At 59.4% G+C, this 57,671-nt stretch carries 51 protein-coding genes and 4 pseudogenes (2 of these 55 running past the window's edge); 29 read left to right on the top strand and 26 right to left on the bottom strand.

Features of this window, described 5'->3' with window-relative positions; genetic code table 11:
- From msrA to A7D21_RS36545, 9 genes and pseudogenes are all read left to right on the top strand, one after another.
- Positions 1-454, top strand: partial view of a peptide-methionine (S)-S-oxide reductase MsrA gene (gene msrA, locus A7D21_RS02470; RefSeq protein ID WP_053257173.1) — the 3' portion only. It extends 53 nt beyond the left edge of the window; only the last 454 of its 507 coding nucleotides appear in the window; the start codon falls outside the window, past its left edge; it ends in the stop codon at positions 452-454.
- A gap of 722 nt (positions 455-1,176) precedes the next feature.
- Positions 1,177-1,536 carry a response regulator gene (locus A7D21_RS02465; protein WP_053257172.1) on the top strand — a complete coding sequence of 120 codons (360 nt, stop codon included), beginning with the start codon at positions 1,177-1,179 and terminating at the stop codon, positions 1,534-1,536.
- Entirely contained in the window at positions 1,536-2,147 is a 612-nt protein-coding gene (locus A7D21_RS02460; protein WP_053257171.1) for a chemotaxis protein CheC, read from the top strand. The genes A7D21_RS02465 and A7D21_RS02460 overlap by 1 nt, the downstream gene beginning before the upstream one ends.
- A gap of 12 nt (positions 2,148-2,159) precedes the next feature.
- On the top strand, positions 2,160-3,488 hold the full coding sequence (locus A7D21_RS02455; protein WP_069551002.1) for an ATP-binding protein: 1,329 nt from the start codon (positions 2,160-2,162) through the stop codon (positions 3,486-3,488).
- Positions 3,489-3,490: 2 nt separating this feature from the next.
- A complete protein-coding gene (locus tag A7D21_RS02450; RefSeq protein WP_053257169.1) occupies positions 3,491-3,928 on the top strand; it encodes a response regulator in 438 nt (145 codons plus the stop codon).
- Positions 3,929-4,095: 167 nt separating this feature from the next.
- A complete protein-coding gene (locus A7D21_RS02445) occupies positions 4,096-4,572 on the top strand; it encodes an N-acetyltransferase (RefSeq protein WP_069551107.1) in 477 nt (158 codons plus the stop codon).
- 62 nt (positions 4,573-4,634) lie between these two features.
- Positions 4,635-5,051: an ASCH domain-containing protein gene (locus tag A7D21_RS02440; protein ID WP_069551001.1), complete on the top strand. Its 417-nt coding sequence runs from the start codon at positions 4,635-4,637 to the stop codon at positions 5,049-5,051.
- A gap of 265 nt (positions 5,052-5,316) precedes the next feature.
- A pseudogene (locus A7D21_RS36550) lies at positions 5,317-6,072 on the top strand (HAMP domain-containing protein); the annotation flags it as partial.
- Positions 6,067-6,930 (top strand): methyl-accepting chemotaxis protein, encoded by an 864-nt coding sequence (locus A7D21_RS36545; protein WP_371859156.1) that lies wholly within the window; start codon positions 6,067-6,069, stop codon positions 6,928-6,930. The pseudogene A7D21_RS36550 and the gene A7D21_RS36545, both read left to right, overlap by 6 nt.
- 258 nt (positions 6,931-7,188) lie before the next feature.
- On the opposite strand, the gene A7D21_RS02430 is transcribed toward A7D21_RS36545, so the two are convergent.
- From A7D21_RS02430 to A7D21_RS02390, 10 genes and pseudogenes are all read right to left on the bottom strand, one after another.
- Entirely contained in the window at positions 7,189-8,277 is a 1,089-nt protein-coding gene (locus A7D21_RS02430; RefSeq protein WP_069551000.1) for a chemotaxis response regulator protein-glutamate methylesterase, read from the bottom strand.
- A complete protein-coding gene (gene cheD / locus A7D21_RS02425) occupies positions 8,240-8,773 on the bottom strand; it encodes a chemoreceptor glutamine deamidase CheD (RefSeq protein WP_053257166.1) in 534 nt (177 codons plus the stop codon). Before cheD ends, A7D21_RS02430 begins: the two co-directional genes overlap by 38 nt.
- The gene (locus tag A7D21_RS02420; RefSeq protein WP_069550999.1) at positions 8,770-9,579 is read right to left on the bottom strand and encodes a protein-glutamate O-methyltransferase CheR; all 810 of its coding nucleotides are present in this window, start codon (positions 9,577-9,579) and stop codon (positions 8,770-8,772) included. Before A7D21_RS02420 ends, cheD begins: the two co-directional genes overlap by 4 nt.
- A gap of 10 nt (positions 9,580-9,589) precedes the next feature.
- Positions 9,590-10,129: a chemotaxis protein CheW gene (locus A7D21_RS02415; protein WP_069550998.1), complete on the bottom strand. Its 540-nt coding sequence runs from the start codon at positions 10,127-10,129 to the stop codon at positions 9,590-9,592.
- 36 nt (positions 10,130-10,165) lie between these two features.
- On the bottom strand, positions 10,166-11,824 hold the full coding sequence (locus A7D21_RS02410) for a methyl-accepting chemotaxis protein (RefSeq protein WP_069550997.1): 1,659 nt from the start codon (positions 11,822-11,824) through the stop codon (positions 10,166-10,168).
- A 29-nt stretch (positions 11,825-11,853) separates the two neighbouring features.
- Positions 11,854-13,071: pseudogene (locus A7D21_RS36540) on the bottom strand (chemotaxis protein CheA); the annotation flags it as partial.
- Between the two features lie 101 nt (positions 13,072-13,172).
- A pseudogene (locus A7D21_RS36535) lies at positions 13,173-13,890 on the bottom strand (Hpt domain-containing protein); the annotation flags it as partial.
- Positions 13,891-13,931: 41 nt separating this feature from the next.
- Positions 13,932-14,219: a lipid asymmetry maintenance protein MlaB gene (locus A7D21_RS02400; RefSeq protein ID WP_053257161.1), complete on the bottom strand. Its 288-nt coding sequence runs from the start codon at positions 14,217-14,219 to the stop codon at positions 13,932-13,934.
- A 23-nt stretch (positions 14,220-14,242) separates the two neighbouring features.
- The gene (locus A7D21_RS02395) at positions 14,243-14,611 is read right to left on the bottom strand and encodes a response regulator (RefSeq protein ID WP_053257160.1); all 369 of its coding nucleotides are present in this window, start codon (positions 14,609-14,611) and stop codon (positions 14,243-14,245) included.
- A 9-nt stretch (positions 14,612-14,620) separates the two neighbouring features.
- Complete coding sequence (locus tag A7D21_RS02390) at positions 14,621-15,532, bottom strand: methyl-accepting chemotaxis protein (RefSeq protein ID WP_371859154.1); 912 nt, start codon at positions 15,530-15,532, stop codon at positions 14,621-14,623.
- A 786-nt stretch (positions 15,533-16,318) separates the two neighbouring features.
- On the opposite strand from A7D21_RS02390, the gene A7D21_RS02385 reads away from it, so the two are divergent.
- Complete coding sequence (locus tag A7D21_RS02385; protein ID WP_053257158.1) at positions 16,319-16,732, top strand: VOC family protein; 414 nt, start codon at positions 16,319-16,321, stop codon at positions 16,730-16,732.
- Between the two features lie 299 nt (positions 16,733-17,031).
- On the opposite strand, the gene A7D21_RS02380 is transcribed toward A7D21_RS02385, so the two are convergent.
- The gene (locus A7D21_RS02380; RefSeq protein WP_069551106.1) at positions 17,032-17,361 is read right to left on the bottom strand and encodes a hypothetical protein; all 330 of its coding nucleotides are present in this window, start codon (positions 17,359-17,361) and stop codon (positions 17,032-17,034) included.
- Between the two features lie 38 nt (positions 17,362-17,399).
- A complete protein-coding gene (locus tag A7D21_RS02375) occupies positions 17,400-17,837 on the bottom strand; it encodes a hypothetical protein (protein WP_256555929.1) in 438 nt (145 codons plus the stop codon).
- A gap of 463 nt (positions 17,838-18,300) precedes the next feature.
- Between A7D21_RS02375 and A7D21_RS02370 the strand changes: the two genes are divergently transcribed.
- The gene (locus A7D21_RS02370; RefSeq protein WP_254847115.1) at positions 18,301-19,809 is read left to right on the top strand and encodes a GGDEF domain-containing protein; all 1,509 of its coding nucleotides are present in this window, start codon (positions 18,301-18,303) and stop codon (positions 19,807-19,809) included.
- A gap of 451 nt (positions 19,810-20,260) precedes the next feature.
- Here the strand turns inward: A7D21_RS02370 and A7D21_RS02365 are convergent, their stop codons facing one another.
- The 8 genes from A7D21_RS02365 to A7D21_RS02330 all read right to left on the bottom strand — a co-directional run bounded on the left by A7D21_RS02365 (position 20,261) and on the right by A7D21_RS02330 (position 28,088).
- The gene (locus A7D21_RS02365; RefSeq protein WP_053258013.1) at positions 20,261-21,202 is read right to left on the bottom strand and encodes an AraC family transcriptional regulator; all 942 of its coding nucleotides are present in this window, start codon (positions 21,200-21,202) and stop codon (positions 20,261-20,263) included.
- Positions 21,203-21,228: 26 nt separating this feature from the next.
- Entirely contained in the window at positions 21,229-22,062 is an 834-nt protein-coding gene (locus A7D21_RS02360) for an oxidoreductase (protein WP_053257151.1), read from the bottom strand.
- A 215-nt stretch (positions 22,063-22,277) separates the two neighbouring features.
- A complete protein-coding gene (locus A7D21_RS02355; RefSeq protein WP_069550994.1) occupies positions 22,278-23,639 on the bottom strand; it encodes a DUF6602 domain-containing protein in 1,362 nt (453 codons plus the stop codon).
- Between the two features lie 93 nt (positions 23,640-23,732).
- Entirely contained in the window at positions 23,733-24,680 is a 948-nt protein-coding gene (locus A7D21_RS02350) for a hypothetical protein (protein WP_069550993.1), read from the bottom strand.
- Positions 24,681-25,115: 435 nt separating this feature from the next.
- Complete coding sequence (locus A7D21_RS02345; protein WP_069550992.1) at positions 25,116-25,448, bottom strand: DUF6124 family protein; 333 nt, start codon at positions 25,446-25,448, stop codon at positions 25,116-25,118.
- A 326-nt stretch (positions 25,449-25,774) separates the two neighbouring features.
- The gene (locus tag A7D21_RS02340; RefSeq protein ID WP_069550991.1) at positions 25,775-27,025 is read right to left on the bottom strand and encodes an NAD(P)/FAD-dependent oxidoreductase; all 1,251 of its coding nucleotides are present in this window, start codon (positions 27,023-27,025) and stop codon (positions 25,775-25,777) included.
- Positions 27,026-27,104: 79 nt separating this feature from the next.
- Positions 27,105-27,545, bottom strand: coding sequence for a type II 3-dehydroquinate dehydratase (locus A7D21_RS02335; protein WP_069550990.1), 441 nt, complete (start codon positions 27,543-27,545; stop codon positions 27,105-27,107).
- Positions 27,546-27,665: 120 nt separating this feature from the next.
- Entirely contained in the window at positions 27,666-28,088 is a 423-nt protein-coding gene (locus A7D21_RS02330; RefSeq protein ID WP_053257146.1) for a RidA family protein, read from the bottom strand.
- 194 nt (positions 28,089-28,282) lie between these two features.
- Here A7D21_RS02330 and A7D21_RS02325 point away from each other — a divergent pair, with 194 nt between their 5' ends.
- The 7 genes from A7D21_RS02325 to argE all read left to right on the top strand — a co-directional run bounded on the left by A7D21_RS02325 (position 28,283) and on the right by argE (position 35,476).
- The gene (locus A7D21_RS02325; RefSeq protein ID WP_069550989.1) at positions 28,283-29,257 is read left to right on the top strand and encodes a LysR family transcriptional regulator; all 975 of its coding nucleotides are present in this window, start codon (positions 28,283-28,285) and stop codon (positions 29,255-29,257) included.
- Positions 29,258-29,581: 324 nt separating this feature from the next.
- A complete protein-coding gene (locus A7D21_RS02320; RefSeq protein WP_053257144.1) occupies positions 29,582-31,099 on the top strand; it encodes an amino acid ABC transporter permease/ATP-binding protein in 1,518 nt (505 codons plus the stop codon).
- Between the two features lie 27 nt (positions 31,100-31,126).
- Complete coding sequence (locus A7D21_RS02315) at positions 31,127-31,999, top strand: phytanoyl-CoA dioxygenase family protein (protein ID WP_053257143.1); 873 nt, start codon at positions 31,127-31,129, stop codon at positions 31,997-31,999.
- A gap of 28 nt (positions 32,000-32,027) precedes the next feature.
- Positions 32,028-32,858: an ABC transporter substrate-binding protein gene (locus tag A7D21_RS02310; protein ID WP_053257142.1), complete on the top strand. Its 831-nt coding sequence runs from the start codon at positions 32,028-32,030 to the stop codon at positions 32,856-32,858.
- A 50-nt stretch (positions 32,859-32,908) separates the two neighbouring features.
- Positions 32,909-33,640: a class II aldolase and adducin N-terminal domain-containing protein gene (locus A7D21_RS02305; protein ID WP_053257141.1), complete on the top strand. Its 732-nt coding sequence runs from the start codon at positions 32,909-32,911 to the stop codon at positions 33,638-33,640.
- Between the two features lie 10 nt (positions 33,641-33,650).
- A complete protein-coding gene (locus A7D21_RS02300) occupies positions 33,651-34,328 on the top strand; it encodes a DUF1028 domain-containing protein (RefSeq protein ID WP_053257140.1) in 678 nt (225 codons plus the stop codon).
- Positions 34,325-35,476 carry an acetylornithine deacetylase gene (gene argE, locus A7D21_RS02295; protein WP_053257139.1) on the top strand — a complete coding sequence of 384 codons (1,152 nt, stop codon included), beginning with the start codon at positions 34,325-34,327 and terminating at the stop codon, positions 35,474-35,476. The genes A7D21_RS02300 and argE overlap by 4 nt, the downstream gene beginning before the upstream one ends.
- Before the next feature lie 71 nt (positions 35,477-35,547).
- On the opposite strand, the gene A7D21_RS02290 is transcribed toward argE, so the two are convergent.
- Complete coding sequence (locus tag A7D21_RS02290) at positions 35,548-36,786, bottom strand: acyl-CoA dehydrogenase family protein (RefSeq protein WP_053257138.1); 1,239 nt, start codon at positions 36,784-36,786, stop codon at positions 35,548-35,550.
- Between the two features lie 272 nt (positions 36,787-37,058).
- Here A7D21_RS02290 and A7D21_RS02285 point away from each other — a divergent pair, with 272 nt between their 5' ends.
- The 4 genes and pseudogenes from A7D21_RS02285 to A7D21_RS02275 all read left to right on the top strand — a co-directional run bounded on the left by A7D21_RS02285 (position 37,059) and on the right by A7D21_RS02275 (position 39,882).
- Complete coding sequence (locus A7D21_RS02285; protein WP_053257137.1) at positions 37,059-37,982, top strand: ABC transporter substrate-binding protein; 924 nt, start codon at positions 37,059-37,061, stop codon at positions 37,980-37,982.
- A gap of 137 nt (positions 37,983-38,119) precedes the next feature.
- Positions 38,120-38,422: pseudogene (locus tag A7D21_RS34125) on the top strand (type II toxin-antitoxin system RelE/ParE family toxin).
- Position 38,423: 1 nt separating this feature from the next.
- Positions 38,424-38,798 (top strand): addiction module antidote protein, encoded by a 375-nt coding sequence (locus A7D21_RS02280; protein ID WP_064453295.1) that lies wholly within the window; start codon positions 38,424-38,426, stop codon positions 38,796-38,798.
- Positions 38,799-38,931: 133 nt separating this feature from the next.
- A complete protein-coding gene (locus A7D21_RS02275) occupies positions 38,932-39,882 on the top strand; it encodes a DHH family phosphoesterase (protein ID WP_069550988.1) in 951 nt (316 codons plus the stop codon).
- Here A7D21_RS02275 and gudD read toward each other — a convergent pair.
- The gene (gudD, locus tag A7D21_RS02270; protein WP_069550987.1) at positions 39,851-41,185 is read right to left on the bottom strand and encodes a glucarate dehydratase; all 1,335 of its coding nucleotides are present in this window, start codon (positions 41,183-41,185) and stop codon (positions 39,851-39,853) included. The two genes, A7D21_RS02275 and gudD, sit on opposite strands and share 32 nt — an antisense overlap.
- Before the next feature lie 19 nt (positions 41,186-41,204).
- The gene (locus tag A7D21_RS02265; RefSeq protein WP_069550986.1) at positions 41,205-42,566 is read right to left on the bottom strand and encodes an MFS transporter; all 1,362 of its coding nucleotides are present in this window, start codon (positions 42,564-42,566) and stop codon (positions 41,205-41,207) included.
- A 338-nt stretch (positions 42,567-42,904) separates the two neighbouring features.
- Between A7D21_RS02265 and A7D21_RS02260 the strand changes: the two genes are divergently transcribed.
- From A7D21_RS02260 to A7D21_RS02235, 6 genes are all read left to right on the top strand, one after another.
- Entirely contained in the window at positions 42,905-43,615 is a 711-nt protein-coding gene (locus tag A7D21_RS02260) for a FadR/GntR family transcriptional regulator (protein ID WP_053257132.1), read from the top strand.
- Positions 43,616-43,639: 24 nt separating this feature from the next.
- On the top strand, positions 43,640-44,371 hold the full coding sequence (locus A7D21_RS02255; RefSeq protein WP_069550985.1) for a tRNA (adenine(22)-N(1))-methyltransferase TrmK: 732 nt from the start codon (positions 43,640-43,642) through the stop codon (positions 44,369-44,371).
- A 220-nt stretch (positions 44,372-44,591) separates the two neighbouring features.
- A complete protein-coding gene (locus tag A7D21_RS02250; protein WP_053257130.1) occupies positions 44,592-45,164 on the top strand; it encodes an ATP phosphoribosyltransferase regulatory subunit in 573 nt (190 codons plus the stop codon).
- 89 nt (positions 45,165-45,253) lie between these two features.
- Entirely contained in the window at positions 45,254-45,553 is a 300-nt protein-coding gene (locus A7D21_RS02245) for a DUF3144 domain-containing protein (RefSeq protein WP_069550984.1), read from the top strand.
- Positions 45,554-45,783: 230 nt separating this feature from the next.
- Positions 45,784-47,841, top strand: a complete 2,058-nt coding sequence (locus A7D21_RS02240) for a methyl-accepting chemotaxis protein (RefSeq protein ID WP_069550983.1) — start codon at positions 45,784-45,786, stop codon at positions 47,839-47,841.
- A gap of 162 nt (positions 47,842-48,003) precedes the next feature.
- Positions 48,004-48,630: a glutathione S-transferase family protein gene (locus A7D21_RS02235; protein ID WP_053257127.1), complete on the top strand. Its 627-nt coding sequence runs from the start codon at positions 48,004-48,006 to the stop codon at positions 48,628-48,630.
- Between the two features lie 123 nt (positions 48,631-48,753).
- Here A7D21_RS02235 and A7D21_RS02230 read toward each other — a convergent pair whose 3' ends face one another.
- The 3 genes from A7D21_RS02230 to A7D21_RS02220 form a co-directional block, all read right to left on the bottom strand.
- Positions 48,754-49,707, bottom strand: a complete 954-nt coding sequence (locus A7D21_RS02230; protein WP_069550982.1) for a DUF6166 domain-containing protein — start codon at positions 49,705-49,707, stop codon at positions 48,754-48,756.
- A 65-nt stretch (positions 49,708-49,772) separates the two neighbouring features.
- Positions 49,773-51,023 carry a hypothetical protein gene (locus tag A7D21_RS02225; protein ID WP_069550981.1) on the bottom strand — a complete coding sequence of 417 codons (1,251 nt, stop codon included), beginning with the start codon at positions 51,021-51,023 and terminating at the stop codon, positions 49,773-49,775.
- A gap of 118 nt (positions 51,024-51,141) precedes the next feature.
- Complete coding sequence (locus tag A7D21_RS02220) at positions 51,142-51,492, bottom strand: hypothetical protein (protein WP_053257124.1); 351 nt, start codon at positions 51,490-51,492, stop codon at positions 51,142-51,144.
- Between the two features lie 228 nt (positions 51,493-51,720).
- On the opposite strand from A7D21_RS02220, the gene A7D21_RS02215 reads away from it, so the two are divergent.
- Positions 51,721-57,671 carry the 5' portion of a membrane-targeted effector domain-containing toxin gene (locus A7D21_RS02215; RefSeq protein ID WP_069550980.1) on the top strand. 265 nt of this gene lie beyond the right edge of the window, so the window shows 5,951 of its 6,216 coding nt (coding positions 1-5,951); the start codon lies at positions 51,721-51,723; the stop codon falls past the right edge of the window.

Raw genomic sequence — 57,671 nt, 5'->3', positions numbered from 1 at the left:
GCAGGACCTGCTGCGCCGCTACCCCGGCGTGCTGAGCACGCGAGTCGGCTACACCGGCGGCGATGTGCCGAATGCCACTTATCGCAACCATGGCAATCATGCGGAAGCGATTGAAATCGTGTTTGACCCCGCAGTGATCACGTACCGGCAGATCCTGGAGTTCTTTTTCCAGATACACGACCCCAGCACGCCTAACCGGCAGGGCAATGACGTCGGGCCGGGCTATCGGTCGGCGATTTATTACCTGAGTGAACAACAACGCGACATCGCTGAAGACACCGCTGCGGATGTTGATGCTTCTACGTTGTGGCCGGGCCGTGTGGTGACTGAAATTGAGCCGGCGGGGCCGTTCTGGGAAGCGGAGCCGGAGCATCAGGATTATTTGGAGCGCATACCCAACGGCTATACCTGCCATTTCATTCGGCCGAATTGGAAGTTGCCGAAGCGTACGTGAAGGTGAGTGACGTCAGGGAAGAACAGGGCAGGCCAGGTTCGGGAAACCGCCTGAACGTGGCCTGCTGCAAGTGTTCGGCCGCTACTGTGTTCAGAAGGATTGAGTTATTTAGAGCCTTCGCTTAATGCGCGAATGGCGACGGGTTTTTAGAAACTTTGCGTAATAGCAACCAGGCCACGTTAATTTTTAAAGTGGCCTGATCCCTGTTGTTCAGTTTTTATTAGAGTGAGGGCCTATTCACCGGTTTGAGTGAAAAATCTGGGTGGGCGCTTTTAGGCTGTTTTCTCATGCTACATCGGTTTCTTATAAGCGAAACACAGCCTGCATGCTGTTTCAGCGGCGGCGATTAAATGGGCATCTGTTCGATGCGCATGGCCTCTGGCTTTAATGATTTTAAGCGCTTACTCTCAAGCCGGAATGTGTTTGCGGCCGGCCTCGCTTTTAACGCTTACGCGCCGTGTAGGCCGTGTAATTATTCTCGCGCAGGGTGTTGTGCATAATCACCGACGCTACTCGCGCTTTCCACTTTCACCCCGAGTTTGCATGACCCGGCCAACTTGTAGGGAAATCCCTACACACTTCGTAAATCACCACCGTCCTGTCACGCTTGAGTGATGGCACTTTGCCATTTGTCGAGCTAAGCTGGTTAAAAGATTTAAAGAAATCTTAGTTTCTGCGGCTTCAACTCAAGCCGAGGACACTTCATAAATGTGGAGTGCATCATGAAAGTTTTAATTGCCGATGACTCATCCATGTCCCGCAAAATGGTGTTGCGGGCGCTGCCAGAATCACTGACTGAAGATGTTCGCCAAGCCTGTAATGGTGCCGAGGTGATGGAGGCCTATCACGCCGGTTTGGTCGATCTGCTTTTTCTCGACCTCACCATGCCCGTCATGGACGGTTTCCAGACGTTGGAGGCGCTCAAACGCGAAGACGCCAACGTTATCGTCGTGGTGATCAGCGCAGACATCCAGCCGCTGGCCAGGCAGCGAGTCAAGGAACTGGGCGCTGCTGCATTCGTCGCCAAGCCGGTTACGGCAGAAGCCGTACTCAATGCTTTGCACGTCATAGGAGTGCTTTGATGGAAACCTTGGCCGAGCTCACCGAAGACCAACGCGATGCCCTGCAGGAACTGATGAATATCGCCATGGGACAGGCGGCCGAGCGACTGGCGCTGCTGACCAACACGATCGTGACGCTTTCGGTGCCTTTCATTCATCCGCTGATCCGGGAACAGAACAAGCTGGCGATTCCGGACCATCTGCGCCGAAGCTTCATGATTGTCACCCGCCAGTCTTTCCTGGGTGAGTTACGTGGGGAAGTGTTCGTGTGCTTTGGCGCCATGGGCGCCGATAAATTGGCCGAACTGCTCGGCTACAAGGGCAGCGGGCTGGCCCAGCAGGACGAACTGATGCTCGATGTGACCAACATCCTGACCGGCGCCTGCATCAGTGGCTTGGCAAAACAGGTGGCGACGCAAGTGAGCTATGACGCGCCCTCCATTCTCGTCCACAGCGAAGAGGCCGCGAACGCGCTGGATGAATTGAACCTGAATGAACACCTGGCGATGGTGCTGGAAATTCGCTTCGAGGTTCAGGCGCATCAATTTTCCTGTGACTTGTTGATCTGCATTACTGAACGTACAGCGAGCGTTGTCGTTCGCGCCATTGATCGTTTGCTCGACGAGCTTTGAAGGAGGCTCTTCATGACAGACAACAAGGCAATTTCCCGGGAAACCCTTGAGTCGATGCTCAAGGCCATCAATATGGGCGTGCTGCTCGTCGACGCTGATTGCAAAATATTGTTCTCTAACCACTTCATGTCCATCAACAGTGGCAGCAGTGCTGAACAACTGATCGGCCGTACGCTGTTTGACGCCTTTCCCGAGCTGCCCGAGGTCTGGACCCGACAGAAGATCAACAGCGTCATCACGCTGCAAAACTTTGCGTTCACTTCATGGCAGCAGCGGCCGCACCTGTTTAATTTCGAAAGTACCCGGCCCATCAGTGGCATGGTCCGGCTGATGTATCAGAACTGCACGTTCTTCCCCGTACAAGATGCCGATGGCAGCACGCTTGGCGTGGGCCTGGCCATCAGCGATACGACCGACACGGCTGCCCGTCAACTTGAGCTGACGCACCTGAACAAGTTGCTGGAAGAAGAAAAGAGCGCCCAGGCACTGCTTATCGCCCGGCTTGAAGATGCACAGGCGCAGTTGCTGCAGTCCGAGAAGATGGCGGCGATCGGGCAGCTTGCCGCGGGCGTGGCCCATGAGATCAATAACCCGATCGGTTTCGTTTGTTCCAACGTCAACAGCCTGCGTCGTTACCTCGTAGACATCTTCGCACTGCTCGAAGCGCATGAACGGGCGACCGACGACCACCACGCCAATGCGCATCCCGAACTCGTGGTCATGCGCGACAAGATGGATTACGCCTTCATGCGCCAGGACATCGACGAACTGCTTGCCGAGTCGGTTGAGGGCCTTGACCGAGTCACGCGCATCGTCAAAGACCTGCGCGAGTTCTCCCACGTTGACAGTTACGAGTGGCAGCTGGCCGATCTGCACAAGGGGCTCGACAGTACCCTCAACGTCATCTGGAACGAGATCAAGTTCAAGGCTCAGGTGAACAAGTGCTACGGCGATATCGAGCCCATCGAATGCATGGGCTCACAGATCAATCAGGTTTTCCTGAACTTGCTCATCAATGCCAGCCATGCGGTGGGGGCCGACGGCGAAATCACCATCAGCAGTGGCCGGGAAGACGGCGGCGTGTTCGTCGAGATCGCCGACAACGGGCATGGCATCCCCCTGGAAATCCAGAACCGCATATTCGAACCGTTTTTTACAACCAAGCCGGTGGGCATGGGGTCGGGCCTTGGCCTGTCGTTGTCGTACAGCATTATCGTCAAGCACCATGGAAGGCTCACCGTCGACAGTGAGCCGGGCAGGGGCAGCCGTTTCCGCGCGTGGCTACCCTTACAGCAGCCCAAGACACAGACCGTCCCAACGTGCGCCGCTGAAGGATGCTGATCATGGAAACCGTCTCTGCCTGTGTAAAACGCTACACCGTCATGCTGGTGGATGATGAAGAAAGTATCCTCAACAGCGTCCGCCGGTTACTGCGCACACAGCCCTACGACTTGCTCCTGGCCACGAGCGGGGCCCAGGCACTGAGCCTTTTCGAACAACACGCTGTAGACATGATCGTCTGCGACGCGCGCATGCCTCATATGGACGGCCCGTCCTTGCTGCGCGAGGTGCATAGGCGCGATCCGCACTGCATGAATATACTGCTGACGGGGTATGCCGATATGAGCATGATCAATCAGGCAATCGACGACGGGTATATTTTCCGCTACGTCAGCAAGCCCTGGAACGATGAAGAGCTCAAGCTCACCCTCGATCAGGCCCTGGAGGCGCAGAGAGTCCTTCGTGATCGTGAAAACCCTCAGGAACTGATGGGGGCGTAGGACCAAAGCCTGTGCAGGGGCTGACGTATTGCGCAAACGCCGTCAGGTTTGTTCTCAGCCAAAGCAGGTGGCAACGGGTGTTGGGCGGGGGTGGCAAGCGGGCATTGAGGAAACAGGCGATGCCCCATTACATTGGCCATCCGAGGAGCCTACACAGAGTGCAAAAGATGCCCCTTTCACGCAGTCAATACTCGCCTGTCACGTTGGTGCTCGCTCAACACAGCGACATCGACGACCTCGTCGCCATTCGAATCCAAGCCATGCGCGAAAGCCTGGAGCGTGTCGGGCGCTTTGATCCCGTGCGCGCCCGTGAGCGCTTTGTTAGCGGTTTTCAAGCGCACAGCACGCGTTACATCGAAGTATCTGGAGACCGCGTGGGTTTTGTAGTGGTCAAGCAGCACCGCGATGAACTCATGCTCGACCACCTATACGTGATCCCCCGCGTGCAAGGATCAGGAATAGGCGCTGCGGTGCTCACGCAGATTTTCAAGGAAGCGGATGCGGCCGCACTCCCTATTAAAGTGGGCGCCCTCAAGGAAAGTGCCTCGAATCGTTTTTACATGCGCCATGGGTTCCAATTCGTCGAAAGCAGCGAATTCGATAATTACTATGTGCGGCAGAGCGGTACAGCGGCTCAATCGTGACGATCTACTGGGTGCCAAGGCGATCGCCAACAACGTGATAAAGGGATTTAGTTGTGAACCTAATGGATGACCTAACGCTCAGGTACCCCGGCGCCACTGCAGGGGCCTTTGGCGATACTCCGGAAATGGCCGATGAGCTGGCTGATCTTGTGGCCAAAGGCATAAAAACAGCCAGCTGTTGCTCACTCTCATCTTTCAAGCATGACGATCAATCATCAGCCATTGGCGGTTACAGCATCGTGCTCAATAGTCAGGGCGAGCCGGTATGTGTCATTCGCGTTATTTCGATGCGTATCACGCGTTACTGCGACGTCGATCAAGACTTTGCCAGGAAGGAAGGCGAGGGGGATCTCAGCCTCAGGTACTGGCAGCAGGGGCATAAAGCTTTTTTCCAAAGAGAGGGCGCATTCGACGCGGCGATGGAGCTGGTGGCCGAAGAGTTTGAGTTGGTGGAAGTGGTGAAGGACAAGGCGCGCTAGTCGAACGGATACAGGGGGCTGACCCTGAGTGATCCCGTAGCTCATCTAGCGCAATGCTCTCTCGGCGAGCGCGCGCTTGTTGAGGATATGACCTTCGAAGGGCTTGCGTCGCGCATGCATAACCCGGCCTTTGCAGGATTTTGAGTAGAACCGCATATTTGCGCGCTTAGGCTTTAATAACGGTGGGACTCTGCCGATAAAGTGATGGGCAACGCTTGCACGGTTCGATTTTAAATCCGGCTCTCTGGGTTAAAGGGTGACAAGTATGACGATCAAGCTTCGCTTATTTCTGTTCATCGCGACCGCACTGGCCACCGCATTGGTAATGAGCCTATCCAGTTATCTGGGAAATACCCGGACGGGCAGCGCCATGCAGGAGAATGAGATCAGCACGATTGCGCTGCGCAATCACATGGAAGCCGACATGATGCACGATGCGCTGCGCGCCGATGTGTTGTCGGCGATGTTGGTGGGGCTGGGTAAAAACATCAGTACCAAGGCTGAGGTCAGCACTTCGCTGAAGGAGCATGCCGAGCACTTCCGCCAGGCGCTAGGGGACAATCTCAAGCTGCCTCTGGACGATACCCTCAGGATGAGCCTGGATAAGATCCGCCCCAGCCTTGAAAACTACATAGGTGCCGGTGAACGCATCGTCGCGTTGGCGCTGGACAACCCCGACGCCGCTCGCGGGGAACTGGAGCGCTTCAACGCGGCGTTCAGCCTTCTTGAAGATCAGATGCAGAGCCTGAGTGAGCTGATCGAAAACAAAACCCAACAAACCGGTGTGCAAACGCGGGAGGCTATCAGCAACGCCAACGTCATCTTAGGCGCGGTGCTGATCGTCAGTCTGTTGCTGCTCCTCGCCCAAGGCCGCTGGGTAATGTTGAGCATCATGGGGCCGCTACAGGTCGCCAGCCGCATTGCCGCCAGCATCGCCCGTGGCAACTTGAGCGAGCCAATCGTTGAAACCAGTCGCAAAGACGAAGCCAGTTCATTGATTCGCAACCTTGCCATTATGCAGCGGGACTTACGCAGCATGATCGAAGTAGTGCGCAGCAATGCCCAAGGCGTCAATGGTATGAGCGAGCAACTGAGCCATGGTTGCCATGAGGTGGCCAGCAGCAGCCAGCAACAAAGCGCCGCCGCCAGCACCATGGCCGCCGCAGCGATTGAAATGACCGCCAGTATTGAGGAAATCACCCGGCATGCCAGTCGCGCACTGGATATGGCCAATCAGGCTGAAGCCTTGGCCAAGGACGGCGGCCGAGTGATCCACCAAGTGGTGAGTGACATGGATGGCATTGCTCGTTCGGCAAAGCAATCTGCCCAAGTCATCCGCACGCTAGACAAGGAGTCCGAGGCGATCTACAGCATTATTCAGGTGATCAAGGGGATCGCCGACCAAACAAACCTGTTGGCTTTGAATGCCGCGATTGAAGCCGCTCGTGCCGGCGAACAGGGGCGTGGTTTTGCGGTGGTCGCGGATGAAGTGCGCAGCCTGGCTGGACGCACCAGCGCGTCCACGCAAGAGATCGCCAGCATGGTCGGGCGCATCCAGCAAAGCACCCGGGAAGCGGTCATCAGTATGGAGGAGGGTGTTGTTCAAGTGGACAAAGGCATGGTTGTAACCGCCGATGTCGAGCGTGCTATTCGCGATATTCTCCAGGCCACTCTGAACACCACTGAGTTAGTCAACGATATCTCTCGCACCATCAGTGAGCAGAGCTTGGCAAGCAACGAAATCGCCCATCAAGTGGAGATGATTGCGGGTGCGTCGGAGGCTAATAGCAAAGTGATCGGAAAGACGGCATCGACGACGGACGAGTTGTCCGCGTTGGCGGGGATGTTGTCGCAGTCTGTGGATCGCTTTCGACTTTGACGTTCATTTGCGCAAAGCGTCATGCCCCGCCTGCGGTGTTGGCGAGCATGGCGCGGGACGGCTTCGACTTGCTCGGATGGAACTTGCGCAGGTACAACGGCCGGCTCCTGGACAATTCTGGCGCTGGGCGATGAGACGGCATGTGCGCAAACCAACACAGCGTAGATGACTTGGCCGGACGCTTACAACGGACCTCGCACCGTATCCACCTTCAGCCTCTGCCTGGGCCAATCAGGCTGTGTTAGGGGCGACTCACGTTCACTTATACAAAATCGCTTGATGAATATCCTCCAGTGCCAGGATGCGCTGAGCGGCGTTGAGTTTGATGGCTTCCTTGGGCATGCCGAACACCACGCAACTGGCTTCGTCCTGGGCGACTGTCGCGGCGCCGGCCTCGAGCATTTCTTTGAGTCCGCGCGCGCCGTCGTCGCCCATGCCGGTCATGATGATGCCCGTGGCGTTCCTGCCCGCGAACCTGGCCACTGAGCGAAACAGCACATCCACGGAAGGGCGATGCCGGTTAACCAGCGGTCCGTCGATAACCTGGGCGTGATAATAGGCGCCGCTGCGGGTGACCATCAGGTGCTTGCCGCCAGGCGCGATCAGGGCCAGGCCCGGCAGGATGCGGTCGTTGTTGCGCGCCTCGCGCACCTCGATCTCGCAGACGCTGTTGAGACGCTCGGCAAACGAAGCGGTGAACTTCTCAGGCATGTGCTGCACGATCACCATCCCAGGGCATACCCGCGGCAGTGCGGTCAGCACCGCTTCCAGCGCTTGGGTGCCGCCGGTGGAGGTGCCGATGGCGACGATACGCTCGGTGGTCTGGGCCATCGCATGGCCATTGGCGGCGGGCAGGATCGCATCCGCAGTGAGCTTGCTGGCCGGGGCCGGGGCCGGTGACGGCGCCGGCCTGGCGCTGCGCTTGCCCAGGTTCCTGACGTTGGAGTTCGCGGCGGCACGGATGGCGGCCACCAACTCGGCCGCCGATTCGATCAGGAAACTCTTCAACCCTGTGCTCGGCTTGGTGATGATTTCCACCGCGCCCGCCGACAGCGCCTGCAGCGAGGTTTCTGCGCCTTTTTGCGTCAGCGAGGAACAGATCACCACCGGTGTGGGGCGTTCGCTCATGATTTTCTTGAGAAAAGTGATGCCGTCCATGCGCGGCATTTCGACGTCCAGCACGATCACGTCCGGCCATTCCCGGGCAAGTTTATCCATGGCAAAAATCGGGTCGGAGGCAGCGCCCATCACGTGAATATCTGGCGTATCGCTGAGAATCGCCAGCAGTACCTGGCGCACCACGGCCGAGTCATCGACCAGCAGCACACTGATTTTTTTGGTAGGCATCTTCTTGAAGTGTTCCCATTGGTTGGTGCCGAACCCAGACGTTGCCGTTCCATAGGTCGAACATGATCGTGCGGTAACCGGTACTGCCCATGTCCTGGGCCGTCAGGTGCAGGTGATGACGCTCGGCCAGGGCCAGCGCTGCGCGGATATTCTGGCTGGCCACGTTCTGCGTGGGCAGGTGGTGCCGCTGGTTGGGAAACATCTCGCCGCCGCCGAACAACTTGACCTGGTAATCGAGTGCCTGGGTGCCATTCGCCTGGGCGTGGCGCAGCAGCAGTTCCAGGGCTTCGTCGGCATACCTGCCGTCCAGGCACTGATGATTGCGCAAGCGCCCTGGCAGCATGAAGTGGCACATGCCGCCAATCAGCCGTTGCGGGTGCCAAAAGGTGATCGCCACGCAGGAACCGAGCAAGGTCCGCAGACGCGTCGGCCGCGTCGCAAAACACACCTGGCCAGGGGCCAATACCACTTCGGCCGCACCGATAGGCTTTTTCATGGCTTGCGGTAAATCGACGGCGCCACCAGCTTCAAGGTGTCATTGACACCGTGGAGGCTTTCCGAGTGACTGATGATCAAGTAGCCGCCGCGTTTGAGCAGCGGCAGCAGGCGTGCGACCACCTGGCGCTTGGTCTGCTGATCGAAATAAATCATCACGTTGCGCAGGAAGATCACCTCGAACTCCCCCAGGGCAGGCAACGCCTCGTTAAGGTTGACCTGGACAAAATTGACGCGGCTACGCAAAGCCTTGTCGATCAGGAAGGTGCCCGCCTGGCGGCCAATGCCCTTGAGGCAGTACTTGGCGAGCAGCGGCTGGGGCAATGTCTCGGTGCGTTCCATGGCGTAATGGCCCGTGCGCGCTTTGGCCAGCACTTGGGTGCTGATGTCCGAGCCGGTCACTTCCCAAGGCGTGGTGCCGAGGCTTTCGGCCAGGGTCATCGCCAGGCTGTAGGGCTCTTCACCCGAGGAACTGGCTGCGCTCCACACGCGAAACACTTTGCCCGGCGCGGCGTGGGGCAGGACCTGCTGACGCAGGAACTCGAAGTGCTTGGGCTCGCGAAAAAAATAGGTTTCGTTGGTGGTCAGCAAATCCAGCGCAACCTGCAGTTCGCTCTTGCGCTGGTCATTCATGATCAGCTTGAAATACTCACCATAGCTCTGCAGCTCATAGTGCTTGAGGCGCTTGAACAGGCGCCCGGCCACCAACGCTTTTTTGGCCGGCGACAGGTTGATCCCGGCCGCGCGGTACAGCCAGGTCTGGAACTGACCGAATTCACGATCATCGATGGTGGCGGTGTCTGGCATGGTCGGGGCCTCAACGCGGGTCGAGGTCGAGGGCCGGCGCCTGGCCGGCCTCGGCGAGGCTGGACATCTCATCGATGGACAACACCTTGTCCACCTCCAGCACGATCACGAACTTGCCGTCGACCTTGGCCATGCCACTGATGAAATCGGCACGAATTCGCGCGCCGAAGTTGGGTGGCGGTTCGATCTGCGTGGCCGGGATCTCCCGCACCGCAGACACCGTATCGACCAGCAGACCGATGTCTTGCGGCTGACCATCGGCGGTACTTGCTTCGATGATGATCACGCAGGAGCGCCGGGTGATCGCCGAATTGGCCCGCCCAAAGCGGGCCGATAAATCCACCACCGGCACCACCGCGCCGCGCAGGTTGATCACCCCGCGCACGAAAGCCGGCATCATCGGCACCACGGTCAGGCTGCCGTATTCGATAATTTCCTTGATCCCCAGAATGCCGATGGCGAACATTTCGCCGCCCAGCATGAAGGTCAGGTACTGCGCATCCTCATCGACCGCCACCGCGGTCTGCCGAGTCGTCATTACTGCGCCCATATCACTCTCCCTAGTAGGCCCACCTTGATCGTGCGATCAGAAGCGGGTGAAATCCGCTTCGTCCGGGGCACTGGCCATGGTGTAGGCGAACGCCTTGCGCGGTGCCTGTGGTTTGGGGCGTGGCTGCTGGCGGTTGGGCTTGCTGCCAGGGCTGTCCACGCTGCTGCTTTGCACTGCGGCCTTGGGCGCTGAATCCAACACGAAGAAGCTCATGGCCTGTTGCAGTTGCTCGGCCTGGCTGCTCATTTCTTCGGCCGTGGCCGCCAGCTCTTCGCTGCTCGACGCATTTTGCTGGGTCACCTGGTTGAGCTGGGTCATCGCAGTGTTGATCTGCGCGACACCGGCGGCCTGCTCCTCGGACGCAGCGCTGATTTCCTGCACAAGGTCGGAGGTCTTGTTGATGGACGGCACCATTTCGTCGAGCAACTTGCCGGCTTTCTCGGCCATGTCCACGCTGCTGGAGGACAGTTCACCGATTTCCTGGGCGGCGACCTGGCTGCGTTCAGCCAGCTTGCGCACTTCGGCGGCGACCACTGCGAAACCCTTGCCATGCTCGCCGGCCCGGGCGGCCTCGATGGCGGCATTGAGTGCGAGCAGATTGGTCTGGTAGGCGATGTCATCGATGATGCTGATGCGCTGGGCGATTTTCTTCATCGCCACCACCGTCTGCTGTACCGATTCGCCGCCCTCGGTGGCTTCCTTGGCGGCCTTGCTGGCCATGCCATCGGTGACCTTGGCGTTTTCGGTGTTCTGGTTGATGCTGGCGCTCATCTGCTCAACCGACGCACTGGTTTCCTCGACGCTCGCGGCCTGTTCACTGGTGGCCTGGCTCATCGATTGCGCGGTGGCGCTGACCTCCTCGGAGGCGCTGGCCAGGTTGTCGGCGGCATTGCGCACTTCGCCGATGATATGTGCCAGCTTGCCGACCATGTTGCGCATGGCGTTGAGCACCATGCCGGTTTCATCTTTGCCACCGGGCTCGATATGCGCGTTGAGGTTGCCTTCGGCCAATTGCTCGGCGGCGCTTGCGGCCTGGCGCAACGGGCGGGAAATGATCCGAGCGATGAAGACCGCCAGGCCCAGGCCGATCAGCAGGGCCGCGACCAGTACCGCGATGATCGACACGCGTGCGCTTTCATACAGCGCCGAGCCTTTGTCGCCGGCGGCACTCGCGCCGGCGTCGTTGAACTCGACCATTTTCTGCAGGCGGGCGGTCACCTCATCGAAATGCCCCTTGGATTCTCCCCTGAGCAAACCGCGCGCCTGGGCGTCCTGGTTCTGGCGAGAAAACTCAAGCAACTGCTTGCTGCTTGCAAGGTAGGCGTCCCAAGCGCTTTTGACGCTGGCCAGGAGTTGACGGTCTTCATCGTTGGACAGCAATTGCTCGTAGGTGCCCATGCGGGTTTCGAACTGCTGGCGCGCGTCGGTGGCTTCGCGTTCGGCCTGGGCCTTTTCCTCGGGGATCTCGGTAGCGATGTGGCGGTTTTCTTTCAAACGGTAGTTGGCGGCAAAAAAACGCATGCCGGCGGCTGCGCGCAGGGAGGGCATCCAGTTGCCCTTGATGTCCTGCGCTGCCTGGTTGACCGCACCGAGCTGGTGGATGGCGAAGCCGCCCATCGCCCCGGTGAGTGCCAGGACCAGCAGGAACGAGCTGATCAACTTGGTGGAAATCTTAAGATCGTAGAACCATTTCATCGGAGAACCTCCATGGAATTGCAAATGCGTCAGCGGGCAACGACCGGTGGCGACTGAGGCGCCTGGGGTGTGCGGGCTTCCAGTTGTACGATTTGGTTGAGCAGTACCGGTACATCCAGAATCAAGGCCACCGCGCCGCTGCCCAATATGGTCGAGCCGCTGATGCCGCGCAGTGCGCCGAACAACTTGCCGAGGGGTTTGATCACGGTCTGGAACTCGCCGAGCAGGTCATCCACCACCAGCCCGGCCTTATGCTCGGCGTTGCGCACCACCACCACATTCTGGCGTCGGGCTGCCGGGCCCTCGTGGCTGAAGTGATCGCGCAGGTGCACCAGAGGCAATACTTCGCCACGCAGGTCCAGATAGCCCGTGTCACGGCTGGACTGGCGCTGGTGTTCATCCAGCTCGATACACTCCTGGACCATGTCCAGCGGAATCACATAGGTGGATTGGTCGATGCCGACCAGGAACCCATTGATGATCGCCAGGGTCAGCGGCAAGCGAATGCGCACCACGGTGCCCTGGCCGGGGCGGCTGTCGAGGTCGACGGTGCCGCGCAACAAGGTGATATTGCGCTTGACCACGTCCATGCCGACGCCGCGCCCGGACAGGTTGGTCACGGCCTCGGCGGTGGAGAAACCCGCTTCGAAGATCAGGTTGTAGATCTCCTGATCGGTGAGCAGCGCACCGCTGGCCACCAGCCCGCGTTCCTGGGCCTTTTGCAGGATGCGTTCGCGGTTGAGCCCGGCGCCGTCGTCGGCGATCTCGATGACGATGCTCCCCGAGTCATGGTAGGCATTGAGGCTCAGATAGCCCTTGGCCGACTTGCCGGCCGCACGCCGCGCATCGGCGCTTTCGATGCCGTGGTCCATGGCATTGCGCAATAGATGCATCAGCGGGTCGCCGATCTTCTCGACCACGGTTTTGTCCAGTTCAGTTTCCGCACCGCTGATGATCAGTTCGATGTCCTTGCCCAGTTCCTGGCTGATATCGCGCACCACGCGGCGGAAGCGGTTGAACGTGTCGCCGATGGGGATCATGCGCAAGTGCAGGGCGCCATCGAGGATCTCTTCCACCAGCCCCGAGACCGTCGACGCCGCCTCTTGCAACGGGTCGTTGTTAGAGGAGCGGGCCAGCAGGTTCGCGCCGGCGCTGGCGATCACCAACTCGCCGACCAGATTGATCAACTCGTCGAGCTTGTCGGCGTTGACGCGCACGTAATTGCCGTCACGGGTTTTCGCCTCGCTGGGCGCCACACGCTGCGGTGCGGCAGGCATAAAGGCTGGCTCGGCCTGGGTGACCAGGTCGCCAGCGATGGCCGCCGTGCGCTCCGGCGCTGCGTCGACGGCGCTGATCTGCACTTCACAGTCATCGCGCACAAAGTCGAATACCTCGTTGAGGGTGGCGTGGCTGGCCGTCGAGCGCAGGTCAATCTCGAAGCCCAGATAGCAGCTTTCCGGGTCCCAGCTGGCGGCGGCCGGAATGCGCTCAGTCAAGGTGGTGACCTGCAACAGCGTGCCCAGGGTGTCGAGGTACCGCAGGAACGACAACGGGTCCATGCCGTTGCGGAAGACATCCACGCCGAAGCGCAGGGCAATATGCCAAAGCACTTCGACCGCCGCGTCGTCGTTCACCTCCGCGGTCTCGACGCTCACAGGCGTGGTTTGCAACGGCTGATAGGCACTCAGTGCCTCGCGCAATGCCTCACCGCGCTCCAGCGCGGCGGGCGTCGGCGTCTCACCGCGGTCGGCGACCACTTCGATCAATTCGAGCATGTGGTCGCCGCACTTGAGCAGCAGCGCAATTAATGCGGCATCCACCGCCACACTGCCTTCGCGCAGGCGGTCGAGCACGTCTTCGACGATATGCGTGAACCCCACGATCGACGCCAGACCGAAAAGCCCCGCCGAACCCTTGATGGTGTGGGCGGCGCGGAAAATCGCGCCAATCGCATCCTGGTCGCCGGGCTCGCTTTCCAGTTGCAGCAGGGATTGCTCCATGGCCTGCAACAGCTCGCGTGCCTCAACGATGAATGTCTGCTGTGCCTGATCGAGATTGATGCTCACCGGGACTTTCCTTGTCGATCAAAAAACGTGGGAAGCGCTGACTACGAGGCCTCAGTGCGACACAGTTGGAGCGCCTGCATGACCACCTGGCTCTGGCCGGTCACGCTCAAGCCGGTACCGCTGATACCGGCCTCACGCCGGATAACCGCGAGCAACTGCAAGCCGGCGCCATCCATTTCCGTGACCTGGGACAGGTCCAGCTCAAGGCGGGGCGCCGCGCCGATCTGCGGCAGCAGCGCACCTGCCAGTTCCGCAACGGTGTAAATCGTCAGCTCACCGTCAATGCGCACGCGGGCAGTGTCGTCGAAGGTTTCGATGGTGATCGGCATGGGAGCCTCCCTGGCGCCGGGGTTTAAGGCAGTATCAGTTTGGACACCGCTGCCAGCATCTGCGCCGGCTGGAACGGCTTGACCACCCAGGCCTTGGCGCCAGCGGCCTGGCCCTCGGCCTTCTTCGACTCCTGGGACTCAGTGGTCAGCATGATGATAGGCGTGAACTTGTAATTGGCCAGCTTCTTGACCTCCTTGACGAAGGTGATGCCGTCCATGTTGGGCATGTTCACATCGCTGATGATCAGGTGCACCTTCTGCCCGGTGAGCTTGCCCAGGGCATCCCGGCCGTCGCTGGCTTCGATCACGTCGTAACCGGCACTTTTCAAGGCAATACCGACCACCTGCCGCACACTGCTGGAGTCGTCGACCACTAATACATTCTTCGCCATGAGGTGCTCCTAAAAGAAAGTAATGTCTTGAGAGTTGTGCTGCACGGCCGCTTCACCATGGTGGATGCGCCGTTGCTCGTCGGTGGCATAGGTGGCTTCCATGCGCGCCAGCCACTGCCGGGCGTCGACGGCAACCGCCTGGTCGGGGGCCTGGCTGGCTTGCAGGAGGTGGTCATGCAACGCGTGCATGTTGTCGCGCACGTGACTGAGGATCTGGCTGACCCGATCCTGGAATTGCAGGTTGACCAGCACCTCGGTCATCTCATCGCGGATGCCGTAGCTTTCCTGCTTGAGCAGGTCGGCGGAGTCGGCCAGACGCCCGGTGATGTTCTGGAAGCGCTCAAGCACCACTTGAATACTGTTTTCGGACTCGGCCACCGAATGGCTGTCCTGGTCGGCATTGCTGGACGCAGCGTGCACCAATTGCGTAATGGCGTTATTGATGATGTCGACCTTGGCCGACATCTGCTGGCCGGTTTCACTGGATTTGCTCGACAGGCTGCGCACGGCATCGGCCACCACCGCGAAGCCACGCCCGGCCTCACCGGCCCGCGCCGCCTCAATGGCGGCGTTGAGGGCCAGCAGGTTGGTTTGTGCAGCAATCGCCGCCACATCAGCGGCCATGGTGCGCAGTTCACCGGTGTAGGCGGTCAGGCTGCGGACCTGGGCCAGGGTTTGGTCACGGCTGCTTTGCGTGGCCTTGAGTGAATTGATCACCTGGCTCAGTTCGCTGTCGCTGCGTGCCAGCGCCTCAAGCGGCCCATCGGCGGCGTGGCCATCCAGTTCACCGGCGGCATGCTGCGAGGCGTGTACCGTTTCCTGCAAGCGCGTGGCGATCCCGGTAAACCGGTTAGCCAGGCTCACAATCGCTTCTTCGGTCTGATGGCGCGAGCTTTCCACCTGCTTGGCCCAGATCGGCATGGCGCCCAGCAATACCTCATCCAGCTGTGCCCGCGAGGCCATACCGTTGCGCGCCGCGTCCGCCTCGGCCTGATCCGCCTGCGCCCGCGCAATGCCTAGCTGCACGGCGTTACGCTGCGAGCTCGCGCTCCAGGCGCAGGCACCAAGGCCGATCAGCACCAGTACCGCGCAGGCCGCCAGGTTGGCCGCAGAGCTTGATTGCAGCAGTGTCCACACCACGGCGGGTACCACCGGGATCAAAGCGAACCAGCGAAAACGCGGATGACCGAGAGGGGGAGTGTGGCTGGATTGACGCTGGGTCATGAGTTCGATCCTTGAACTGTGTTGCGGGTGGAAATGACATAGGAGTTATCTGCGCGGTGCGTCACAACTTTAGACAACCTAACTGCCATCTGTCTGATTTATGACCAGCAGACGACTGTTTCTCGGGTGTGCCCACCGCGTCCATGTCTTGCATGAGCCCAACCAACCGCACCGGCAGGGACAGCGTGCTCAGCAACGGTATTTTTGGCGGCCAAAGGCGCCAGTGTCTTAGCGTAGATCGCAATCACCAGGCGCGCTCAACGCCCGAGCGCTCGACCGCCTAGCGGTCAGCCACGCGACCGGGTGCCTTGGTCTGATGGCCAAGCCTGCGCGGGGCACCGCGTGGCAGGTTCGGCAGGCCTGGGCCGCGTCCGGCCTCAAGCGTCATCACCCGTTCGGTGCATCAAGCGAGGCCGAGTGTGATAAAAAATCAATGCATTAACCGCACAGGCCACTCGGCCTTTACTTGGCTCAGGAGGCACTATGATTCCTTTCAAAGTAAAACAGCTGGATCACGTCGTCTTGCGTGTACAGGATATTCAACGCAGCTTGGCCTTCTACAGTGAGACCCTCGGTTGCGACGTGGCAAAGCGTCGTGATGACCTGGGCATGATTCACCTGCGTGCGGGAACCTCGATGATTGACCTGGTGGATGTTGCCGGCCCCCTTGGGCAACAGGCCGGGGGCGCGGCAGATCCCGAGCATCGTAACCTTGACCACTTTTGCCTGCGGATAACGCCGTTCATTGAGGCTGACATTCTCACTCATCTACGTAACCACGGCGTGCGAGCCGACAAGGCGGCCAAGCGCTACGGTGCGGAAGGCGAGGGCCCTTCACTCTACTGCTTCGACCCAGACGGAAACCAGGTAGAACTCAAAGGCCCACCTGAGGCATGACGAAGGTCGGTGGGGTGAGTTTGAGTCGTCGTTGGGTGTGTCTGGGCTGAAAGTTTCGACGGAACATTCGTGACGCCACCCCAGGGACTAAACCTGCAAGGAAATCAGGGCGTCGTTTGTAACGTGTCGATGGGGCTGTTTGGGGAGGTTGCCACTCGTGGAAGCGAGGCGTCAGCCATTTTTACGAGGGGGTGCTATTGGCCGGTTGCTGCCTGTCACGAACGGCAGAAATCGGCCAGAAGCAGTCATTCAACACTCTACAAAATCAGGGGCGATTCAATAACAGCCAGACATAGAATTCAGCCCCATAATTTTTTCCGTCCGAGAAGCCTGCGTGCTCTATGACGGCGAGACTGAGACAACGTTTTGTCCTCGGCGCAATGAGCCAAGAGCGCGTTCAGCGGAATGTCTATAGGAAAGCCATCCTCCAGCCATTTAAGCGCCAGTCCCGACCAATATTCGGAATGCGACATCAAAGCTGTGATCACCAGCGGCTGCAACGCTATGTCGGCAGGTAGCATATATTTTTTGCTAAGGGCTCTTACCGCATCATGCAAATCGAGTGCAGCTGTTTCGAAAGGTTTCTCAAGCAGCGGCAATAGCCAGACATAGCTGAATTCTTCGTTCATCTTCTCCCCCGAGGCGGCTATCAACACCAATGCGTTCATCAAATTGAGGTAACGAAGCGGGTTTCGAGGCCAACGCTGACTGGCGGTAGCGCATTAATCAATACGACGGCGTCGTCTCCCTGGTTAAGGTAGATCAATGAGTCACCGGTCTCGAACGTAACTCTGAATCCGGCCAGCCAAGGCTCTTGCCCGTTGAAAGAGTCAAGAATTCCCTCAACCGCGCAAATTTTTGTGTTCTCGAGGTGGGTTGCCGATAGACCTGTAAGTAGGTTTTCCCTTTTCCAGAAGCAGGTCACGTTCGGCTCTATCTCGAAGGAAGTCGGCGTATCAGAAGGCAACAAGTCCGCGCCTACTCTCTCGCCATCACTCAATAGATACATGGATAGTACTTCTCGCCCGCCAAACCGCCATTCTAGAGAACCTATGTCTCCCAGATATTTCTCGGCGTTGAAATAGTATTGGTCGTGCAGCAGCACGCTCAGTTGCTTTCCCAAAAGCGAACGGGCGTTTTGCAGATCTAGGGCAGCTCTTATAGGGGATGGGGAGTGTCGGTTAGACATCGGGCACCTCATACAGGTGGGAAGAGAGGCGGATACTACACAAACGCCATTACGTCCACTTCTGGCCGGTAGCGGTCTGTTGTCGGGAAGCAAACGCCAACCACGCCGCAAGCGAGCATAACGGCCGCTTTGGTTAGCGTGGCGCGTGATTGCTGGCCCCGCATGAGTGATGTCACAATGACTCGCCACGCTTTGCACGCTCAACGATAAGCGCGTTTCACGGACTATCACCATGCCTAGCCACTGTTGCTGTTCTAACACGCCAGGCCCGCCGAAGAGAGTTCTCCTGGTTCGGCTGCGTCGACTGCTGTGTTTTGTGCTCGTCTGGGGTCAGGCTGTGTGGGCGGGTTCTGGCCCTCAACAGAATGGCGCCGAACAGGTGATTGATGTACAGCTACGTTGGAAACATCAATTCCAGTTCGCGGGCTACTATGCCGCCATCGCAAAGGGCTATTACCGCGAAGAAGGACTGGACGTGCGCTTGCACGAAGGTGGCCCCAATGTCACACCGGTCGAAGAAGTGCTCTCTGGGCGCGCCCAATACGGCGAAGCCAATAGTGAATTGCTCTACGCACGTCTGCATGGGAAGCCGTTGGTAGCGCTGGCGGTGATTTTTCAGCATTCACCTTCCGTGCTCGTGGCTCGCACAGACCAAGGTGTTCGCACTGTGCACGACCTGATCGGCAAGCCGTTGATGCTGATGGATGCACAGACCGATGCCGATTTTCTGGCGATGTTCCGTAGCGAGGGTATCCCCCTCGAAAAACTACAACTGCTACCCAGCAGTTATCAAATTGGGGATCTCGCCAGCGGTAAAGTGACGGCGTTCAACTCGTACCTGACCAACGAGCCCTTCTACCTGCAACAGCGGGGCGTGGAATACAACATCATCTCGCCCGTCACCTACGGGATCGACTTCTACAGCGACATCCTGTTCACCACCCAGGCCGAGATTGACGAACATCCACAGCGGGTCGAGGCTTTCCGCCGCGCTACCCTGCGCGGCTGGCGCTACGCGATGGATAACCCCGAGCAAATCATAGACCTGCTGCTCAATCAGTATTCGGTGAAGAAAAGTCGCGCGCACTTGCAATTCGAAGCTCAGGCCATGCGTCCGCTGGTGATGTCTGACCTGATCGAGATCGGGCATATGAACCCAGGGCGCTGGCAACGTATGGCTGAAACCTTCCTCGAACTGGGTATGGTCGACAATATCGCCGGTCTGGAAAACTTCATTTACGATCCCAACCCGCCACAGCTCATCGAGCGGCTGCGCAAGACCATTGTGCTGATCAGTATCGGCTGTGTGCTTGTCCTGATGTTCGCTCTGGTTCTGTTGAATGCCCAGCGCCATCTGCGCAAGGAGATCAAGTTGCGCAAACTCGCCGAAGAGGAAGTACACAAGCTGGCCTTCTATGACAGCCTGACTGGCTTACCCAATCGCAATAGTTTTATTCCCTTTGCTAATCAGAAGCTGCTGGCCGCAAAGAGCCGTGGAGAACATTTGGCCCTGTGCTATATCGACTTGAATCACTTCAAGCAGATCAATGATCGTTTTGGCCACCAGGCAGGCGATGCCATCCTGATCCACGTAGGCACGGCCATCAAATCCAATATTCGCGAGTTCGAAATAGCCGCGCGCATGGGCGGTGACGAATTCGTAGTGCTGCTCGACGGCGCGCATCACCGAAGCGATATCCAGCGCATCACCCAAGAAATCTGCAAGGCCATCGACCTGCCCATTCCATGGAAAAACAGCCAGATTAAGGTCAGCGCCAGCCTAGGGGTGGCGTGGTATCCGGAAGATGGCGAAGGTCTGGACGATCTGATTTTCAAGGCCGACACCGCCATGTTCAAAAGCAAAGCCAGCATCGCTGCGCAGGTTTGAAGCGGCTTGCGTGGTGCCCCTGCGAAAAGACTTGGTAGTTAGAAACCCGTGCGCCACTGCGGTTTGCGTGCGTGTCGTCCTTCGCATGACGCTTCTGGTCAGGGCCGTGACTGACCTGGATTGTAGAAGCTGAATGATCTATAGCCGCCCACGCTAATCCTCCGTCCGCTCCTGGCCCAGAGTATGTAAAAACGCTTGGTCAAAATTGAAGTGCGCGCGTCTACGTTCCATCTGAAGTTTATCGGCACGTCTGCAGAGGTGGGTTTCGCGTAGAAGCGCGATTTCCAGTCCGGTTTTGAACACCTGGCGCGCTCAAAAACGGTTTTACACAGCCTCGACCTTAAGCAGACGTTAGAGCAGGGTAAATAAAGTCGTCCCCTTTCTCCGCATACTGAAACAGCACGGCGTTCACATGCCTACTGGCGCCGGGCAAGACAGGATTGATTGAAGCTCAGTGTGATGACACGAATGGCGACGGGGTTGTCGGTGCAGGCAACGCGTACGTCTGTTTCATCCACGCCACCTCCGCTATCGGTGTGCGGCCGAAGAGGCGCTTGAAGTCGCGGCTAAATTGCGAAGCACTTTCATATCCCACCAGAAAGGCCGATTTGGCCGCTGTCAGGTCGTTACGCAGCATCAGTAATCGCGCTTGATGTAACCGCGTCGACTTGAGGTACTGCATAGGCGAGGAATCCGTCACCTTGCGAAAATGTAGATGAAAGTTAGGCACACTCATCTGCGCTTCCTGGGCCAGGTCTTCTACATCCAGATGCTCGTGGTAACAGCGGTGAATTTTGTAAATGGCACGTGTCACCTTGCCGAACTGACCCCGCTGGGCGATGGCCGCGCGTAGGGTGCCGCCTTGTTCGCCGGTGAGGATGCGGTAGTAGAGTTCGCGCAGCATCGCCGGGCCAAGGATTTGCGCGTCGGTGCGGTCGCCCATCACTTCCAGAAAATGCAGGGTCGACTGGCGTAGCGGTTCATCCATGGGCGAGGCGTACATGCCCATCGGCTGAGCCACTCTTATGTTCCATACCTTATCGACCTGCTGAATCAGCTCGCCGGCCAGGGCGAAATCCAGACGCAGGTAAATCGCCAGCATCGGCTCCGCCTCGCTGGCATCGGTCTCTATTGTAAACGGCACTGGCACCGACACCACCAGATAATGCTGGGCGTCATAGACGTAAATTTCATCACCCAGATAACCGCGTTTCTGCCCCTGACAGAGAATGACAATTCCCGGTTCATACAAAACCGGCGTGCGCGTCAGCGGCCGGTTGGAACGCAGAAAACGCACATCATCCAGCGGGCTCAGGTTGTAACCCTCCAACGGTGCAAGCTGGCTCATCAACTGCACGATACGCGCTGTGCTCGGGCTCTCGGGTTTCGGCATCGACATTACGTCCTCCCCTTTCATGCTCAGCCGTCCGTAGAACAGCTAAGCGTCTCCCATTGCTCAATACTCTCCGCCGTCCGGTGCAGCTTGTCACGCACCAGAGCCAGGGCATCGCTGCCCAACAGTAAGTGAGCCGGTGGGTTGGGGCTCGCGATAATCGTCAGCATCGCGCGTGCGGCTTTTTGTGGATCGCCCAGTTGATGGCCGCTTTTTTCCTCACGGGCTTTTCGTACCGGGTCGAAAGTCGCATCGTAGTCACTTATGCTGCGCGGCGTACGCTGCATCGAACGACCTGCCCAGTCCGTTCGGAACGACCCCGGCGCCACAGCCGTGACAAAAATATTGAAGGGTGCAAGCTCCTTGCTCAACGTGTCAGAGATGCCCTCCAGTGCAAATTTGCTGCCGCAGTAATAAGCAATGCCCGGCATGGTGATATAGCCGCCCATGGACGTGATATTCAGGATATGCCCCGCCCGCCGCTGGCGAAAATACGGCACGAATGCCTTGGTCATCGCCACCGCGCCGAATACATTGACGTCGAACTGGCGGCGCATTTCCGCCAACGACGACTCCTCGAAAATCCCCTCGTGGCCATACCCCGCGTTGTTAACCAGCACATCCACAGGGCCATACTGATCCTCAACAGCGGCGACCACTGCGTCAATGGCATTAAAGTCGGTAACGTCCAGCACCACACAATGGGCCCGACCAGGCGAGAGCGCCTGGAAGATTGCCAAAGAGGATTCGCTGCGGACAGTGCCGATCACTCGATGGCCTTGGGCGAGAGCTTCCTTAGCCAGGGCCTGGCCGAAGCCGCTACTCACGCCGGTGATAAAAATGGTTTTTTCTGCACTCATGGGACGCACTCCTGAAGATATAAGGTGAGGCCATGCTAGGGCGGAGAGCGGTTGGGGGACTATGCCGGATTGGATTTTAGTATTGCCTGATTCTATCGGAGTGCTCGGTGAGCAACCTGAAGTCTGATGACAGGAAACGAGACCAAAGAAGGAGATAGGGGGCAGACCACCATTATTGAAAACGTGGTCTGACTACTATTCTCTTATTCTCCGCCTCAAACTGGCAGAGAGGCTTCAAAGTTTTCTTCTCCGTCGAGCCATTGTTGGGCGTTAAGAATGAGACGCTCCATTTCCTCAATAGCATCGTATTCCGCCTGATCTTCGTCAAAACCGAAGTAGGCGCCCCAACTGTCATTCCCCTCTCTGAGATCTTTGATCCTTCTGCTAAATGTGTCCTCTCCTAACATTCTCCCCATATAATCTATTTTGAACGGCTTCATGCCGCCGAATTTCAGATGAGATAATAGGCTTTGTATAAAAAAACTCGACTGACTTTCTAGTTCGGACGCGCTGCTTTTGGAATACAAGACTGGTACGAGTCTCTTATTTTCATTTCTAGTGTATCGAGTGTATGCAAACGCCCTGTTTATAACGCATGCACAGGTTAAATGCTGAAATGGCCGCATTATCAGTTCACCTGGTGCGCCTTGAGCTTGTGCATTATAGTCCGTGTAGAAGTTTGCTATTTTCTCATAAATTGCGTCGCTCTTTAATGCGCTTTGAAAAGCGAATATACCTTTAAAGAACGGAGGCTCATAATCGTCTAAATAGGACGTTGAATGTAACAGCTCCAACGCAGACTCAAGATTGCTAGAGGTTAGCTCGGTCTTGACTTCAATGACGGCACGCACCGACTCTTCAGGTACAATTACAAGGTCCCCTTCGCGGAATATAGGTGCGTAGTCAACGCGATCATATATCAATATATCGATTTGCCGAGAGAGTCCGAAAATGAAACCTGTTGCAACGTGATAGCGCTCAGGCAAGTGCTTTCTGAGTAAACTTTGAAGTAGGTTTTCACGATAAGTCCCCACGGTGGGGCCATGATCAATGATGAATCTGACACGCTGGCTCAACGATGCTAGTTCCCCAGCGATCGTCGCAGAAAACTTTCGCTGTTTTTCTCGAGTTCGCTGAGCGGGAGAAAGAGAGAATGAAACACCATCTTTTTTACATGATGCAATTACGAATTCAGCAGCAGTAAGGCAGCGTAATATCCAAGGGACCTGAGCATCACTATCGAATCCGTATTTGTTTCTGTGCTCGAGTATCGCCTGGGTGAGTGCGTCGAGTGTTAATGTTTTTTGGCTGCCGAGTAATGCGCAAACCAAATCGCCCACACGTCGCATTGATGCTGCAAGTTCTTTGTGGTGTTCAGGTGTGAAGAACGAAAAGGGATAGATCAATAATGTATGCTGCTTGGTTATTGGAACCCAGCGAAGATTTTTATCACTGATAAATTCATTTTGAGGCGCTAGCACATAGTGAAGATTTGTTATTTGTCTGATTCTATAACAAGCTATTTTATCCCAGGGGTCTTCCGTAGAGACGCAAATATCGGAGACTTTCAGTTCCATCGACTATTTTCCTTAATCAAAAAGCGTGTCTCGTAAACGTATGCGGCTGCTGTTGGTAGGTTTGCTGGTAATGTTTTTTGTGTGATGGGTACGTTAATTACCAGCTCTAAAAAAATCCGCCACTGTGCCATCTAGCAAGCCAGTCAGCGTAGCCCTTGCCCGAATGAACTCTTGGTTAAGCTCTACGGAAGTTTGAAATCGCTGCTCGAAACTGTCGAATATCGCGTTGGCTTTTTTTGGGCAGGAGGGCATGGTAGGCGCAAAAAGTTTTAGAGTTGTAATCGCGTCGAAATATATGACCTCGGTGTCCGGCAGGAATTTAGTTGCCTTGGCCTCAATCAACCTCCCAAAAGATTGGTTCGCGCCCGATATTACGGGGGCTATCATTACCCATGCCTCAGGCAGTTTGTTTAACGATTTTCTATTTATTACGTGGTCGGCATCTAAGGTCTGATCCAACTGAAAAAGCAAGTGTGCGCTTTTGATTGCTGTCTGCTGGCTTTGTGCAGCATCCATGAAGTTAGAGGCTTGCTGATGAAACTCCTGTGACAGTCGTTTGCGCTTCGCGTCACTAATATTTTTTCGAATGTCTTTTGCTTCAAGTGCCCTCGCCAGCCCAGTACAGTACTCGGCCGCCAACTTATGGTGTTCCAGCAGGCTCGTTGAGCGATGAGTATTGATCCATGCAATGATGGCATTTCTGTACAGGTTTGATTTTGCTCGAACCCAAACGAATTGTTGGCCCCTTAAGAGCTCGCAACCCTCCTTGCTCCCAATCGTTATGAGCGCTTGAGTTTTTGACAGGCCCGGAATAGGGCAGATCTCTTGTTTTTTTGTATCCGCCCACGCCAGTAGTTCCTTCTGTGACTTGAACGCTGCTGGTAAGGCTCTAAATGTCTTGCTCATCTCAAACGCTACAAGTAAGGACATTTGAAATTGTAAGTAAATATAGTTTAGAAAGGACCATCTGGCGTTGTCCTTAGATACCGCGACTAGCTCTTCGTACTGCACCAAAGCGCTTCTGTTTAACTTGAAATTCATTGCCTTCCTTGTTTGCGGTTTTTAGGTTGGAGTGTTGTCGCGTTACATAATCTGTCGCTTTTCACGATAGGGGCCTTTTACTTTCCCCCTCAATAGTGGTCGAACAGTGAGCGTTGTACACGGCATGCGTCTTACACTGATAAGTCGGTAAAAGGTAGCTTAAGGCCATCATTGGCGTCTACCTCGGAGCAATCCTGTGCGCCAGCTTTTCTCTTCAGGCAGGTCCTGGGGAATGTTTGCTTTGGATTGTTTTCAGTGTTTCAACGCCAAAAAAAATGGTGGTCAAGCACAGTCCTGTTCTTTCATGCCTTCTTGCCCCGTGGCTTTCAGCACCAGGGCGCGCGTGAATACCCCAGCAAAACCAAAAAAATCGCCGATTCGCCATCAACCTCATCACAACAAATCGGCGATTTTTCCGGCCGTACTGCTGAGCCTTTAGCCGCCAGCGACAGCGGCCTCGCGCTCCATCAGTCTATCCATCAACAACACCCCCAACTCACTCAACTGGTGAATCGCCAGCGCCACATCGCGCTGTTTCCCGGTCAGGTCTTCTGACAGGTCGAGCAGCAAGGTGGTGACGGAGGAAAAGGTTTCATAGCTGTTGGTGATCAGGGTTTCGCTGCTGGCGTCGGCGGCAACGCTGAACAAACCCGGTGGTGATGACGGTGGGGCGGTTTCTGGATTCAGGTAGTGATCAATCGCACGATGCGCAGCCTGATTGAGTTTCAGGTCCGGTTCGTTCGGAGGGTTGGGCGTAACTTTGAACATACTTGGAATTTCCCACTTTAGGGCCGCCACCTCTGAGCTACTAAACAAAGGGGTGGCAGCTGTGCGCAGGTTAGTAGACCGGGGAATTCCAAGAAAGCCGGCGCGCCCGAGGACGCCCTGCACACAGCCACCATCAAGCACGGACTAGACCGTCCGAAAGATGATGCTTATGCACTGACTGGAATAACCCCAGGCTACTAAACCCGATCACTGAGTGTTCAGCGACCGAGCAACCTTAGAGACGCCCACTCAAGCGCACAAGCCGGCGGATTCTGACGCAAGCGTAGGCAAGGGAGCAAGGCGCTGTCGCCTCGGACCTTGCTGTTTCAGGGCTTGTTGTAGGACATGTACGCATTCTGCAAAACAATATGATCGGCCACGTACTTCGCGTCGTGCCAAACCCCATAGATAAACGACGACGCGCGGTTCACCAGGTTCGGCAGGCCGAGGAAATAAATCCCGCTTTGTGCCGAGATCCCGCGCTTGTGAAACGGCTCGCCTTTTTCGTCGAACGCATCGACCTTCAACCAACTGAAATCGAACGTGAAGCCGGTGGCCCAGAGAATGCTGGTCACGCCGGCCTCGGCGAGGTCCAGGCTCAGGATCGGGTTAACCAGGCAGTCCGGGTCGGGCAGCAGCTCCCAGGCTTGCGGTTCGAGAGGGAACGCCAGACCGTTGGCTTCGATGTAGGCGTCGGCGTCGCGCAGTACATCAAAGTAGGCGCGGTCGCCTTCCGCCACGTTGTCGGCCAGGCCCGGTGCAAAGGTCATCACGCCGTCGTCCCAGCTGCGCGTCACGCCGACCAGGTTGATGCCTTGGTGCGCCAGGCGGCGGAAGTCGACGGTCTTACCGCCTTCGTAGCCGCTGACGGCAAAGGCCACGTGCTTTTTCTTCGGCTGTATTTTGACTTCGTCCCACAAGCCCAGGGCGCCAAGCCACCAGCAGTAGTCGCGGCTGCGGTAGGCGCGGGGCGGGCGGTAGTGTTCGCCCACGGAGAGGTACACGGTCCTGCCGGCCTTTTGCAGTTCTTCGGCGATTTGTGAGCCGGAGGCGCCGGCGCCTACCACCAGCACTGCGCCTTCGGGTAACTGAGCAGGATTTTTGTAGGCCGAGGAGTGCAGTTGGTGCACCGGCGCCGTGGCGGGAACGATAGCCGGCATCGACGGGCGCTGGAACGGGCCGGTGGCGGCCACGACATTATTGGCCTCGATCACGCCTGCGGAGGTGGTGACTTTGAAGCCGGGGCGGCCTACGTGGCGTTCCACGTGTTGGACTTCCACACCGGTGCGCACGGGGGCCTGCAATTTTTTAACATAGGCTTCGAAGTAGTCGGCCATGCGCTCTTTGGGCGGGAAGGCTTCGGGCGAGATGCCTTCAAATGTCAGCCCCGGAAAGCGGTCGTGCCAGGCCGGGCCGTTGGCGACCAGCGAATCCCAACGCTCCGAGCGCCAGCGTTCGGCGATGCGGTGGCGTTCCAGCACGATGTGGGGCACACCCATCAGGGACAGGTGTTCGCTCATGGCGACGCCGGCCTGGCCTGCGCCGACTACCAGCGTGTTGATTGTTTCGACGGACATAGGCGTTTCCTGAGAGTAAGGGGTTGTCTGTAACACCGAAGATCCCGTGTGGAAGCTGGCGGTGTTTTCGAGCCGGTATTTACGGTTTGAGCAACGCGGCCAGCGCCGTCAGTGCCAGTTCATAACCCAACGCCCCCAACCCGGCGATCACGCCGGTGGCGGCCTTGGACACGTAGGAGTAATGCCTGAAGTGCTCGCGCTGCCAGATGTTGCTCATGTGCGCTTCGATGATCGGGCCGTCGAACGTCAGCAGTGCGTCGAGGATCGGCACGGAGCTGTAGGTGAGCCCGGCGGCGTTGATCACGATGGCGTCGGCGTGCAGCCGGGCCTCTTGAATCCAGTCCACCAGCACGCCTTCGTGGTTGCTTTGGCGAAAGTCCAGGGCCAGGCCCAGCCCGGCGGCGTGGTGCTGGCAGCGCGCTTCGATGCTGGCGAAACTCTCGCTGCCGTAGGTGCCGTGTTTGTCCAGCCCGTAGAGGTTGGCGTTCGGCCCATTGAGGAAAAACACGCGATGGGGCATGGGGCTCTCCCGATTAATGGGCGACGGTCAGCAGCACTGTGCCTGCCTGGGGCGTCAGCACCCGGCGCTCTACCTGGTGCAGCACGTCAGGCCCGCCCGGCTCGCGGGCAATCATCGCTTTCATACGCTCCAGTCATCCGGCACAACGGCGATCACATCGATTTCCATCAACCATTCCGGCTGGCCCAGGCCGGAAATCACCAGGCCGGTGGAAATCGGGAACACGCCTTTGAGCCATTTACCCACTTCCTGATACACCGGCTCGCGGTAACGCGGGTCGATCAGGTAGGTGGTGGTTTTGACGATATGCGACAGGTCGGAGCCTGCCTCTTCAAGCAGTTGCTTGACGTTTTTCATCGCCTGTTCGGCCTGGGCGCGTGGGTCGCCGAGGCCGACCAGGTTGCCGTCGAAATCGGTGCCGATCTGGCCGCGCACATAAACGGTGTTGCCGGCGCGCACGGCCTGGCACAGGTCGTTGTCCAGCGCCTGGTTAGGGTAGGTCTGGCGGGTGTTGAACATGCGGATGCGGGTGTGGGTGGGCATGGCGGGCAACTCATCGAACGCGGGATGAAACAAGCTTCACATCGCCCTCGTTCTCGCGAAACCAGCATTTGCGCGGGGTAGTGCTTAGGAAAAACCGAAGCCTGTGCCCCTCATCGGCACAGCGCAGGGCCGGCGATGACCCGGCACGAACCCTGCAACGCGACCCCTACAGTCATTGTTGAGGGGCAGGCGTAATGCTCAGTCGGATTACTCAGCGTCAACTGGAGTATTTTGTGGCGTCGGGAGAGGCCGGCAGCATCAGTGCTGCGGCTGAACGCATCCATGTGTCGTCGCCTTCCATCTCGGCGGCCATCACTCATATGGAGGCCGAGCTGGGCATTCAGCTGTTTATTCGGCACCACGCGCAGGGTATTTCCCTCACGGCGGTGGGGCGCCAGGTGATGCAGGAGGCCAAGCTGATTCTGGAGCAGATGACCAACCTCTACACCATCGCCTCGGAGTCGTTGAACACCGTGCGCGGGCCGTTGCGGGTGGGCTGCCTGGAGTCGCTGGCGCCGATGATCACGCCCGAGTTGGTGTTCGGGTTTGGCCGTGCGTTTCCTGGCGTGCGGCTGACCCAGGCCGAAGGCAACCATGAGGAACTGCTGGAAAAACTGCGCAGCGGCGAGCTGGACATCGCGCTGACCTACGACCTGGTGACCAGCCCGGACATCGACTTCCAACCCCTGGCGCACCTGCCGCCGTATGTGATGGTCGGCGAGTATCACCCGCTGGCGAACCTGCCGGCGGTGAGCATGCAGGACCTTGAGGCGTATCCGGTGGTGTTGCTCGACACGCCCTGGAGCCGCGACTATTTCCTCAGCCTGTTCATGCAGGCGGGCACCACGCCAAACATCATCATGCGCTCCACCAACCTCGAAACGGTGCGGGCGATGGTGGGCAATGGCATTGGTTATTCGTTTGCCAATGCACGGCCCAAATCGAACCTGTCCCAGGATGGCAAGCGCGTGATTCGCCTGCGCCTGGCCGGCGCCCATCGGCCGATGCGGCTGGGCTACGCCACGGCGAGCAACACGCAGCTGTCGCGCGTGGTGGCGGCGTTTGCCGAGCGCTGCCGGCTGTTTGTGTCCGACCAGTACATCCCCGGCATGGCCCCGCCGAGATTTTTTGACCCGCATGCGGTGCGGGTGCTGGGTGGTGTGAGCTGAGTTTGCACCAAAAGGTGGCGGGCGCGGTGTGGCGCATCCAGGCGCGCACTGTTTCGGGCAGGGCGTAAACCTTCCAGCACCACCTGTTCAGTGTGGGCGCTGGCTTGCCTGCGATACAGGCACCGAGGTGTGGCAGGTCCACTCAGGTGATGCCATCGCAGGCAGGCAAGCCAGCGGCCACATGGGAATGTCGGTGTTTCCTGGCTGCATAGGTTCTGCCTACCCAGTGGGCCGGGTTTTACGAATTGACCCCAAGTGCCTCCCCCCACGACTCTCATCCCATCGATGCAGATCAACTTCTTTTGAGTTCAAGGCACCGCGACGATGACATTCGACTGGAACTACCTGTTTGGTTTGCTCGGCGACGCCGAGTTCTGGCGAGCCACATGGACGGTGATCAAGCTCAGCACCCTGACCTGGCTCTTAAGCATTGCCCTGGGCTTTCTGTTGGCGCTGGCCAAGCAATCCAAACAGCCGCTGCTCAGCCTGCCGGCCCGTGGCTATATCTGGTTGTTCCGCAGCTTGCCGTTGCTGGTGCTGCTGATCTTTATCTACAACTTGCCCCAGGCGCTGCCGGGTACGTCGGCGGTGCTCGCCGACCCGTTCTGGTCCGGCCTGTTGGCGCTGGTGATTTGCGAAACGGCGTATGTGGCCGAGATCCATCGCGGCGGTTTGCTGTCGATTCCCAAAGGGCAGGGCGAGGCGGCGCGGGCGCTCGGCTTGAAGTTCTTCGGCACCCAGTGGCGCGTGGTCATTCCCCAGGCCTTGCGGGTGGCGTTGCCGTCGCTGGCCAACGAATACATCTCGATCGTCAAGCTCACGTCGCTGGTGTCGGTGATCTCGCTGACCGAAATCCTGATGGTCGGCCAGCGCCTGTATTCGCAGAACTTCCTGGTCATCGAAACCATGGCGGCGGTGGCGTTCTTCTACGTGTTGATCGTCACTGTGTTCGATTTTTTGCTCAAGCGCCTGGAGCGCTTTCTCGACGTCAACCAACGCAACGTGTCCCGTGTGCCGGACGCGGCGGTGCTGGCCCTGGCCACGCAACAGGGCCCAGCGTTGCAGCGCCCGGCGAGCACCGGTGCATCGGCGTTGCAAGCCACGCGGTTGCACAAGGCTTACAACGATATTGAAGTGCTGGGCTCAGTCAATTTGCAGATTCAGCCGGGTGAAGTGGTGTCGGTGATCGGCCCGTCCGGCTCCGGCAAGACCACGTTGATCCGCCTGCTCAATGGCCTTGAACAGCTGGACAACGGCGAGATCACGATCAATGGCCAGCCGTTCATTCACCTCAACAAAGTCGGTGCGCAGAAACCCGAGTACGTCGAGCACGCCGAGCATCGCCTGAACATCGGCATGGTGTTCCAGAGCTTCAACCTGTTCCCGCATTTGAGTGTGCTCGACAACCTGCTGATGGCGCCCAAATACCATCGCCTGGGGCGTACCGACGCGCTCAAGCAACAGGCCTACGCGCTGTTGCACAAGGTGGGCATGCTCGACCACGCCTGGAAGTACCCGCACCAGTTGTCCGGCGGCCAGCAACAGCGTGTGGCCATCGCCCGCGCCTTGATGATGCGCCCGCAAATCATGCTGTTTGACGAGCCCACCTCGGCGCTCGACCCCGAAAAAGTCAACGAAGTGCTGCAGGTCATCGAAGCCCTGGCCGGGGAGGGCATCACCATGGTGATCGTCACCCACGAGATGAACTTCGCCTTCAAGGTCTCCGACCGCATCGTGTTCATGGAGAAGGGCCGTGTGGTGTGCGACGACACCCCGCAGGCGTTGCGCAGCGGCCACAACCCACGCGTGGAGGCGTTCCTCAAGGACGTCTCGCTGGCGTGATCTCGTTAACGTTCAGGACACAACACTATGATCGAGCAAGCTCAAATCGAACAGTTCCAGCGCGACGGATTCCTGGTGGTAGAAGGCGTGCTGTCGCTAAACGACGTGGCCGCGTTGCAACATGACTTCGACCAGTGGGTGGAAGAGAGCCGCAGCCACGACCAGGGGTGGGGCGCCACGCTGGACGGTCGCGCCCGCTTTGACCTGGAAGGCGACCACCGCCCGGATCACCCGTCATTGCGCCGGGTGAGTTCGCCTACCGAGATTTCCCCGGTGTATGAGCGCGTGGCGTTGCACTCGCGGATGGCCGCGATTTCCGCGCAGTTGATCGGCGCGGGCGGCGCGCGTTTTCATCACAGCAAAATCAATTCGAAACTGCCGCACACCGCGACCCAGGTGAAGTGGCACCAGGACTTTCTGTTCACGCCCCACAGCAACGACGACATTGTGACGGCCCTGCTGATGGTCAGTGAAGTGACCCCGCAAAACGGTCCGCTGAATGTGATCCCCGGCAGCCACAAAGGCCCGCTCTGGTCGCACTGGCAGAACCAACGGTTCACCGGTTCGGTGGAGGATGCGGTGGTCGAAGAACACTGCCAGCAACCGGTCGCCTGTTACGGCCCGGCCGGCTCGGTGTGCTTCATGCACACGCGCCTTTTACATGCATCGAGCCCTAACGAGACCGAACTGCCGCGCACCCTGTTTATCAGCGTATACGCCGCTGAAGACGCGCTGCCATTTGGCGAAAACCCGCTGCCCAGTGCACACGCCGGCCGGTTGGTGGCCGGTGAAGAAAGTGGTTGGGTGCGCGCCACCAACAACCAGATGCGCTTGCCGCAAAAACCCCGTGGCGCGTCCTTTTTTGTGCAACAGGCCGGCCAAGATTCCGCGACTGCCTAACCCCCTGAAACCCTTGCAGGTAATGACCATGACAGCATCCAAACAAAGTGTTCGCCCTCTTGCCGTGTGCCTGCTGGGCGCTGCGGTTGCACTGACCTCCTTGGCGGCTTCGGCGTTCCAGCAGGAAGGCAAGCTTATCGCCGGTTCCGATGTGACGTTCTTTCCCTATGAGTACATGGACAACAACAAACCCGCCGGCTTTGATATCGAGTTTATGGACGGCCTGGGCAAGGTCATGGGCCGCAAGGTCGAGACCCTCGACACGCGTTTTCCCAACCTGATCACTGGCCTGCAGGCCGGGCGGTTCGACCTGACCAACTCGTCGATGTACATCACGGCAGAGCGGGTCAAAGTCATCGACATGATCCCGTACCTGAAAAGCGGCGAGTCGATCCTCACCCTCAAGGACAGCGCCTTCCAGCCCAAGACCCCGGAAGAGTTCTGCGGCCACAAGATCGGCTCCATGGGCGCCACGTCATGGCTGGCGCAGATGAACAAGTTGTCGACTGACTATTGCGTGGCCAAGGGGTTGAAGCCGATTCAGATCAGCGAATACAGCACCGACCCGCAAACCACTCAGGCGTTGCTGGCCCACGCGGTGGAAGCGCAGATCACCGACGCCGCCGTGGCCCGTGGTGTGGTCGACAAGCTGGGCAGCCGCGTGGTGATTTCTTCCGACACCCTGATCTACCCGGTGCTGAACGGCTTTGGCGTGAAGAAGGGCAATGACACGGTGAAGAAAGCCCTGCTCGAGGGGCTGGAAAAATACCGCGCCACCCCGGAATACGCGGCCTTGCTCAAGAAGTACAACTTTGAGGCCCCAACCGACGCCGACATCGCGGCGCTGATGCCCCAGTAAGCCTGGCGCGCGGCCGCAGCCTTGCGGTCGCGCCTTGCGGAGACCGATTCATGGCGTTATCCCTTGAAGAACAGACGCGCATCGACCTGGCGGCGACCTTTCGCATCATTGCGCATGTGGGCATGCACGAAGCGGTGGCCAACCACTTCAGCGCCGCCGTGTCGGCCGATGGCAAACAGTTTTTGCTCAACCCGAAGTGGAAGCACTTTTCGCGTATGCGTGCCAGTGACCTGTTGCTGTTGAACGCCGACGATCCTGCCAGCGCCGAGCACCCGAATGTGGACGCCACCGCCTGGTCCATCCACGGGCAGATTCACCGCCTGCTGCCGCAAACCCGCGCGGTGTTGCACTTGCACCCGGTCTACACCACGGCAGTGGCGTGCCTGGCCAGGCCGCATGTGCCGCCGATTGACCAGAACACCGCGCGGTACTTCAACCGTGTGGCCGTGGACGAATTGTATGGCGGCATGGCGGACACCGAAGCCGAGGGCGCGCGCCTGGCCGGCTTGCTCGATGGCAAACGTCGTTTGTTGATGGGTAACCACGGTGTGATGGTGACGGCGGCGTCTATCGGTGAGGCCTTCGACGACATCTGGACCCTGGAGCGGGCCTGCCAGATTCTGGTGACGGCGTGGTCCACCGGCCAGCCGCTGCGGGTGCTGTCGGATGAAGTGGCGGAAAAAACCGCACGGGGCTGGGAAGGTATCGCGGATTTTTCCCGGCAGCACTTTGAAGAAATGAAGCAGTTGATGATCGACGCCGACCCTTCGGTGCTCGACTGAGGGCTTTTTTATGACGTTTTCCGTTGTGGCTCGCTGCGCCGAGACCGGCCAGTTGGGCATTGCGATCAGCTCTTCAAGCATTGCCGTGGGCGCGCGTTGCCCGTGGCTGCGCCCCGGTGTGGGCGCGGTGGCGTCGCAGAACATCACCTTGCCGAGCCTGGGCCCGCAGATTCTCGACGTGCTCGGGCAGGGCGTGGCGCCGAGTGAGGCGCTGGCGCAGGTCATCGCCGGTCAGGCACATAGCCAATATCGCCAGGTCACGGTGATTGATCATCACGGCCGTACTGCGCATTTCAGCGGTGCACACACCCTCGGCCTTCATGCGGCGCAGAGCGGTGAGCAGTGCGTGGCGGCGGGCAATATGCTGGCTGATGCTGGCGTGATCGACGCCATGGTGCGTGCTTTCGAACGCGCCCCCGGGCAGCTTGCCGAACGCTTGCTGGCCGCACTGCACGCCGGGCAGGCCAGCGGCGGCGAGGCCGGCCCGGTGCATTCGGCCGCCCTGGTGGTGGTCGATGACCTGCTATGGCCGATCGTCAATTTGCGTGTGGACTGGGCCGATGAAGACCCGATCGGTGCCCTCGACCAACTCTGGCAGGCCTATCGCGGCCAACTGCAGGACTACATCGACCGCGCCATCAACCCGCAACACGCACCGGGCTATGCGGTGCCGGGAGATGACCGATGAGCAACAGCCGTGAGCTGCTGGCGCACCTAGTGCGCTTTGATACCACCAGCCGTGAATCCAACCTGGCCTTGATCGACTTCGTGCGCACCTATTTGCAAGGCCACGGGGTGGCCTCTGAGCTGCTGTTCAATGAGCAAAAGAGCAAGGCCAACCTGCTGGCAACCATCGGCCCGGCCGGGCTGCCCGGCATTGTGTTGTCCGGCCACACGGATGGGGTGCCAGTGGATGGCCAGCATTGGACGGTCGCGCCGTTCGACCTCACGGAACAGGACGGCAAGTTGTATGGCCGTGGCACGGCCGATATGAAGGGCTTCATCGCGTGTGTACTGGCTCAGGTGCCGGCGCTGGTGCAGGCGCCGTTGCGGATGCCGGTGCATATCGCGCTGTCCTATGACGAAGAGGTTGGCTGCCTGGGCGTACGCGCGTTGATCGAGAGGTTCCACGCGCAGCCGGTCAAGCCGCTGCTGTGCGTGATCGGTGAGCCGACCGAACTCAAGCCGGTGCTGGGTCACAAGGGCAAGCTGGCGTTGCGCTGCGAAGTGCATGGTGCGGCATGCCATTCGGCCTACGCGCCGTCCGGGGTCAACGCCATCGAATACGCCGCGCAGTTGATCGGTGAACTGGTGCGCCTCGGTGAAACGCTCAAGGCGCCGCAGCACCTTGACCCGCGATTTGACCCGCCGTTTTCCACGGTTCAAACCGGCCTGATAAACGGCGGCAAAGCGCTGAATATCGTCCCGCAAAATTGCACGTTTGAGTTTGAAGTGCGCGCGCTGCCAGCCCAGGACCCCTGGCACGTGGCGGACGCGTTACGCGGCTACGCCGAACACCGCGTGTTGCCGGCGATGCAGGCAGTGAGCGAGCAGTGCGCGATCAGCTTCAGCGAACTGTCGAGTTACCCGGGCCTGGCCACCTCGGCCGAAAGCCAGGCGGCGGCCTGGGTTGCCGAGTTTTGTGGTTCGGCGGCGTATGGCACGGTGGCCTTCGGCACTGAAGGCGGGTTGTTTGATCAGGCCGGTATCCCGACCGTGGTGTGCGGGCCGGGCAGTATGGCGCAGGGGCATAAGCCGGATGAATTCATCAGCCTGGAACAGTTGGCGGCGTGTGATCGGATGCTCGCGCGGGTGGTGGCATTTGTCAGCCGCTGACTTCAACGCCTGCCGAAGCCATGCACGGCTGAGCACCTTTGCCCGGTGGTGTGGCTGCAACCGAGCAAGGCTCAAGCCTTGGCCACACCCACCCGCCACTGCGCCGGCGGCAGCACGCCATTGACCAGGTAATGGCCGACAATCCGCGACTTGTACACCCGTGGATTGTGGTTCGCCAATGTGCGCGCATTGCGCCATAGCCGGTCCAGCGCCTTGTTGCTCGCCGTTGCACTGGCGCCCAGCGCGTCGAACAGCGCGGTGGTCGCGGCGAGCGTTGCGTCGACCACCGGGTTCACCGCCAGGCACACCTCCAATTCCGCCAGCGCCACCTGCGGGTCGTCGTCATGCAGCGGTTGCTCGTGGGCGATCACATATTGCGCAGTCGTCTCCAGGCGCTGCGCCGCTTGCTGGCTGATGGCTTGCGCGGCATACGCCTGGCTGGCGACTTCGCCGATCACTTGCAGCAGTTGCACGTCGTGCGCGGCGGTGTCGGCGTTGCCGGTGGTGAAGGTGCGGGCGCGCTGGCTGAGCTCTTGCGCACCGCTCAATGCCGCGCGGCGGGCGATGCCGGCGAGGGTGCTGAGGTGGTAGATCTGGAAGAAGGATTGGCCGTAACCGAAGCGCTGGTGTGTGGGGCGCAGGTCGTCTTCTACCGGCACGTTGTCAAAGACGCACGTACCGCTGGCGGTGAGGCGTTGGCCGAAGCCGTTCCAGTCGTCGATGATCTGCACGCCAGGGGCGTTGAGGTCGACTACCACGCTGTACACCGTGCCGTCCTCGCCCGTGGCGATGGTGTTGATCAGGTCACTGTAGAGCGCGCCGGTGGTGTAGAACTTTTTGCCGCTGATGCGCAATCTGCCCTGTGCATCGCGGTGCAGGCGGGTCTCGAAATCGCCGCGGGCCTGGTTGCCGACTTCCGTGCTGCCGGGGGAGAGCAGCACGCCCTGGCCGAGTCGGTGCAGCCATTTGGCGCGCCAGTCGCGGTCCTTGGCGCAGAGTACGTCCTCGCAAAAACCAAAATGCCCGCGCAGGGCCTGGGTGATATTGGAGTCGGCGGCGGACAACTCGGTGAGCAGCGCGAGCAGTTCAACCAGGGTCGCGTCCTGGCCACCCTCACTCACGGGTAAGCGCCAACGGGGCAACCCGAGTTTATTCAGTTGTTGGATGACGGTGGTCAGGCTGGCGCGGGTTTGATCAGCCTCGGCGGCTTGCGCAAGGATCTGCGCAAACAGTGGGCGAAACGGTGCGGCCAGTTGTTCGTAACGGGCGGAGGGCGCACAGCCCCAGATATTCAAAGCGGGAGTCGACATGCAATGGACCTTGCAGAAAGGGATTCAGGCGCGGGGTCCAGTGGTCTGGTGGCGTCACCCTAACTCAGAGCGGGCAAAGTTTTTAATACGGAAAAAACCTATCGAGCTGCGTGGCAGTTCTATCGATAGTGCTCAACAGTATTAATCACCGCGCCTTTATTGCGATAGCTTCTAGGGGCGCCACACTCGGCGACCGACCAAACCTTTCCCTCTTCACCAGACTGCATGCACACAGATGGTTGAGTCAGCCATTAACCGTGTGGATGCCTTTCATGATCAATCGTCAAACACTGCTCGCCCTGCTGGGCCTGGCTTCGCTAACGCTGCACGGCCCGTCAGCCTCGGCGGCAGAGCCCCAGACCCTGACGGTGGGCGATCAGTTTTTCTCCAATCGCATCGTCCTGGAACTGTCGGGCGAGCTCAAAGACCTGCCGTACACAATCGACTTCAAGCGCTTTAACACCGGCTCCCCGGTGGCCTCGGCGGTTGCCAGTGGTGCGCTCGATGTGGGGATTGTCGGCGACACCCCGGTGATCAGCCTCGCCGCTAATGGGGCGCCAGTGAAAGTGGTGGCCAGTACCCAGACCAGCCTTGACGGTGTGGGCATCGTCGCGCGCAAAGGCATCCATTCGGTGGCCGACCTGAAAGGCAAGACTGTCGCGATCTGGAACGGCTCATGGAGCCAGCAACTGGCCTATAAAGCGCTGGATGAAGCCGGCGTACCGCGCAACAGCGTGACCTTCAAATTCCTGTTGCCGGCCGAAGCCAGCCTGGCACTGACCCAAGGCGACATTGATGCCTTCGGCACCTGGGAACCCTATGTGTCGTTGCAAGAGAAAGAAGGCAGCACGCTGATCCGCACTGCCAAGGGCTTGATGAGCGCACCGACCTACATCGTTGCGTATGAACCGGCGCTGGCGCAAAAAAGCGCGCTCATCAAAGACTTTGTCGCGCGCCTGACGCGTGCTCGGGTCTGGAGTAACACGCACGTTGATGAGTACGCCGAGGCATGGTCGAAGGCCAACCAGTCCGCACCGGAGATTGCCAAGGTGTGGTTCAAGCGTGACGCGATCAAGGTGCTGCCGATCTCGCCAACGATTGTCAGCGAGGCTCAGGCCACGGCGGATTTCCTGGTGGATGCGCAGATGCTCAAACAGCGGTATGACGTGACGCCGTTGTTTGATCGGGCGCTTTAAACGCGAGGGAAACAAGCGCTAATAGTATTGACCGCTTGATGGCACGGGGGCTGGGCTAGGGTTTTTTATTCCGGTAAGCGCCGGAATAAAAAATCACTGGCATCAGCAAGGAGTAGCCAGTAGGCTACAGGTGAAGCGTGACTAATTTGATCGGCAGGACGCCGGAGTTTGATACATGGCTCGACGGTACGAGGGATGTTTGGGGAAAAACTGCAATTCTGACCCGGCTGGATCGAGCCGAGGAAAACAATTTTGGCGATTGCGAACCCGTAGGCGATGGATTGAGTGAAATGCGTGTCTTCGTCGGGCCCGGCTACAGGGTGTAGTTTGTGCGCACGGGAATCACCGCTTACCTGATGCTGTGGGGAAGCGATAAAACCGATCAGAGGCGAGGAATCAAGCGGGCAAAAGAGATACTCGATGCCCTGAGAGGTCAATGAAATGAGCAAATCGACATTCAAACCCGAGGACATGCCGATCCTCGATCTCGATACATCAGGCACCCATGTCTATGAGGCTTCGCGCTTCCTGGACAGCCCCGAAATCATCAGCGCTTACCTGGCGCAAAGCCTTAAGTCCCAAGACCCGCAGATACTCATGAAGGCGCTCGCCGAAGTGGCCAAGGCCCAAGGCGTTAACAAGGTTGCCGAGGCGGCAGGGGTTAATCGGGAGAGTCTGTATAAAACCCTCAAGGGCGGCTCAAAAACGCGCTTTGAAACCATCAAGAAGCTGATGCTGGCGTTGGGCGTGGAACTCACTGTGCAACCTGTTGCAACGAGCGCACTTAAAAAATTGCCACGGCAAAACGGGCAATAGCCAGCAAAAGGCAGCGCTCAGCGTATCTTTGTGCAGGCCGTCATGTTCTTGTCACGCGCTCATGCGATTTTCCTCAGCCCCGAACCACCCCGCAACTGACTGCGCCTGAGCTGCACTTCAAGGAGATTCAATCATGAGGGTAGTGACCTCCGGCTCGGCCTATCTGGACATCGATGCGTACGCCTGCTGTATTGCGTACGCCGAACTGCTTAATCGCCAGGGCATTGAAGCGCGTGCGGTGAGCAGCGCACCGTTGAATTTCAGTATCTGCAAGAGCGTGCTCGACTGGAACGCGGCGCTGGACGAATACCGGCCCACGGCCGGCGATGAGTTCGTGTTGGTGGACGTCTCCGACTACCATCACTTCGACCCGAGTGTGGTGCTGGAACAGGTGCGGGAAGTCATCGACCATCATCCCGGCTTTGAGGTCCATTGGGCGCAAAAGCTGGGCGCGGGTGCCGATATCCGCGCAATCGGCGCAGCGGCGACACTGGTCTTCCAGCGGTGGGAAAAATCCGGCCTGATGCCGCAGATCAGCCGACACAGCGCGGCATTGTTGGCCACGGCGATTCTGGACAATACCCTGAACTTCACCGGGAAAATGACCACCGCCCTGGATATCTGGGCATACGAGGTGCTCGCGCAGCGGGCGGGGTTGTCCGCTGATTGGCCGGTGCGCTATTTCAGCGAATGCCAGGTGGCGATCGAGGCCGACCTGGTGAACGCCCTGGCAGCCGATATGAAACAGATGAGTGCCACGCGTAACGTGCCGCGGCTTATCGCGCAGATGACGGTGTGGGATGCGCAGGCGTTGATCCAGCGGCATCGCGCAGCCATTGAACAATGGCTGGCGACGCAAAGTGAAGACTGGTTGTTGAACGCCATCAGCATTCGCGAGCGCAAAAGCTATTGGCTGGCAGGGCCGTTGCTCAGCCGGCAAAAGTTGAGCCTGCTGCTCTCGCTCGATTGGCAAGGAGCGCTGGCGGTGCTGGGGCTCGCCATGCAGCGCAAGGAGCTGGTGACGCTGGCCTTGGCTGCCATGGACGAAGGGCTCAGCGTACCAGGCAAGGCTGTTTGTTGTTGAAGACCCAGCCCGGAATCAGGTACTGCATCGCCACACTGTCATTCCGTGCCCCAAGGCCCATGCCTTTGTACAGCGCGTGGGCCTTGGCCACGGCGTCCATGTCGATCTCCACGCCCAGGCCTGGCTTGGCCGGCACCTTCACGTAGCCGCCTTCGATTTTCAGCGGCTCGCGGGTCAGGCGCTGGCCGTCCTGCCAGATCCAGTGAGTGTCGATGGCGGTGATCTCGCCCGGCGCCGCTGCCGCCACCTGAGTGAACATCGCCAGGGAAATATCGAAGTGGTTGTTGGAGTGCGAACCCCAGGTCAGGCCCCAGTCATTGCACATCTGCGCCACGCGCACCGAGCCTTGCATCGTCCAGAAGTGCGGGTCGGCGAGCGGGATATCCACCGATTGCAGTTGGATGGCGTGGCCCATTTCGCGCCAATCGGTGGCGATCATGTTGGTCGCGGTTTTCAGCCCCGTGGCACGGCGAAATTCAGCCATGACTTCGCGGCCCGAGTAGCCATGTTCCGCGCCGCAGGGGTCTTCGGCGTAAGCGAGCACGTGGTGTTGATCGCGGCACAGGCGGATGGCTTCTTGCAATGACCATGCGCCGTTCGGGTCGAGGGTGATACGGGCATCCGGGAACCGTTCGGCCAGCGCCGTCACCGCTTCGATTTCTTCATCGCCACTCAATACACCGCCCTTGAGCTTGAAGTCGTTGAAGCCGTATTTTTCCTTGGCGGCTTCGGCCAGGCGCACCACCGCCTCGGCGGTCATGGCTTTTTCGTGACGCAACCGAAACCAGGCGTCATCCGCGTCGGCCTCGTTGCGGTAGGCCAGGTCGGTGGCGGTGCGATCGCCCACGTAAAACAGGTAGCCGAGCATTTTTACCGCGTCGCGCTGCTGGCCTTCGCCGAGCAAGGCGGCCACCGGCACGTCGAGGAATTGACCCAGCAGGTCGAGCAACGCGGCTTCCATGGCGGTGACGGCATGAATGGTGATGCGCAGGTCAAAGGTTTGCAGGCCACGGCCGGCGGCGTCCCTTGAGGCGAAGGTGGTACGCATCTGGTTGAGGATGCGCTGGTACTGGCCGATGGGTTGGCCGACCACCAGGCTGCGCGCGTCTTCCAGGGTTTCGCGAATGCGCTCGCCACCGGGCACTTCACCGACGCCGGTGTTGCCCGAGCTGTCTTTGAGAATCACGATGTTGCGCGTGAAGAACGGCCCGTGTGCGCCGCTCAGGTTCAGCAGCATGCTGTCGTGGCCGGCCACCGGGATGACTTGGAAATGGGTGACGATGGGTGACTTGGACGTGGTCATGGCAAGTTCCTGAATAAGCTTAAAGAGGTTTGCTGAGCGGGGCGCCCGTGGGCCCGCCGCTGTGTGACGTCAACACCGCAGAGGGCGAGGTCTTGGCGAAGAACACCAGGATCGCGGCGAGCACCGAGGTGCCGGCCAGGCCGTAAAGGCCGCCCTGGATCGACCCCGTGGTCTGTTCCAGAAAGCCGAAGGTGGTTGGGGCCACGAAGCCGCCCAGGTTGCCGATGGAGTTGATCAGCGCAATCACGGCGGCGGCGATGCGCACGTCCAGGTAACCCTGGGGGATTGGCCAGAACAGCGACGAAGCGGATTTGAAACCGATGGCCGCAAAACAAATCGCGACAAAGGCGAAGATCGGCCCGCCGGTGGTGGACATGAACATACCCGCTGCGGCAATCAACAACGCGGCGGCGACCCAGGCTTGCTGGAACTTGAACTTGCCCGACAGCGCAGCGAAGGCGTACATGGCGATGATTGAGATCAGCCAGGGGATCGAGTTGAACAGGCCGACCTGCACGTCACTCAGGTCTCCCATCTTCTTGATGATGCTCGGCAGCCAGAAGGTTGCGGCGTAAATCGTCAGCTGGATGCAGAAATACAAGGCGCAGAACAGCAGGATCTGGCGGTCTTGGAGCAGCTTGCCGAGGGTCGGTTTGACGCTGGTCAGCGCTTCACGCGCGCGCTGTTCCTGGTCGATGGCGCCCACCAGTGCGTCCTGTTCTTCGCGGCTCAGCCATTGGGCGTCGTGGGGTTTGGAGTCCAGCCAGAACCACACGAAGAACCCCAGTGCGACGGACGCCAGGCCCTCAATCGCAAACATCCATTGCCAGCCGTGGAAGCCGAAGCCTTCGATTTGCAACAAGGCCCCCGACAATGGGCCGGAGATCAGCGACGCAACCGCCGAGCCGCTGAGGAAGATCGCAATCGCTTTGCCGCGTTCCACACCCGGCAACCAGCGGGTGAAGTAGTAGATCACCCCAGGGAAAAAGCCGGCCTCGGCCACGCCCAACAGAAAGCGCAGCACATAGAACTGGGTTTCGTTCTGGATGAACGCCATCAATGTGGCGACGATGCCCCAGGTGAACATGATGCGGGTCAGCCAGATTCGCGCGCCGACCTTTTGCAGGAGCATGTTGGAGGGCACTTCAAACAGCGCGTAACCGATGAAAAACAGCCCGGCGCCGAGGCCGTAGGCGGCTGCGCCGATGCCCAGGTCATGCTCCATGTGCGTACGCACGAAGCCGATATTGACTCGGTCGATGTAGTTGAGGATGAACATGATCACGAACAGCGGGAGCACGTGGCCCTTCACTTTACTCACGGCGCACGTGAGGACCGAATCACGTTCTGAAGCGACAGATGCATGGCTTGAATTGTTCACAATTCAAAACTCCCCCTGATTTATTTTTATGCGGGTTTGCGTGTTTTGTTGATAGACATCATACAAGTTGATTTCGCGAATTCGCAATCCGCTCGGCAATGTATTTGTTCTTATAAGGCCGCTGGCTGACTGGGTTTATTGGTTATTAGCCAATAAATAAAGGGCTTTTCTGCTTTTTTTGAGAGGGTTCAGGCGGGCGAGCACCTGCCGGTACAGAAAATGGCGTGTGCCCCATTAAGGTTGGTTGTCATACAAGTTGAGTGCTTTATCAATCAACCCAGCGGCGCCGCCAAACAGGGTGTTAAGCTCCCATCAGCCCAACCCCGTGGACGCCGATGATGCCCATTGAAAACCCAAGCCTTGTGCGTAAACGCCCCAATAACCTGGCCCAGGGCGTGGTCGACGCGCTGACCCAGCGCATCCTGCTCGGGCAGCTCAAACCGGGTGAAAAACTGCCGTCGGAATCCACCATCGTGCTTGAGCACGGCGTGAGCCGCACGGTGGTGCGCGAGGCGATTTCCAAGCTGCAGGCTTCCGGGCTGGTGGAGACGCGTCACGGCATCGGCACCTTCGTGCTGGAGCCGCATGCCCAGCAGGGTTTGCGCTTGCATGTGGACACCGTCGCCAGCGTGCGTAACATGCTTGAACTGCGCCTGGGCCTTGAGGTGCAGGCTGTGGCGCTGGCCGCCCTGCGCCGGAGTGACGAGCAACTGGCGCGCATGCGCGAGGCGCTGAACGACTACCAGGCCTCGCTCGCCAACCACGACAGTTGCGTGGAAGAGGACAAACGCTTTCATCAACTGATCGCCGAGGCCACCGGCAATACCTTTTTTACCGAGATCATGCTGCACCTGGGCAATGCGATGATCCCGCGCACTCAGGTCAAGGGCGTTGAACGCGGCGGGGCGGATTTCGCCAAGTTGGGGCAGTTGGCAAACCTGGAGCATGAGGCGATCTTCAATGCGATCAAGCGTCAGGACCCTGATGCGGCGCGGGCGGCCATGGTGCTGCACCTGACCAACAGCCGGGACCGGTTTTCGGGTGAGTAAATTTGTGGTGATAAGGAACAACCGTTGAACGAACACACATTGTCCATGCGCCTGGAGCGCGTGGCGGCGCAGGTGCCGCTGGGTGCGCGCCTGGCCGATATCGGCTCGGATCACGGCTACCTGCCGGTGGCGCTGATGCGCCGTGGTGTGATCACGGCGGCGGTGGCGGGGGAGGTCGCGACCACACCGTTTTACGCAGCCGAGCGCACGGTGCGCGACAACGGCCTGGCACAGCACATCCGCGTGCGCCTGGCCGATGGTCTGGCGGCCATCGAGCCAGGCGACGGCATCACCGCGATCAGCCTCTGCGGCATGGGCGGCGAGACCATTCGCGACATCCTCGCCAGCGGCGCGGCGCACTTGAGTGGCCGCGAACGCCTGATCCTGCAACCCAACGGTGGCGAGCAACCCTTGCGCCGGTGGCTGATGGACAGCGGCTACCCGATCCTGCATGAGGAGCTGCTGCGGGAAAACCGGTTTTACTACGAGATCATCGTCGCCGAGCGCGCCGAGCCGGTCACCTACAGCGCCGAACAGCTGTACTTCGGCCCGCTGCACCTGCAGGCGCGTAGCCCGGTGTTCCTGGCCAAATGGCAGCGCACGCTGCGCCAAAAGCAGAAGACCCTGGCCGGCTTTGAGCAGGCGCGTCAAGCCGTGCCGGAGCACAAGCGCGAAGAGATCGCCCAGCACATACGCTGGATTACTGCGCTGTTGGCTTGTCATGGTTCCCAGGACTGTGCCAGGATCAGCCCATGACTGAATTTTCGCCAAGCAACCGCCATCATCATCACGGACCTTCCCTCAGGTGCCGCGGTTGCTTGTGCTCACGGATTGATCAGAACCTCTGATCACTCAATGAACCACCCCCCAAGGCGCCCACGGCGCCTTTTTTATTGCCTTGAAAAAATGGAGATTCAACACATGACCATGCTGCGCGGAACGCGAATTGTGACGGGTAAAGAAGCGCAAATGATGCGTGAAATTGAGGGCCGCTTCCGGAGCTATCTTCATCGAAGCGGGCGCTGAAGAAGCCATCGTCCCCGCGCTGTGGGGCCAGGACACGTTTATCGAAAAAGCCGGCGGCAGTGAAATCATCGGGCAGATGTGGGCCTTCGCCGACAAGGCAGGCCGCCCGTGCTGCCTGATCCCGGAAGCCACCGCGCTGTTCCAGGAACGCAGCGCCGTTTTGCTGAATGGGCGAGCAGAGGCGATGTTTTTCTACGTGGCACGGTGTTACCGATATGAACGGCCGCAAGCCGGCCGCTATCGCGAATTCACCCAGCTGGGCCTGGAGATTCTCAGCCCCGACCCTGGGTTGGCGTTGCAGCGCAGCCAGGCCCTTTGCAGCGGGTTTTTGAATACGCTGGGGCTCGACTATGAGCTGAACCTGGCGGTGAAGCGCGGGTTGAGTTACTACCTGCAAGGCAATGGCTTCGAAGTGCGCTGCCCGACGTTGGGGGCGCAACAGCAAGTCGTGGGCGGCGGCGCGTATCGAGAGGGCGCCGGTTTCGGCATCGGGCTTGAGCGGTTGGTGCTGGCCTTGATGTGAGGTTCAAAGACGCCTCCCCGGAGGCGTCTCCTCGGCGCCGGCCGGATATGCTCCAATAGCGGCCTCATTTGCCCTCCAGGAACCCGATCATGGCCGACGCCACCGACCAAGCCTTCTACGACCGTGCAGACGCCCATATCGAACTGTCGAACGAACAGCTTAAAACCTGCGAAAACCTCGGCGAGGTCAGCGCTTCAATGATGTTCGGCACCACGCGCTTCAACGCCTGGGCCAGCGCGCGCAATTTCAAATCCGGCGCTGAAATGGCCCAAGCACGGGAAGCGATGCTGAAGTATTTCTGTGATCAGTACCGGATGATGCTGGAGGATAACCTGGACGATCACATTAATAATTTCAGCCAGTACATGCTCGTTAAAGCAACGGACTGAAGCACGCGTATCGGGGCGTGCGTCAGGTGATGGCGGGGCGAGTTACCGTTTCACTCTGCCCATTGAGTGCTTTCGCCCCATTTTCGCGCACGCCTGTGCACCTGCGCCGCGCCGCATTGCCTATCTACGGCCTCTGCACCAACGGCCCGTATCTTGCTTGAGCCAACTTAATCAATGACATGGCATTTTGCTTCTAGTCATTTCCAGGTTGTTTTCGGGAGCGGTCAGCCATGCACACTCTTCTATCACCCGGTATCCGCTTGCTCGGCCGTTTCGGTTTCGCGCGCAAGTTCCAGGTGCTGTTCTTCCTGTTCATGCTACCCCTGGCCGGGAGCCTGTGGATGATCGGCCACGATTACCGCGACAAACTCGCGGTGATTTCCAGCGAGCAGTCCGGCGTTCGCCAACTGTTGGCGCTCGACGCACTGGATGGCCAATTGACCGCGCAACGCAACCAGGCCGCCCGCTGGAAAGCCCTGGACATCCAGCACACGCCGACGCCCGCCGCCCAGGCGGCGATGGACAAGGTGGATGCCGGCAACCCGGTCATTATGCAAAGCCTGCAAACCCTGGGGGATACGCTCAAGGCCCAGAACGCCAGTGTCGACACGCTGGCACGTTTTGCGGCGTTGCAGGCGACGGTCAAGGGGATGGACACGCAGTCCCTGCGCACCGTGGGCTGGTGGCCGGACGGTTATGACCGCTTCACCACTGCCCTGACCGCCATGCAAACCCTGCGCGAGCAGATCACCGTGGACGCCGGGCTGATCCTCGATCCCTGGCTGGAAACCTACCTGCTGATGCAGATTTCCAGCCAGCACACGCCGGACTTGATCGAGCGCATCGGGCGCACGGCAAGCGTTGGGCAGTCGTCCATTGCGTCCGGCCAGTTCACCCTGCAAAGCCGTTTGCAGATGCGTGACCTGCGTAGCCGTATCGGCGATGCACGCGACCAGTTGGTCAAAGCCGCCGCTTCGCTCAAAGCCAAGCCATACCCGGGGCTGGAGACGTGGGCAGCGCAATACGACAGCAGCCTGCAGTTGCTGGACAGCGAACTGAAAACCCTGGACGACGGCGTGTTTGGCGGCACGATCAAGCTCGACAGCGCCGCCTTCGACCGTAGTGTCGACAGCATGCTGGGCACGTTGGGTGCGCTGCGCAGCCAGTCGCTGCACTCACTGGATGCGCGCTTGAGTTATTACCACGACCGCTCACTCAGGCAGTTTATTCCTGTGGCGGCCACGTTCAGCCTGCTGGCCTTGGCCGCGCTGTACTTGTTTAGCTGCCTGCAAGCCTCGATCCGGCGCAGCGCCAGTGGCATCACCCTGCTTGCCGAGTCGTTGCGCGACGGCAACTTGTGCGTGGAAGTGGCGGTAGAAGGGCGTGACGAACTGGCGGCGATCAGCACCGCGCTCAACGTTGCGGTGCTGCAACTGCGCACCAGCCTGTTGGGTGTCAACCACGAGACCCAGCAACTCGGCTCAGCCGTGCTTACGCTTAATTCGCAATCGGGCAGCACGCTCTCCGAAGTCGAAGACCAGCAGCACCAGATCAGCCAGATTGCGGCCGCCGCGACGCAGCTGGCGGCCACCTCGATGGGCGTCGCCAGGAGCTGCGAACAGGCCTCGGGCAGCGCGCAGCAGACGCGGCGCATTGCCGAAGACAGCAGCCGTGACAGTCAACGCACCACGGCCAGCATCCAGCAACTCAACCAGCGCCTGACCGACACGGCTAACGCCCTGGAGCAAGTGAGCCAGCAGGGCCAGCAGATTCAATCGGTGGTCGATACCATCCGCGGGATTGCCGAACAGACCAACCTGCTGGCGCTCAACGCCGCGATCGAGGCTGCACGCGCCGGTGAGCAAGGCCGGGGTTTTGCCGTCGTCGCGGACGAGGTGCGCAGCCTGTCGCAACGCACCCAGGCCTCCACGGCGCAGATCGCCGGCACGGTGGACAGCCTGCGCGCGACCGTGAGCCAGGCCGTGAGCCTGATGAGCGCCGCCTGCGACCAGGCGCTGACTGACGCGGAGTCTGTCACCGGGCTGGGCACACGCCTGGGCGAGATCGCCAGCGCGGTGCAAAACGTCACCGACACCCTGGCGCAAATTGCGACAGCGGTAGAGGAACAAGCCGCGACGGCGGATGAAGTGAGCGGCAATATCCAGCAAGTCGACCAGGCCGCAGGGCGCTTGCTCGACGGTGCGCGGGCCGTCAACCAGGCAGCCGATACCCTGAGCAAAGGCAGTCAGGCGTTGAGTGAAAACACCGCGCGGTTCCGGCTGGACTGAGCGCCGATCCCCAGCGGGCCGCCTATTGATTGGGGGGGGCGGGGCAAACCCGCTCGCCACATCGGCAACATTGAGCGCGGTTGTGCATTCTCTTAAGGGCACTCCCTGCCGGCGGTGTAGTCTGCTCTTACACACCCTGGTGTTTGCCCAATGGAGCCGTTCATGATCACTGTCCACCACCTCAACAACTCACGCTCGCAACGTATCCTCTGGTTGCTCGAAGAACTCGGCCTGCCCTACGAGGTCAAGCGCTACCAGCGCGACCCGAAAACCAACCTCGCGCCGCCTGAGCTCAAGGCGATCAACCCGCTGGGCAAATCCCCGGTCATCGAAGACGGTGCCCTCGTCTTGATCGAGTCCGCCGCGATCATCGACTACCTGATTCGCCGCCACGGCCAAGGCCGCCTGCAACCTGATCCTGCTACCGCCACCTACGACAAATACGTGCAATGGCTGCACTTCGCCGAAGGCTCGGCCATGCTGCCGCTGATGCTTAACCTCTACGTCGGCCGATTGGGTGAAGCGGGCGCACCCTTGCATCCGCGGATCGAATCGGAGTTGGCCAATTACCTCGGCTACCTGAACGACGTGCTGGCGGATACGCCGTACCTGGTCGGTGACGAACTGAGTGGCGCAGATGTCCAGATGAGCTTTATCGGCGAAATCGCCAAGGCGCAGGGCAAGTTGCAGGCCTACCCGAATCTGGCCGCCTGGGTGCAACGCTTCCAGGCACGCCCGGCTTATCAAAAGGCGGTGGAGCAAGGTGGGGAATACGCGTTCGCCAAATAGAGACGCCTAGGCAATAGGCACGGCAGGGGGGAGAGCATGTTCACTGCACGCGAGCTGCATCTCCCTTTCCTGGCCCTTTACGCTGATAACCTCAATACTTTGGTGTTGGGAAAGTTGTCAGGTTTAAACGTATTTTTTGTATCTGTTTTGCGCCTCGTTGTAGAGGCTTAGAAGCGTGGGGTGTGAATTCAGATCGACCGGCGAGTCGGGTACATAGGCGAGGGCTCTTAGAATTCTATCGGAGTCAATGATAATGTCGTCTTTGTTGAAGCGCTCAAGGTGTGAAATTAAATTGTATTTAAGCGCGTCGATGGAGTCGTTGTCGGGGATGTCCCCGCCAAAGAAGTGCGCGAGCAATGAAATGGCCAGAAAGTTGGGGCCAGTGCCGTTATAGCCCCATTCAAAAAAGCCGGAGTAAGGGAACAGGTCTTTTCTAGGATCAAGCGGCGACGCTTGCCCGTTGGGCGCTACGTAAATGGCGGTAGGGCAACCATGAGGGCGAGTGAGAATGTACTGCCCCGCGGGCGAACCCAGGCACCGGGTGTTTGAGTTCAGCGCAATAAAGTCCCGCCATATCAGGCTTTCCACTGAGTATTTCAAATCCTTTATTCCAGACTGTATCTGTTCTCTTATTGCTTTGGGTAACAGGTTTTTGAATTCGCTGTAATCTCTGTCTGCGGTCAGGGAAAAGCAGTAGTGGTCTTTTTTGTCGTTGAAATACCAGTGGGTTTGTATGTCTTGCGCGGTAAAAAAATAGTGCACGTGTCTCTCGTGCTCGTCATTAGTATGAATGAGTGCGAAATAGCCTTTCCTGAAAGGCGTTATGGGGTCGTCTACATAGTTCCTGTGTATTTTGACCTGGTTGTGCCCTTCAAAGTATTTTGATTGGACATAGCCCAGTGCCGGGGTGTGGGCTCTATTGTGGATTGCGTGTTCTTTTGATCGTTGTTTCTCTTGTACGATAATGTCTGCCGAGTCTGCATCGACAGACCTTGTCAGAATCCAGAAGTCGTTAGATAACAACGCCTTTGATCGCGTTTCACCGGTGTAACCATTTTCATTTTGTTTGTAGGACATTGTTCTGGTCTTAGGCGTGTGAAATATAAAGTGATTGCTGTGAGCTTAAGGAGATCGAGGGCAGGTCAGCGCTCCACTGTCAGCGCGATGAATTCGTTCACATAGTGCGTGTCGCTCGACGTCGACTCCAGCGTCAGGGCCACGCCCAGGTCCTCGATAAACACCCGTGAGGTCTTGTAGTCGCCCTGGTCGCATGCCAGCTTGATGGCATCCCCGTTCAACGATGCGAATACCTGGCGTGCCGGGATACGCTCGCCGACGGTGCAGGTCAACGAGGTGTCGTAGGGCTTATCGGTCGGCTGGGCGGGAACATTCACCATCTGCAGGCGGGCGCTCAGCGTTTGGCCGGGGGCCCAGCGGGTTGGCACGTTCAGCTCGATGTCGCGGGTTTGCAGCACGCGGCCATCGCCCACGCCGTTCATCTTCGACTTCAACTGAATCAGGTCGGCTTGCGTCAGGCGATCCACGTCGAAGGTATTGCCATAAGCCTCGTTCTTCACCAGCAAGCCACCCTGTGCCTTGAAGGTCACCGAGACGGGCAGGTCTTTGCTGCCATCGCCCCGCTTGGAAACGTAGCGGTAGCTCAACGTCTTGAACTTGGGTTGCAGCAGGGGTGAGTCGAGGCGCTGGCGTACGTTGGCCGGTACGTCGACCTCAGTGAAACTGGGCTCGACCTGGGTGCGCGGGTAGTCGACCGGCGCGATGTCCGGACGCAGCTGCGCCAGCACCCCGGCATTCACGCCGCCCTGTACCGAACAGCTGACACGCGATTGGGTGCCTTGCGTGCCTTCCGGCTCCACGATCAGTACGCGCTCCACCTGCCGTGTTCCCGGCGCCTTGCCCGGCTGGGGCTTGATCGCACGCCAGGCGTTGCCGACCTTGAGCTCGCTGCGCGTGTATTCCTTGGCGCCTTTTTGCAGTGACTCCGGTTGCGCGAGCAGCGGTGCGAGGCGCAGGGCAACCTCGTCAACACCACCGTCGACAATGAACCCCCAGTAATAGTAAAGCCCCAACGGACCGAGGTTGGTGACCTCATCGGCATACGACAACAGCTTCAAGCCGGCGATGGGCGGCGCGCTGATCGGCACTTGGCTGGCCTGGCGGTCGGCGCGGTTTCTGACGGCGATCCAGGTGAAGGCCTTGTCCTGCTGGAGTGGGGCATAGGCCTGCCAGGCATCGCGGTGCGTGTTGAGGCTGGAGAAGAAGCTCGCGTCGCAGCGTGTGAAGGCCTTGAGCGTGTCGGTCAGGGCGGCGGCGTCGGCATGGGCGAGTGACGGCAATACGGCAGCAGCCAGGAGGAGGGCGGGCAACTTCATGGCAGGGGATGTCCTTATCGGCGAAAGGCGAGGTGGCATTATCCGGTAGATGGCGAGTGGCTTCCAGGCAAGCACGGCAAATCAACGGTGGCCGCCGGCTCGCCTTAGCCGAGGGGCATCACGCCAGGCGCCGACGCCAATCGCCGCCCTGCTGAGCGTGGCATTCCTCTTCGGAGTCGAAGCGCACACAGCGATCAATGTTCACCCCAGCCACCTCGGCGTCGTGCAGTGCGGCGGCGGTCAGCGCCCGCATGCGTTGGTCGGTACCCTTGGCCAAGGCGTGGTCTTTGTTGGCGCGCGTGTCGAACACCCAAATCACCCGCAGGCTTTGCGGGAAGGCGGCGTAATCGACGGTGTGGGTCAGCCAGTCAAAGCCCGGGATTTCGGCTTTGGCGGTTTCACAGGCTTCGGTCAGTGTGGCGACCAGGCGGCGTTCGAGGCGGGCGTTGTCACGTTTTGGCGTAGGCATTAATGAGTTCCAGTGAGTCGGCGCTGAACGGTCGGGTCTTGGTGGGCGTTTTTAATAAACGCCATAGTAAAGCGCCCATGCGCCGCTGACGAGATTCTTCCAGAACATCAAGCGCCCGCTGTTGGGGGGTGAATGCAAAGCCATTGGGCACCCTGAATAATTACCGCCGATACGCGCAGGCGCCGCCTCAAGCTGAAGGTTCATTTCATCAGCATAAGGACAGTGCCAATGAGCACGCAGTATTCCGTTTCAGCGGTACCGACGCTTCAAGAGGTGCGCACCCACTTACTGGAAATCGACCCTGAGCTGCGCACCCAAACCCGGCTTCCGGTGGTATTGCCGCCCGAACTGGTGGCGTTGGAGGCGCTGAACACCGCCTTGATCAGCGCCAACGAACAGTTCCTGAACCAATCACGCAGCCTGTACCAGGCAGTGGCTCAGGCCGATCTCACCGAGGCAGCCGGCAAGGCGCTACTGGCAACGCTCAAGCTCACTCTGCACACCCGCCTGCACAATCTTGATGAGACCAGCACGGTGGATGGGCAAGGTCGCAAAAGCTATCTCACCCAGGTCGCCGGCCTTGGTGCGTTGGAGCAGCAGGCCAGGCTGGACGTGCGTGATTACCTGCTGTCTCCCGACGAACAGCGCATGATCGAAGACTGCTCGCGTGGCCCGGCCTTCCGACCGGGGATGTACGCGCTGAATTTCGCTTACCAGGACAAGACCGTGGAGTTTGCGGGGGCCTTTGTGCTGACACGTAACGCCAGCCCGGTGGTGAACAACTTGACGTCCGGGCAGGACCTCGGCCGGGTCCTGCTGTTTACTCCGAACCGAGGCCTGGAGCGTTTCGATTCCTTGGCGGAACTCGACCAGCGCCTCAAGGCGTTGCTGACCCTGCCGGCGGGGCGCGCGGAGCTCTGCTGCCACTTGCCGGTACGCTACCAGGCGCTGGACGTTGCCGGCATCTGGCCCCTGCAATTGCAGCCGATTGAAGGCGAGCCCCTGTTTGAGCACACCTACAACGCGCTGCTCGACAAGCGCCGCCAGGACATCGACCTGGCGTTGAGCCTGGTCGACAATCCGTTGCACGCGGCGACGCTGCTGACGTCGGCGCTGGACGATGCGCTCAAGGCTGCGCTCCCGGACTTGTCGTTACGCCTGAAATTCAGGCAGCAGCAGCTGCTGGAGCGAAGCGTGTACAACAGCCTGCCTGACTGGTATCGCAGCGCCGCCCCGGCCAGCCAGCAGACCCTGAGTGGTTTCATGCAGGCTTACAATCAGGCCCGCGATACGTTCGTCGACCTGCACGGGCCGCTCGCTTCTCCCCAGGCCCTGGCCAGTTACCAACTGACCGAGTACCTCGATGAAGAGCTGGATATCCATGACCTGGACCCGCACCACCTGCACATCACCACTCGCCGCAACGTCCCCAGCATCGGTGTGTACGAGCAGCAGCACAACCTGGTTGAGTTGAGCTATTCGGGGCTGCAGACCGGCGACGAGCTGCCCGGCTCGGACTTTCTGACCAACACCACCCTGACCTACGCAGGTGCCGCGCTGGCGGGCCAGCACGCCGAGCTGAATGTGCAACGTGTGCTGGACGTGCTGCGCGATCCGGAGCTGAAACCACGCCTGGACTTTGCCGCGCTGCAAAAAGAGCTGCAGGGCAAGCCTGAATTCAAACAGGCTGCCCGCGACCTGTTCGATCACCGTTTGGTGTTGCTCGCCTACGTCGCCCGTTTGCGAGGCGACTTGAGCCAGGCGGACTACCGGTTGTTTGAAGACCTGCGAGCCGGCAGCAACCCGAATGTGTGTGCACAGACCGTGCTGCTGCACGGTGCGCAACTCAAGGACTTATGGCTGTTGCGCGAGGTCGATGGCGAGGATCAAACCCGGCGCTTGCTGTTGTGCACACCCGGCTCGCCACGCGAGCAGCAGTTCATGGCGTTTACCTCTGAGCGTGAGTGCCAGCTGCATATCATGGGTTGGGCCGATAACAGAACCCGCTTCAACAATCGCACCCTGAGCGACTACCTGCTCGAGCAATGCCCGCTGCGGTTTCGCCCGAAAATGGCGACGTTCCTCGCCGGGTTGGGTTTCAAACCCGACGCGCAGGAACACACGGCGGTGACATTCGGCCCTTTATGCACCCATACCGTCTGCCTGGACGCCATGGTCATCCACTTGCAAAGCACCGCGGTGGACGATTACGAATACACCACCCCGCCGTGGTATCGCTCGGCCTCGGCGGCGGACCGCACGCGGTTGACCAGCCTGGCCGAGGATGCGGCAGGTGGTGTGCGCGTCTATCACGCCCGGCCCGATTCAGAAGCAAACCTGGTGACCTTCGACGCCTTTGTGCACGAGAACGCCAAGCTCAGCCTGAACACGCTGCTGGGGCGTAGCCAAAATGATATTGACCCGGACACGGTGTACGTTTCGGCACCTTGGCCGTTGCTGGGCGGCATGCCCGCGCCCTTGTCCTATACCCGGCTTTACCGGGACGGCTACCAGGATAATGTCGGCTTCATCGACCCGAAATTTTCCACCTCGGCCACCTTCAGCGGGCCGGCTGGCATCGACCTGAGCCGCCTGACCCCGCTGAACGTCGCACGTTCGGTGACCGGTGTATGGGTCGGCCAGCGCTACATCGACGAGGTGCGCGCCAAGTTGCAAAGCGCGACCAGCCCCGGCTACACCGAGCGGCGCAACGCCACGCTGGCGATCAACCAACTGCAGATGAAATACACGGCGCTGGAGTGCTGCCTGCGCGGCCACATCGCCAGGGTCGACCTGGCCTGGCTGGAGCGCGCCATCGACAGCCTTGACGAGACGACGGTCGCGACCCGCAACACCTACAAGGTCCATCGCCTGATGATTGACGGCGAATGGATCATCGGCAACTACGTGTTCAGCCACGCGGACAACCCGGCTCTGCTGTACACGCCTGACGCACCCGATGGCATCGGTTTGCGTGAGGCGAAGTTGTTCAACTACTGGCTGAAAAAAGTCGACGGCGTATCGGACTATCTCCTCGGGCGCGTGACCGTCAAAGCCAAGGCCCGGATCGCGACGTTGCTGGAGGCCGCCCGCAAGGGGTTGCCCGAGACGATCGACCGTACGACCCCAAGTCCCGCGCGGCATGACCCGATCGCCACGGTTGTGCCGCTGACAGACCTGCGCCATGAGCTCTACAACATGGTGTTGCAGCGCAAAATAGATGACGTGGCTGCCACCACGGTCAACCGCACTGAAATGATCACGGGCATTCTGTGGGCCTGTGTTGAGCTGGCCACCGCCATCGCCACCGTGCCGTTTCCGGTGTTGAGCCTGAGCCTGGGTGGCCTGTTGGCGTTCAAGGATGCCATGCTCGCCATCGAGGCCTACCAGCAGGGTGACAAAGCGGGCGCGCTGAGTCACTTGATCGGTTATATGACCAACCTCGGCGGTGCCGTGTTGTTTGACTTCCGCCCGGCCTTCAAAGCCCCGTTCAACACCATTTCCATCAGGCCGGCGCTCAAAGCCGCCAAAGAAGCCCTGCTGGTGAGCAGGGTTGACCCACGCATTCCTGCCGGTATGAAGTCAGTGCTGTTCGACGCCAGGACTTTCTGGGTCAAGCACACACCGGACCCCCTGGGCCGTCATCTGCTGTATCGCTATGACGCGGCCACCGGGCAAATGCTGTCAACCTCGCGTATGGTCAACCAGAATGCCAACGGCCGTTGGGTGCGTTCCGGCTTTTCGGCAGGTGGGCGCAAGAAGTATCAGCTCCTTCAGGAGACGGTGGAGCCGCCACTCGCCGCCTACGAGATTGCAGCTGGGCAAGGCCGCTACTTCAGAGCGGTACTCGACCCCGACTTCGCGCGAAACCTTGCCAGCTATCCGGACGACGCGATTGCGCAGGGTGTGCGCGTAACGACCCGCGACGAATTGCGTGCGCGGTTCGCCCGCTATCCCGCTCAGGTGAAACAGCTGACCGAGGATGCAGACGCGTTCTACACCGCTTCACCCGCGCGCCCGAGTCGCACCGACGTGCCCGTGCTGGCGGCGGATGCCAGCCCTGCCGGCGCGCTCGTCACCCTGTTCCAGCACAAGCAGAGACTGATCATCGGCGCCGCCAACGCCTGCGTCGCGAGTAAGCAATTGCTGATCGAACAGATGCCGACGATGGCCACGCAGGGGCTCAGGCGCGTGTACGTTGAGAACCTGCCGGCGGATGTGTTTCGCAGCAAACTTAAAATCATCAACGGAGACGTCAAAGGCGATGTCGCTTACGCGTTGAAGCGTGTCGAGGACCATTTGGCCCGGGTCGACAGATCCTTGGGCTGGGGGCCGGATGCCCCGTTCACCTACCGCAAGTTGCTGCTGGCAGCGCACAAGCACAAGGTTGCGATCGAAGGTGTGGATGCTTCGAGTTCCTATCATATGGAGCATGTGCTGGAGCTCTCGGGCGGCGAACGGTTTATCCCGCGCAGCAGCAAGTACAGAAACTTTTATTCCCACAAAGCGATCGGCACGAACAGCACCGATGACGGCTGGATCGCCCTGGTTGATCACAATCGCATTGGCAGCATTGCCGAGGTGCCTGGCCTGGCTGATCTGCAAAACGTCATCGCCCTGCGGGTGGATGACGTTGCGCCAGGCCAGGCGGTGGGCATTCAGCGCGATACGTCCGCTGCCGCGCTGTCCAGGGGCGACTACAGGCTGACCATGGCCCCCGATGCACACACGTTGCCCGCCGCCGGGCCTTCAACGCCCGTGCAAGCACCTCGCTCACCGTCCCATTACACGGCGTTTGATCTGCCCGCGGCCCATAAAGAAAACCTCGACCTTATGGTGCATTCGCACCGCGCCTTGGACTCTCGCTACGGTCAACAAGGCGCAGGCCCTCAGGCAGAGGCGTTCGAAGCCTTCAGGATCACCCGTGATCGCCTGGAAAAAACCGCTCAAGAGGCCTTGGCCGCGTACACACCGTCGGCGCGCCCCAGCTTCACCGACTTGGCTACTGCGACCAGTGAAGAGGCGTTTATCGAGCGGCTGTATAAACGGAAATGGGGACTTATCTTCAGCGAAAGTCATGCTCACCGGGCGAGCAAGCGAGCGCTGATCAAACACATGAGGTGGTTGAAAACCCAGGGTGTCAAAACACTGTACGTGGAGCACCTGCTCACCGATCTGCATCAAGCTGAATTGGAGACTTTTTATGAAACGGCGAAAATGCCCGAGAACCTGCGGCGCTATTTGCGTGCGCAAGATGTTGGCCATATGCCCGGTTATTCGGGCAGCGACACTTACACCCACGTCATCGAGGCGGCGAATAAGGCCGGGCTGCGAATTCGAGCGCTCGATTGTACGGCCAGTTATCACGTCAAAGACATGTCCGCATTGAACGCCCGCCATACCCTGTTCAGCTATTTTGCCAATGAGGTGATCAAGGCGGACCAGGCGACATTTGGCGCGCATAAATGGGTCGCACTCATGGGGGACAGCCATGCCGATATGTTCAATGGCGTGCCAGGTATCGCGCAATTGCAGGATGCCGTCAGCTTGACGGTGCGCGACGTAGCCCCCAGCCACGCACGCGCGTTGCATCCGGGCGGATGGGAAATCCTCGACGGTGGTATACGCAGCCCCGGGCGCATAGCGTTACGCAGTGACTTCAAAATAGACGTCGGGATTGCCGGCAAAGCTGTACCTCGGCCCAGTGCCCAAATTGATCGCACCTGGCTGAGAAATATTGACGACTTCCTGATTGAGCAGCCGTCATCGACCCAGGCCAATGTGCTGCACCGTGCCAGCACTGGGGAGATTGTCGTCACGCCCATTCACATTGACGAAAAAGGCCAGTTCTTTGTTGAGCATTGGCCGCAATTGAAAGATCAGCGTTTCTTGCGCATTGACGAAGTGAGCGAAGCCCTTAAGGCCGATGTCCTTTTGACGGCCGCCTCCGACAAGACTCAGCCAAGCGAACGGCTGAAAAATGTCGGCGACTTCCTGATCGAGCGGCCTGCTGTGAGCCAGGCCACGTTGGTCCGTCGTGCCGAAAACGGCCAAATCCTTTCTCATCCGATCAAGATGGACAATGCGGGCCAGTTTTACATTGAGCAATGGCCATCGTTGCGAGACAGGCGTTACTTACTGGTAGAGGACTTGGTCGAAGCGCTTAAAACGGAACTGCA

Origin of the sequence: Pseudomonas sp. AP19 (assembly GCF_001728855.1) — a bacterium.
Lineage (GTDB): Bacteria > Pseudomonadota > Gammaproteobacteria > Pseudomonadales > Pseudomonadaceae > Aquipseudomonas > Aquipseudomonas fluorescens.
This window is presented reverse-complemented; position numbering and strand designations above follow the sequence as displayed.

Bases quoted from the DNA above. Each gene is read 5' to 3' on its own strand.
- A7D21_RS02465 (WP_053257172.1), top strand. From the start codon at position 1,177: ATGAAAGTTTTAATTGCCGATGACTCATCCATGTCCCGCAAAATGGTG.
- A7D21_RS02460 (WP_053257171.1), top strand. From the start codon at position 1,536: ATGGAAACCTTGGCCGAGCTCACCGAAGACCAACGCGATGCCCTGCAG.
- A7D21_RS02455 (WP_069551002.1), top strand. From the start codon at position 2,160: ATGACAGACAACAAGGCAATTTCCCGGGAAACCCTTGAGTCGATGCTC.
- A7D21_RS02450 (WP_053257169.1), top strand. From the start codon at position 3,491: ATGGAAACCGTCTCTGCCTGTGTAAAACGCTACACCGTCATGCTGGTG.
- A7D21_RS02445 (WP_069551107.1), top strand. From the start codon at position 4,096: ATGCCCCTTTCACGCAGTCAATACTCGCCTGTCACGTTGGTGCTCGCT.
- A7D21_RS02440 (WP_069551001.1), top strand. From the start codon at position 4,635: ATGGATGACCTAACGCTCAGGTACCCCGGCGCCACTGCAGGGGCCTTT.
- A7D21_RS36545 (WP_371859156.1), top strand. From the start codon at position 6,067: ATGCAGCGGGACTTACGCAGCATGATCGAAGTAGTGCGCAGCAATGCC.
- A7D21_RS02430 (WP_069551000.1), bottom strand. From the start codon at position 8,277: ATGCCTACCAAAAAAATCAGTGTGCTGCTGGTCGATGACTCGGCCGTG.
- cheD (WP_053257166.1), bottom strand. From the start codon at position 8,773: ATGAAAAAGCCTATCGGTGCGGCCGAAGTGGTATTGGCCCCTGGCCAG.
- A7D21_RS02420 (WP_069550999.1), bottom strand. From the start codon at position 9,579: ATGCCAGACACCGCCACCATCGATGATCGTGAATTCGGTCAGTTCCAG.
- A7D21_RS02415 (WP_069550998.1), bottom strand. From the start codon at position 10,129: ATGGGCGCAGTAATGACGACTCGGCAGACCGCGGTGGCGGTCGATGAG.
- A7D21_RS02410 (WP_069550997.1), bottom strand. From the start codon at position 11,824: ATGAAATGGTTCTACGATCTTAAGATTTCCACCAAGTTGATCAGCTCG.
- A7D21_RS02400 (WP_053257161.1), bottom strand. From the start codon at position 14,219: ATGCCGATCACCATCGAAACCTTCGACGACACTGCCCGCGTGCGCATT.
- A7D21_RS02395 (WP_053257160.1), bottom strand. From the start codon at position 14,611: ATGGCGAAGAATGTATTAGTGGTCGACGACTCCAGCAGTGTGCGGCAG.
- A7D21_RS02390 (WP_371859154.1), bottom strand. From the start codon at position 15,532: ATGCCGATCTGGGCCAAGCAGGTGGAAAGCTCGCGCCATCAGACCGAA.
- A7D21_RS02385 (WP_053257158.1), top strand. From the start codon at position 16,319: ATGATTCCTTTCAAAGTAAAACAGCTGGATCACGTCGTCTTGCGTGTA.
- A7D21_RS02380 (WP_069551106.1), bottom strand. From the start codon at position 17,361: ATGAACGAAGAATTCAGCTATGTCTGGCTATTGCCGCTGCTTGAGAAA.
- A7D21_RS02365 (WP_053258013.1), bottom strand. From the start codon at position 21,202: ATGCCGAAACCCGAGAGCCCGAGCACAGCGCGTATCGTGCAGTTGATG.
- A7D21_RS02360 (WP_053257151.1), bottom strand. From the start codon at position 22,062: ATGAGTGCAGAAAAAACCATTTTTATCACCGGCGTGAGTAGCGGCTTC.
- A7D21_RS02355 (WP_069550994.1), bottom strand. From the start codon at position 23,639: ATGGAACTGAAAGTCTCCGATATTTGCGTCTCTACGGAAGACCCCTGG.
- A7D21_RS02350 (WP_069550993.1), bottom strand. From the start codon at position 24,680: ATGAATTTCAAGTTAAACAGAAGCGCTTTGGTGCAGTACGAAGAGCTA.
- A7D21_RS02345 (WP_069550992.1), bottom strand. From the start codon at position 25,448: ATGTTCAAAGTTACGCCCAACCCTCCGAACGAACCGGACCTGAAACTC.
- A7D21_RS02340 (WP_069550991.1), bottom strand. From the start codon at position 27,025: ATGTCCGTCGAAACAATCAACACGCTGGTAGTCGGCGCAGGCCAGGCC.
- A7D21_RS02335 (WP_069550990.1), bottom strand. From the start codon at position 27,545: ATGCCCCATCGCGTGTTTTTCCTCAATGGGCCGAACGCCAACCTCTAC.
- A7D21_RS02330 (WP_053257146.1), bottom strand. From the start codon at position 28,088: ATGCCCACCCACACCCGCATCCGCATGTTCAACACCCGCCAGACCTAC.
- A7D21_RS02325 (WP_069550989.1), top strand. From the start codon at position 28,283: ATGCTCAGTCGGATTACTCAGCGTCAACTGGAGTATTTTGTGGCGTCG.
- A7D21_RS02320 (WP_053257144.1), top strand. From the start codon at position 29,582: ATGACATTCGACTGGAACTACCTGTTTGGTTTGCTCGGCGACGCCGAG.
- A7D21_RS02315 (WP_053257143.1), top strand. From the start codon at position 31,127: ATGATCGAGCAAGCTCAAATCGAACAGTTCCAGCGCGACGGATTCCTG.
- A7D21_RS02310 (WP_053257142.1), top strand. From the start codon at position 32,028: ATGACAGCATCCAAACAAAGTGTTCGCCCTCTTGCCGTGTGCCTGCTG.
- A7D21_RS02305 (WP_053257141.1), top strand. From the start codon at position 32,909: ATGGCGTTATCCCTTGAAGAACAGACGCGCATCGACCTGGCGGCGACC.
- A7D21_RS02300 (WP_053257140.1), top strand. From the start codon at position 33,651: ATGACGTTTTCCGTTGTGGCTCGCTGCGCCGAGACCGGCCAGTTGGGC.
- argE (WP_053257139.1), top strand. From the start codon at position 34,325: ATGAGCAACAGCCGTGAGCTGCTGGCGCACCTAGTGCGCTTTGATACC.
- A7D21_RS02290 (WP_053257138.1), bottom strand. From the start codon at position 36,786: ATGTCGACTCCCGCTTTGAATATCTGGGGCTGTGCGCCCTCCGCCCGT.
- A7D21_RS02285 (WP_053257137.1), top strand. From the start codon at position 37,059: ATGATCAATCGTCAAACACTGCTCGCCCTGCTGGGCCTGGCTTCGCTA.
- A7D21_RS02280 (WP_064453295.1), top strand. From the start codon at position 38,424: ATGAGCAAATCGACATTCAAACCCGAGGACATGCCGATCCTCGATCTC.
- A7D21_RS02275 (WP_069550988.1), top strand. From the start codon at position 38,932: ATGAGGGTAGTGACCTCCGGCTCGGCCTATCTGGACATCGATGCGTAC.
- gudD (WP_069550987.1), bottom strand. From the start codon at position 41,185: ATGACCACGTCCAAGTCACCCATCGTCACCCATTTCCAAGTCATCCCG.
- A7D21_RS02260 (WP_053257132.1), top strand. From the start codon at position 42,905: ATGCCCATTGAAAACCCAAGCCTTGTGCGTAAACGCCCCAATAACCTG.
- A7D21_RS02245 (WP_069550984.1), top strand. From the start codon at position 45,254: ATGGCCGACGCCACCGACCAAGCCTTCTACGACCGTGCAGACGCCCAT.
- A7D21_RS02240 (WP_069550983.1), top strand. From the start codon at position 45,784: ATGCACACTCTTCTATCACCCGGTATCCGCTTGCTCGGCCGTTTCGGT.
- A7D21_RS02235 (WP_053257127.1), top strand. From the start codon at position 48,004: ATGATCACTGTCCACCACCTCAACAACTCACGCTCGCAACGTATCCTC.
- A7D21_RS02230 (WP_069550982.1), bottom strand. From the start codon at position 49,707: ATGTCCTACAAACAAAATGAAAATGGTTACACCGGTGAAACGCGATCA.
- A7D21_RS02225 (WP_069550981.1), bottom strand. From the start codon at position 51,023: ATGAAGTTGCCCGCCCTCCTCCTGGCTGCTGCCGTATTGCCGTCACTC.
- A7D21_RS02220 (WP_053257124.1), bottom strand. From the start codon at position 51,492: ATGCCTACGCCAAAACGTGACAACGCCCGCCTCGAACGCCGCCTGGTC.